At 35.2% G+C, this 44,910-nt stretch carries 26 protein-coding genes; 3 read left to right on the top strand and 23 right to left on the bottom strand.

Features of this window, described 5'->3' with window-relative positions; genetic code table 11:
- Positions 1–511: 511 nt before the first annotated feature.
- The 3 genes from D1606_RS01080 to D1606_RS01070 all read right to left on the bottom strand — a co-directional run bounded on the left by D1606_RS01080 (position 512) and on the right by D1606_RS01070 (position 2,481).
- The gene (locus D1606_RS01080) at positions 512–898 is read right to left on the bottom strand and encodes a flagellin (protein ID WP_119414172.1); all 387 of its coding nucleotides are present in this window, start codon (positions 896–898) and stop codon (positions 512–514) included.
- Between the two features lie 282 nt (positions 899–1,180).
- Positions 1,181–1,936, bottom strand: coding sequence for a flagellin (locus D1606_RS01075; RefSeq protein ID WP_119414171.1), 756 nt, complete (start codon positions 1,934–1,936; stop codon positions 1,181–1,183).
- A 53-nt stretch (positions 1,937–1,989) separates the two neighbouring features.
- Positions 1,990–2,481 (bottom strand): hypothetical protein, encoded by a 492-nt coding sequence (locus D1606_RS01070; protein WP_119414170.1) that lies wholly within the window; start codon positions 2,479–2,481, stop codon positions 1,990–1,992.
- A 339-nt stretch (positions 2,482–2,820) separates the two neighbouring features.
- Here D1606_RS01070 and D1606_RS01065 point away from each other — a divergent pair, with 339 nt between their 5' ends.
- Positions 2,821–5,640 carry a toxin-antitoxin system YwqK family antitoxin gene (locus D1606_RS01065; protein WP_147414447.1) on the top strand — a complete coding sequence of 940 codons (2,820 nt, stop codon included), beginning with the start codon at positions 2,821–2,823 and terminating at the stop codon, positions 5,638–5,640.
- A 241-nt stretch (positions 5,641–5,881) separates the two neighbouring features.
- Here the strand turns inward: D1606_RS01065 and D1606_RS01060 are convergent, their stop codons facing one another.
- Together D1606_RS01060 and D1606_RS01055 are read right to left on the bottom strand one after the other, a co-directional pair.
- Positions 5,882–6,427: a hypothetical protein gene (locus tag D1606_RS01060; RefSeq protein WP_119414168.1), complete on the bottom strand. Its 546-nt coding sequence runs from the start codon at positions 6,425–6,427 to the stop codon at positions 5,882–5,884.
- A 227-nt stretch (positions 6,428–6,654) separates the two neighbouring features.
- Positions 6,655–9,480, bottom strand: a complete 2,826-nt coding sequence (locus D1606_RS01055; RefSeq protein WP_119414167.1) for a transglutaminase domain-containing protein — start codon at positions 9,478–9,480, stop codon at positions 6,655–6,657.
- 341 nt (positions 9,481–9,821) lie between these two features.
- Between D1606_RS01055 and D1606_RS01050 the strand changes: the two genes are divergently transcribed.
- Positions 9,822–11,255: a S8 family peptidase gene (locus tag D1606_RS01050; protein ID WP_119414166.1), complete on the top strand. Its 1,434-nt coding sequence runs from the start codon at positions 9,822–9,824 to the stop codon at positions 11,253–11,255.
- A gap of 439 nt (positions 11,256–11,694) precedes the next feature.
- On the opposite strand, the gene D1606_RS01045 is transcribed toward D1606_RS01050, so the two are convergent.
- From D1606_RS01045 to D1606_RS00975, 15 genes are all read right to left on the bottom strand, one after another.
- Complete coding sequence (locus D1606_RS01045; RefSeq protein ID WP_119414165.1) at positions 11,695–12,162, bottom strand: hypothetical protein; 468 nt, start codon at positions 12,160–12,162, stop codon at positions 11,695–11,697.
- Positions 12,159–14,663 (bottom strand): Ig-like domain-containing domain, encoded by a 2,505-nt coding sequence (locus D1606_RS01040; RefSeq protein WP_119414164.1) that lies wholly within the window; start codon positions 14,661–14,663, stop codon positions 12,159–12,161. The genes D1606_RS01045 and D1606_RS01040 overlap by 4 nt, the downstream gene beginning before the upstream one ends.
- Before the next feature lie 981 nt (positions 14,664–15,644).
- Positions 15,645–17,549: a hypothetical protein gene (locus D1606_RS01035; protein WP_119414163.1), complete on the bottom strand. Its 1,905-nt coding sequence runs from the start codon at positions 17,547–17,549 to the stop codon at positions 15,645–15,647.
- 292 nt (positions 17,550–17,841) lie between these two features.
- A complete protein-coding gene (locus D1606_RS01030) occupies positions 17,842–18,615 on the bottom strand; it encodes a hypothetical protein (RefSeq protein ID WP_119414162.1) in 774 nt (257 codons plus the stop codon).
- Positions 18,616–18,658: 43 nt separating this feature from the next.
- Positions 18,659–19,534, bottom strand: a complete 876-nt coding sequence (locus D1606_RS01025; protein ID WP_158582300.1) for a tyrosine-type recombinase/integrase — start codon at positions 19,532–19,534, stop codon at positions 18,659–18,661.
- Positions 19,535–19,640: 106 nt separating this feature from the next.
- Positions 19,641–22,199, bottom strand: coding sequence for a hypothetical protein (locus D1606_RS01020; RefSeq protein ID WP_119414160.1), 2,559 nt, complete (start codon positions 22,197–22,199; stop codon positions 19,641–19,643).
- Between the two features lie 395 nt (positions 22,200–22,594).
- On the bottom strand, positions 22,595–23,470 hold the full coding sequence (locus tag D1606_RS01015; protein WP_119414159.1) for a tyrosine-type recombinase/integrase: 876 nt from the start codon (positions 23,468–23,470) through the stop codon (positions 22,595–22,597).
- A gap of 253 nt (positions 23,471–23,723) precedes the next feature.
- Complete coding sequence (locus D1606_RS01010) at positions 23,724–24,026, bottom strand: hypothetical protein (protein ID WP_119414158.1); 303 nt, start codon at positions 24,024–24,026, stop codon at positions 23,724–23,726.
- 39 nt (positions 24,027–24,065) lie between these two features.
- A complete protein-coding gene (locus D1606_RS01005) occupies positions 24,066–24,317 on the bottom strand; it encodes a hypothetical protein (RefSeq protein WP_119414157.1) in 252 nt (83 codons plus the stop codon).
- 131 nt (positions 24,318–24,448) lie between these two features.
- The gene (locus tag D1606_RS01000) at positions 24,449–24,742 is read right to left on the bottom strand and encodes a hypothetical protein (RefSeq protein ID WP_119414156.1); all 294 of its coding nucleotides are present in this window, start codon (positions 24,740–24,742) and stop codon (positions 24,449–24,451) included.
- A 366-nt stretch (positions 24,743–25,108) separates the two neighbouring features.
- Positions 25,109–27,613, bottom strand: coding sequence for a hypothetical protein (locus tag D1606_RS00995; protein WP_119414155.1), 2,505 nt, complete (start codon positions 27,611–27,613; stop codon positions 25,109–25,111).
- A 141-nt stretch (positions 27,614–27,754) separates the two neighbouring features.
- Positions 27,755–30,892: a hypothetical protein gene (locus D1606_RS00990; protein ID WP_119414154.1), complete on the bottom strand. Its 3,138-nt coding sequence runs from the start codon at positions 30,890–30,892 to the stop codon at positions 27,755–27,757.
- 671 nt (positions 30,893–31,563) lie between these two features.
- On the bottom strand, positions 31,564–33,363 hold the full coding sequence (locus D1606_RS00985; RefSeq protein ID WP_369973719.1) for a polysaccharide biosynthesis protein: 1,800 nt from the start codon (positions 33,361–33,363) through the stop codon (positions 31,564–31,566).
- 367 nt (positions 33,364–33,730) lie between these two features.
- Entirely contained in the window at positions 33,731–36,418 is a 2,688-nt protein-coding gene (locus tag D1606_RS19240; RefSeq protein WP_119414153.1) for a glucosaminidase domain-containing protein, read from the bottom strand.
- 566 nt (positions 36,419–36,984) lie between these two features.
- Positions 36,985–38,565, bottom strand: a complete 1,581-nt coding sequence (locus tag D1606_RS00975; RefSeq protein ID WP_119414152.1) for a glucosaminidase domain-containing protein — start codon at positions 38,563–38,565, stop codon at positions 36,985–36,987.
- A gap of 349 nt (positions 38,566–38,914) precedes the next feature.
- On the opposite strand from D1606_RS00975, the gene D1606_RS00970 reads away from it, so the two are divergent.
- Positions 38,915–39,874, top strand: a complete 960-nt coding sequence (locus tag D1606_RS00970) for a nuclease-related domain-containing protein (RefSeq protein WP_158582299.1) — start codon at positions 38,915–38,917, stop codon at positions 39,872–39,874.
- A 599-nt stretch (positions 39,875–40,473) separates the two neighbouring features.
- On the opposite strand, the gene D1606_RS00965 is transcribed toward D1606_RS00970, so the two are convergent.
- The 3 genes from D1606_RS00965 to D1606_RS00955 form a co-directional block, all read right to left on the bottom strand.
- Positions 40,474–42,021, bottom strand: coding sequence for a glycosyltransferase (locus tag D1606_RS00965; RefSeq protein WP_119414150.1), 1,548 nt, complete (start codon positions 42,019–42,021; stop codon positions 40,474–40,476).
- An 84-nt stretch (positions 42,022–42,105) separates the two neighbouring features.
- Positions 42,106–42,897, bottom strand: a complete 792-nt coding sequence (tagH, locus tag D1606_RS00960; RefSeq protein WP_119414149.1) for a teichoic acids export ABC transporter ATP-binding subunit TagH — start codon at positions 42,895–42,897, stop codon at positions 42,106–42,108.
- A gap of 23 nt (positions 42,898–42,920) precedes the next feature.
- Positions 42,921–43,742 (bottom strand): ABC transporter permease, encoded by an 822-nt coding sequence (locus D1606_RS00955; RefSeq protein ID WP_119414148.1) that lies wholly within the window; start codon positions 43,740–43,742, stop codon positions 42,921–42,923.
- Positions 43,743–44,910 lie beyond the last annotated feature (1,168 nt).

The following is a 44,910-nucleotide window of genomic DNA, read 5'->3' as shown; positions in this document are numbered from 1 at the left end:
TACAATTTGTTTTGAATCGAGTATTTCTCCTAATCGAGCGGATTAATGGGCATCGGGAGTGGATAATTCCCCTTATCTAGAGGATTAATAAATGGATATTCAATTTCACAAAATTAATCATAAACAAAGGGACTGGGACATAACTATCTTCAAATCATAAGAAAGTGGAATTTGAAATATCTCAAATTCCACTTTCTTCAATAATCATTCAACTGCTTTGGATATTTTCGCTCATTCCTTAACATTTTTCTTTCCGTACCATCTGATGAAGGTTCAATTTTTTGGTCATAATCAGTAACGATATCTTCTACTTTTTGAACTATTTGAGCGAGTTCTCCTAGTGATAACTGTTCTTCACTTTCTCGTTCAATTTCAGGAATGATTTTTCTAAATATTGTAAAGTTAAAAAATAATTAAAGCCAGAGAAAATTTTACTACGAGTAAAATTTTCTACAGCTTTTTCATTTCAGAGGTGGGTTTTGTCCCACCCCCTTTTTAGCTTACTAATTGATTATTTTAATAATTGTAAAACTCCTTGGCTCATCTGATTAATCTGTGCCATCATAGATTGTGAAGATTGAAGAAGAATTTGGTCTTTATTTAATTTTGTTACCTCTTTTGCAATATCTGCATCTCGTAACGAAGACTCTGCTTTAGTCAATAATTCAGCCGCATTTTGAACATTGTTATCCGCATGTTCTAAACGATTATACAAAGCTCCATATATACCACGGCGTTCAGAAATAATACCTGTTGCAATGTCTACACGATTTAGCGCTTCCATTGTATTATCATAAGAATCCACAACATTAATAGAATTAATCCCAATTGCTTCTGAACGGTTATCAAAGAGTGGAATCGTGATTGTTTGTCCGGAGTTTGCTCCTGTTTGGATCACTAAATCCTTTTGTAATCGTTGAGAATTTCCGGAGTTATTTGCAATTTCATCTGCTAAATTGGGTGTTAGATGCTCAGAAATTTCACTTGCTGAATTTGCGACAAAGACCTCTGTTGAATACTCACCATATGCATTTTGAAAGTAATTTTCGTTTCTATATCCCCCTACTCCAATAGTATATACTTGAGCATTTTGCGCATCTACTTTACTTTTTAAGTCCGTATTATTTAAATCTGATGCTGTATCTTCTGTATTAGTGTCTGTAACAATTACATATACTTTTTATGCATCTGGTCGTCCACCTAATGCTGATGTACTATCTAATAAATTACTCAAAATCTTCTCTGTTTGTGTTGTTCCTCCTGTAGCTTGATGAACATTTTCTAAATGATTTTCTAAAACTTTTATATCTGATGTTAAATTTAAATCCCTTGTACCATTTGTGAAAGGTGTCGCTACACTCGTACTTCCAAAGGCAACATCTCCCCATGTTTTCATTTTTTCAGAAAATGTTGATAAACCAGCTTTCACCATTTTTATACTTTGTCCCATACTGCCAGAATCATCTATCAAAAAAATTATGTCAAATTTTGGAGTCGCATTTGGAACAGGCTTTAAATCGGTTGGTGTTAAAACTGGTATCGTATTAAATTCACTACTTTCGGCAATGTCATTAATCCCCTGTTTAATCTGATCTATCTCTTGTTGAATTTTTTGACGATCTTCTATTGTATTTGTATCATTTGCTGCCTGAATAATTAGTTCACGCATCCGTACTAAATTGGGGCTTTGAATCTGTCCTAGTCCACCATCTGCTACATTAATCAGTGAAATCCCATCTTGAATATTTTCAGATGCTTGGTTTAATCCATTAATCTGTGCACGCATCTTTTCACTAATGCTAAGTCCTGCTGCATCGTCTGCTGCATCATTAATGCGATATCCTGATGATAATTTTTTTAGTGTTTTATTTATTTCGCTATTTGTTTGTACATAACGATTTAGGGTAAATTGACCCTTGTTAAAACGTATTTGCACGTCTAGTCACCTGATTTAGTTATTTTTATTTTCCTGTAAGTACCTTGTTTAAATTAGCCAGGCCAAATAGAGCCTCTATCCAACATATAGAAAGTCCCACTTTGAAGTTTACCTTTATGGATTTTGCCTTTCATATAAAAATAAGCCTTTCCTGATATTGGTTTAACTAGAGTCTTCTTCGTTTGAATATTCCCAGTATACAATTTACCCTTGGAATAAAATTTACCATTTTTTATCTGTAGGGTCTTATTTTTTTCTAATTTGATCGATATATTTTTAACTAAAGAATAGTCCCAAGAATTCTCAATAATATATTTAGTTGAATATATTTTGCCTTTTTTAAAGATGAGCTTAATTTGTTGGTTGTTAGAAGTTGTAACAATCGTTTCGTTTTCCTCGTTACCTTTTTTAAAGTGCGTTTTATAGGTTTGATTGGGATTATATTCAGTGTCAGCTTTTGCAGTATTTTGATGCGATAATCCAATACCTGAAATTACTGCAGTTATGAAAGCAATTATTGCAATAATTTTTGAGTATTTTTTCATTACTTTCAACCCCCTCTATTTCTATATTAGAATAGTGTAAAACTTTTTTATATTACTTTTTTTCCTTTGATTGTATAATTTTGATTTACTTCAGTTCTTGGTACCTATAAGAGAATGATTTACTTCATAAAACCTAGTAATCTATCGCTAATCGCGGGAGTATTTACTCAGTTTTTCTTGGTTTGGGTATGGAAAGTTAAATTATTGAAAGGACGGGTTCGTTCTATAACGACTTATACAATTCACTGCTTTAGTACCTGACGCTAAATCTTAATTTTTAAATCATTTATCATAAATATGTGGAAAATTAAGTATCTATAGTAGATAATTAGAACAGATGTGATTAATAAAGTAAAACTTCAATCTGTAGGGATTGTCAGACATATAGGATTTATTAATAACAACGTTACAACAAGACATTTCGGATTTCCTATTGATGATCAGTTAAACCAATCAGGCTTTTTGGGCAGTTCATCCCCTCTATCTTCTTATATTTTTAATACAGGAGATTGGGGCCTACTGCTAGTTAAAGCAGGATTAATCACATCTTATAAAGAGAGGAGATTATCTATGTCACATGATAAAATTACCAAAACTGCTACTGCTTTGATAGTGGGCGCATCCGTTCTAACTTCTTCAGTAATTGGTTCAGGAGAAAATGCTTTTGCAAAAACAACTTACACAATCACTGAAAAAGGGATTCTCGTAGATGCTCAGACTAACCAAATCATTAAAGGATACAAGTCTTACAATGGAATTTTGTATAAAAATGGTAAAGCATTCACAGGTATCTACAAGAAAAAATATTACAAGACTGGGGTTAAGAAAACTGGCACATATAAAGGGTCGTACTATGTAAAAGGTGTTTACAAAGTCACAACTGGGACTTACGCTGGAGCATACTATGTCAATGGCGTTAAAAAAGTAAAAACAGGGACTTACGCTGATGCATACTATGTCAATGGGGTTAAAAAAGTAGAAACAGGGACTTATGCTGGAGCATACTATGTCAATGGGGTTAAAAAAGTTGAGACAGGGACTTATGAAAATGCATATTATGTAAAAGGGAAAAAAGTTGTTGAAACGGGGCTTTATAAAGATCAATTTTATAAAGATGGCGTACTGAATGTTGGACTAGCATTTTTTGATGATAAATACTATTTCAATGCAACTCTAGCTAATGATACATATTTAGATAATGGGGTTGAAAAAGCATTTGAAAATGGACAAGTTGTTGATCCAAAAGTAAAATCCGTTGAATCTTTAAACGCCAAACAAATCAAAATCACCTTTAATCGTTCTGTAGATGCTTCAACTATTATCGGTGAAGAAAATACATTAAAAAATATTAATATTACAAAAGTAGGTTCTGTAGCTTCAACAGGTTTAACCGCTGAGCTATCAGAAGATAAAAAATCATTAATCATCACTGCTGAATCAGGATCCACTTTCTCTGGTTCTTACGTGGTAGAAGTTACAGATCAAGTTAAAACAACTACAAACGAAAAATTCACTGCAGATTCTCAGATTATTAAAGCCGAGGATAAAGTTGCACCGACTTATGTAAACTTTACAAAAGAAAATGCTACTACCTTTGCCTTTAACTTCTCTGAACCTATTAACGATAAAGGTTTCGTCGTTTTAAAATATGCAGATGGTACATCTATTCAAGTACCTAGCGAGAACATAACCGTTGAAGGATCTTCTATTAAAGTTGTGTTACCTTCTACTGTTTCAACTGGAAAAGACGTGGTAGTATCATTCACTGGTTTAACAGATTTCGGTGCTAATATACTAGAAACGCCTTTCTCTGTTTCTATCCAAAAAGGCGAAAAAGACGGTGTAGCCCCTGAAGTAACTAGTGTAACTCCTATTAATGCCAAAAAATTTGAGATTCAATTCTCTGAAGAAGTTCAAGAGTTTGATAAAACAGATTTAACTTTATCTGGAGCTAATTCTTCTATCAAATCTGTAACTAAAGACAAAAATGATAAAACAAAATACATTGTAGAACTAAATTCTGCTGTATCTGGTTTAGTTACGATGACAATACCTGATCAATCATACTCAGACCTATCCGGTGAAGTAGGAAAAGCATTCAGTCAAGTTCTTAATTTTGTTGCTGACACGGTTAAACCAACTGTAACTTCAACTGTTTCTATGGATCAGAATGACAAACAAGTGTTAGTCCTTACAACAAGTGAAGAAACATCACTCATTGCTTCTGGAACCATCACTTTACCAGCAATAGCTGTTAAAAACTATGTCACAACTACTGGTAATATTAAATTTGCAGCTTCAGATTTAACACCAGTATCAGGTTCTTCAACTCAATATACAATTCCATTATCAAAAGTGAAGTTTGAAGATAAAGCATTAGAAAAAGGTACGACTTATACACTAGACTTAGTTGAAAATATCTTTGCTGACGTAGCCAATAACAAAAATGCTGCAAAAAAATCTGCCTTCACATTTACTCGCGATGAAGACAAAGATAACTCAAAGCCTTCATTGACAGACGACCAAGTAAAAGTAATTGACAATGATACATTTACGGTTGACTTTGGGACAGAAATAGCATTTGATAATTCTACTATTGTAGACAAAAACAACTACTTCGTAGCAGGTGCAATCATTGACTCTGTCACTCTAAATGCAAACGGTGTGGCTACCGTAAAACTAGTACCTGGTTCAAACAACTATTCCGGAAACCGTACTGTAAAAATAAAAGGCATCAAAGCGCAAAATGGCAATACGATGGATGATTTCTCAACCATTAAATTATTCAATGAAAATGTAAAACCAACTTTAATATCTGCAAAAATCTCAAATATTACACAGGCAACTGCAGCCGATTCAACGAATCCTGCAACCCCTGGTTCAACAACGATTGTATTAACATTCAACGAATCCGTAAAGGTCAATAATGATACAACTTACAAAGTAAACATTGGCGGTATAGAAGCAACAGGCACAGTTGCCTCCATATCCAAAACAGCTTATTCAAGCAATGAAGTAACACTAACCATTAATAAGGAATTAACAATAACTGACTTAGCAAATGGTATAACATTATCATCCAACGATTATCAAATAGTAGATGAAGCAAACAACAAGGCAGATATTGGTACGAATGGAATTGTTGTGACTTTGAATTAATACAAGGTCAATCATCTAAAGGATTTAAGGAAGACAGCCTTAAACGCAATAATTTAATCTAGCTTCAAAGAACCTGTGACAAAGGAGTTTTGGCTAATAAAAAATCCGAACTATCATGTGAAATTTTATTTAAAATTTCACATGTGTTCGGATTTTCTTTATTTCGGCTTTTTCATATATATCTTCTATTATTAGGCTATTTCAGGTCGCTGAATTTTGCAAAATCCCTGAAACCTAAACTCTATTCAAAATGTCTTTGTTTGCCTACTCTTATTAATTGTTCAATAGTTTTCCCGTTTTTAACGTCTTTAACCATACCATAATTAGGAACGAAGTATTGATAATTTTTTTCTGATGATTTTCCTATTTGAACCTTCACTGCATTTTTAAATGTTTTGTATTTTGTTTTTACAGTTGTTTTAGTAGAAACAATTCGACGTTGTTCTCCTGCAGCTTTCCATTTTACATTCTTTTTTAAGGGGAATTTTAACGCTAAATCCTCCATATTCCCTCCTGTCACCCATGAATCATAATATCCTTTTGAAGTTTGAGATTCAAATGTAGCTGCAATAGCAGATTGAACTAATAATTTCCAAGAAACTGCCTTGAATTCTTTAGCATAATAAGGTTCGACAATACTTAGCGTTGTATATTCATATTCTTGATGATTTTTATCTGCTGCTCGCTTAAAACTTGATGTTTTAGCATGTGCATTTAAGGAGCTCATAACGCTAATAACTAGAATAAATGCTGTTAATAAAGCTAATACTTTTCTAAATTTCTTCATTTAATTTACCGCCTTCTAATATTGTAAAATTATCCATCTGTTCTATGTAAAACATGAAAAAATGAAGGATCACACCGACACTTTGTTAAAACCATCGTAAAGCACGTATAAACAGCCATACGCAATGCTAGACTGAAATTCTTCAAAAGCTCTTAACCTCCGAAGAGATTAAGGACTTAATCTGTAGACTATCGTCTGAATTATTTGAGTGTCTGGCATCTGAAACTTTAATTATTAAATGTAAATTTTACATAAATATCATTTTTCAGCTTTTTGCCACTTTGACTCGTTAACTCTTTGCTAATCAATAACGTATACAGCATTTCTGGTTCATATTGTTGCTGTGGTGTAATCGTTACTTTTTTGCCGTCTAAAGTAACTTTGACTTCAAGCTCCTCACCGAACATGTTATATACTTTAATTGCTTTTTTATTTGCTACTGTATTAGCGACCGATGCTGATAAAGAAACTGTCCATGGTTTCAAAGCATTTTTCGTTGTCTTCGTTGCTTCTGTCCAAGCTTGCTTCGGTTTAAGAGTTTGTTCAAAATTTGTCATTTTTGTATAACGCTGTTGAACTTCAGTCACTTTATTTAAGGTTTCTTCCGGCAATTGTTGTTTTTGTGTCTCTGTATATTTACTTAATTGGTCCATCAACTTTTGCACTAAAAATTTAAAGTCTGGGTAATGACATGTATATATTTCTACTACACTTTGATTTAGTTTCTTTTGTTCTTCCTGTGGGATACTTGTGTTGACTTCTTCAAGGGCAGCTTTTAACTCATCAATCATTTGTTGAATTGTTGTTTTATCCGCTTTTTTGTCATTAGCTACTTGTTCTGCACGATCCACCAAATCCTCTAAGTTACCTTTTGCCTCAGCTTGATCTATCAGTTCAAATAATTCTGTTTTATCAATAGTAGACTCTGCATTTAAAATAACTCGTTTCAGACGGTGAATCATTGTTGCAATTTCATCCTCTGTAGCAGATTCATTAGCAACTAAAGCATCTGCTTCTTTAGTTGTTTCGACAATATCATTGAAACGTTTATCTGCTACTAATGTCATTGATGTCCTAGCCATATCCAAATAATATTTTAACACTGCTTTCGTATTTGCATCTTCAAAGTACTTTTTCTTCAATGTATCTAAACGTTCGATAAATTTCTGATTGCCTGTTGTAGATGCAGTGTTTATTTTAAGTGATTTTTCAATATCATTCGCTAAATCACTATACGCTTCATAAGCTTCTATATCTTTTGGATCAATAAAAGTTGAATAAAAGTGTACCTCATGTTGAAGCTCTTGCAATTTTTCTAAATTGTCTTTGTATTCTGTCGTATTGTAAGTATCTAATAAATCTTCTAATGCTGTTTCAACTTTGTATTGACTTAGATTTTGATTAGACGCTAAAATCTCTTCTGCATTTGACAATGCTTTTTTTAAATCTTCACTTAAACCCTTTGATCTTTCATTCAAATAAGCTTGAATACGTGTATAGGCTGTTTTTAATACAGTTGTATCTACCTCATTAGTTGTATTAAGTGTTAATTGCTGATCTAATAGTTTTATCGCTTTTGACAATTCGCTCGAAGAAGGATTTGCTTTATCGTAAATATCTGTAGCTTTATGGTAAGCGGTCATAGGGATAGTTTTCTCATCATTAGACAATAAATCCATGTATTGAGACAATAACAACATTTTTTTAGCTATTAATTCTTTTGTAGCTACAGGTGTATACGTGGTTGTTTCATCATTTTTTTCCGTATAGACGACTTTTCCTTTATAGGTGGCTGTTAAGACATCGTTAATAACTCGAATATTGTTTACAGATGTTTTCGATAAGTTGGTTGTCTCACCTGTTGAAAGATCATAAGAATATAAGTATAGATTTGACTTGACGTAATATAGTTTTCCATTGAAATAAGTCATTCCATATGCAGCACTATCCGTAATATATGTCTGTGTCCCATTTGCTAATTCTAAAATGCGTCTATTCTTGTCTGTAATAAACCAAGTGCCATCTTTATAAATTGGTACATCAAGTAAATATTTTGACCCTGTTGGATTTTCAGATGTATTTAATACAGCAGGCTCTGACAAAGCAATACCTGGAATATAATCTGTTTTAGCTCTTTCTGGATATCCTTCATCAATTGTATGATTGGCACTAATCGATGCATCTGAAATTAAAAAATACTTATAATACACATAATCTTTGAAGTAAGGTTCACCTGATGTTTTCAAGTTGCTGAAATTCACATCGTTCCAAGTTGTATCTAAGTGATACCATTGACCATCTAATTTCACGAGATTCCATGCATGAGATTCCGTAGCGTAGCCTGTCACATAGCGATTTTCAATGCCTGCTTCCTGTAGAAGACGATACGTTAATAATGCGTATGCCTGGCAAACACCCTTTCCTTCTTTGATAATGGTATAAGGAGAATGTGGTGACGTTTTAGTTCCTGTTTTTGAATAATCTGTATGTGTTACAACATAATCATTAACTGCTTTCACTTTTTCTACATCTGTCATATTTGGCTTAATAATATCTGCTACAATTTTTTTGACAGCCGTTGTAAGCTCTTCTTCCTGTGCTTTCGTATGATTATAGCTCATCGTCACTGTCACAATGAACTTACCTGATTTCATACTATATCCATATTGGCCGTATGAACGTGTCCCATTTACATAGTCATTTTGGTTTGCTGCGTGAAGTGCTTCTTTAATTTCATCCATCGTCAGTTTTCCATTATATTCTATTTGTATGTTTGAATCGAATTGAAGCATTTTTTGGATTAATACCTCTGTTAATTCTTTTTTTGATGACACTACTGGTAAATAACTCAAAGTTTTTACTTTCTTCAACTGCTTATTTGCTTCTGTAGTCGTCATCGATGTGAAAGTTGCTTTTTTCACATCACCTATTTTGGATGAGGCTTGTATAATTTTTTTTGTGGTATCATCTGTTGTCTGCGCAGAAGCTCCTGTGCTAAAAATAAATGATGTTAATGCAAATGCACTTAGTCCCATTAAAGTTTTATACTTCATAGCTCTGATCCTTTCACTAAATAGTTACTTTAAAACTATTTTATTTTTATATATTAATCTTTTACGCTTACAATTATACACCAGCTTTAAATACTTATACCTATTAAATTACTTTATAATGAAAAAATTATATATATTTTCTTTATAAAGTAAAAATATTTTTATTGTATATAAAAACCCGACTATGTACTAAATAACGCATAAATACCTATTCAATTATTGTTGTGTTTCCTGCACTTGTTTTACGACAATAACTATTGTTTGAAAACTAGCCTCGTTATAAAATCAAGTTATACAACTAAATAAAATACGATTTATGAGAAAGACAGGTGTATAACTCCATGAAATATCTTACAGCATTATTTATTGTACTTTGTGTTCTTTTTTCGAATGGCTTTATGCAAGCCTCTGCCTCGACAAAAGCACAAGACTATATAATAGAAACATCACATATTTCTGAACTAAGCCGTGATTATCCAATTAAAGTAATTGAAAAAATCTCAGGAGAAAAAATATATAAGATTGAATTAAATCATGTGACAAAAGAAATTCTACATAAGCTCTTTTCAGATAAACGTGTAAAAGCCATCACTCAAAATTCAGATGTAAGCATGCCAGTTCCAATTACACCTGTTATGAATCATAATTTCCTCTTTAAGACTCTTTCTACAAATAACTGGGGGTTTGCATCGATGAACTTTCCATCTAACTATGATGCACATTCTACTATAGATATAGCTGTATTGGATACGGGAATCGATACAAATCATCCGCTTCTAAGGTTTTCCATCAAGAATGGCTTTGATGCAATACATAATAAAAGTTTCGAAGATGATCATGGACATGGCACACATGTTTCAGGGATTATCGTTCAAAATACACCCCAATTAAAGATTGTTCCTGTGAAGGTGCTTGACGCAAATGGCCAAGGCGATGTCTACTCTGTTGTAAAGGGAATTTATTATGCAATTGATCAAGATGTGGATGCGATGAATATGAGTTTTGGTATAAAAGACGATATTCCCATTATGAAGGAAGCAATTGATAAAGCTGTTGATCACGGCATCATGATTATTGCCGCTTCTGGTAATGATAGTACGAATACCTTAGATTACCCTGCACGATATCCTGAAGTTTTGGCTATAGGCGCCTATTCTAAATTTGAAAAAAGAGCTCCTTTTTCTCAATATGGTGCAAACCTTGATTTTGTAGCTCCAGGAGAAAACATTTGGAGCAGTTGGATTGGAGATACGTACCAATATATGTCTGGAACTAGTATGGCGACTCCTTTCGTTACCAAAGCATATGGATTAGTTAAGTCCGTGAATACGCAACTAAATGTAGCGCAAATCGAACATATACTCACTTCATCTTCTCAAGCCTTAACAGGTGAAAGTCACTATGAAATTGGCTTTGGAAAAATAGATGTAGCAAAAGCATTGAGTAAAACTGTAGATTCTCTTCAGAATGTAAAATATCTTCCCGAAAAGGTAAATACAACAACCGATAAAAAATGGACGATTAAAATGTCTCTTTCACTCGATGCAAACTTATTCGATTCATCTAAGATTAGTGTCGTAGACTCGTATGGAAATGTTATTCAAACACCTGTTGAACTAGATAAGAGCAATCCTCAAAACATTATCGTTTATCCACCTAGCAATGGGTATACTTTAGATAAAAAATACGTGATAATTATAGGAAGTGGTCTTATTTCAAAAAGTGGTAAAAAGAATCAAGAAGAAGTAAGAATGCCATTTACAACTCAACCTTAAACTTATATGCAATTAGGGCTGTCAAATAAGTTTGGACAACCCTATTCTATCTCTATATCAATAACAGGCACTTGTTTTAAAACTCAATGATATGTAAAAGCTGCCCTGCTCTAGCTTCGACAGAATAGATGCAGTTCTTTCTCCGTAAAAATCAAAAAGGCGTAAGCCCCTATAGATTCTACTCTTCAATTATTTGGTTTCTTACCAATAAGTGTACTAACATTCAAATTAAGTAAAAGTCCACAACCTCTGGAGAGAGCGAAGACTAAAGCTATAGTCTACTTTCTGAATTATTTTCAGGACTGGTCCTCAAACCAGCTTGTTAAGATAAATACAAACTTTTGAAACTGAAAATACCAAAAAAGCTTTGTAGAGACTATATCCCTACAAAGCTTTTAATAACACATATTCAAAAATATTCAGCAGAGTACACAAGAAATTATTTTAGCAAGGATAACAACGATTGAACTTCATCTACCCCTTGGAAATACCAAACAGAAACATCTCCATCATGTACAGTAACTATCGGAATGTATAAACCAGAATCGTCTGCTTGTAATCGTCCACTCAAGAAAAGAATAACTCGATCAACCTCTATAGCACCCAATTGTTTTGATTGAATTGTTTTCGACTCATTGTAAGCAATTGAAATTGCTTTTTCTGATTTTAAATCTTCGGATAAATCTTCGGAAAAATAAAGTAGACGCATTCTTTCTTGCGTATTTTCTACGCATTTGCGAAGAACTTTTTCTATTTCCTTTTGTTCCACTTGATTATAATTGATACCTTTGTTGGGTTGGACATTGAGTAAGAAATTCAATTGATCACCTTCCACATTACGCTGAGCCTGTTTGCTACAACTAGCTAATAAAGCAATTGCTATCAAACCTAAAACTAGCTTTTTCATTGAATTTTAATATTGTCAATTAAAACTGCTGTATCATAAATAGTATCTTGCGCATCTTGAGTCGTAAATTTTAATGTTACTATTTTTCCTTTAAATTCATCTGGAATCTTATATTGATGCTTTTGCCAATTGGTCATCCATACATCACCTCGGTCGAATTGAATGGTTGGAGAAACAGAAATTAATTGACCCCCATCTATCTCATCCGCACCAAATTGGCTTGCCAAATCATCGATAGTTAGACTAAGAACTTGCTCTTCCATTCCATCTTTTGTTGATAATGTAACATAAAATGGATCATCGAATCCTGAATCAATATATTCAAGGAATTCCTCTGATAAGTAATTCCAATCAAAAGATAAAGTAGTACTATTTGGACTTAAATAAAACGTTTGTTGTATTTGTCCTAATTCTGTTGTATAACCTAATCCAGTTGAGATAATCGCCATATTTTTACCATTTGTTGGGGATACAAATTTATTACTTCCTAGCCCACTAATCACTCGACCGTCTCCAGAAACTTGCCAATTCGTAGGTCCTTGTGTAGTTGCATTCATTTGTTCAAAATCACCATTTAGAAGATTGGTATTCTCTTCTGAGTTAGAAGCAAATGCAAGACTAGTATTTCCCTTTAATTCAATAGTTGCTTTATCTGATGAATACGGATCTGATTCATTCTTTGTATAGGATGTTCCAGTTGTTTTTCCTTTGTTTACTAAATTATCTACTATTTCTATAGATTTTTGATAGGCAAACTTACTTGTTACACTTTTACTAAACCCATAGTAAGCACCGGCATTTTTTTCTTTAAATACATTCCAAAGATTATCTGTCATAGTACTTTCACATGACGAGTTAATAAAAATAGTTTTATCAAATGTACCTTTTAAGTTATGATCAAACCATTTTTGATTGACTGCATAAACGGGCGCTTTTACCTTTACACCGTTATGGGATGTAACTACGATATGCTGAGTAACCATTAATTCACCTAATATTTGTTCTACTTCATATTTAGAATAATCTGTAGCTTGTTCGCCAGTTAACACCCATTTTCCGCCTGAACCATGTGTACTAAGCAACACAAAACCATAGTTGGTAAGATTTTTTAATGATTCAATATCAGCTTCTTGCCCTTCTCGTTTATCTATATTAAATCCCAATGGAGATTTATTAAAAATAGAATATAATTTATCTTCTTCATTCCAAGGATGAAATTCATTGCTAAACGGAGCCCATAATAGGACATTTCGTGAAGTAATATCGTTTGATGATCCTATAGAAGAACTTTCTACAGTTGAAGTTGGTTGTGTTGGTAGGACAATATCTACCTTATCTCCTCTTGTTTGTTGTTCAAGAGGAACGCCTGCACTTTTAGAACGTTCTTCCCGAGCTTGTCCTAGTGTTGAGGATTCATTAAGTATGCTTACTTCTCGGCTATCACTTCCTGTAGAAATAGAACGAACACCTGCTTCTGGATCCTCTTCCCCTACAATTTGAATTAAACTTTTTAAACCTGTATCATAAGTAACCTCTAGTAAACCATCTGACTCTTTTTTAACAGATACTACATTTTCTTGTGAAGCAAGATCTTTTTGTACAACTTTATTCACATCAGCAACTGATACATTACTATTTGAAGTAGAGTATGCATTAACTTGCTGCTCAATATCATTAGACACATCTATAATTTTTTCTACGTTTTCTCCATTAGATGTTTGAACAGTTACCAATGAAGTAGTGGCCGTAAGGTTATTGCCATTCTTTAGCTGTGCTACTACCTTTAATTTAAGATTTTCAGGGCTACTCGTATCAATCTTATCTAATAAGTTAATAGAATAATAACCATCACCGCTAATTTCATCACTATCTTTTTGTAAATTCCCACTGTCAAACAATGATCCTACTTCTTCCCATTGCTGAGTAGCATCATTTAAAGAATACAATTTAACAGATGATTGATTTGTTGATTCATCGTAATTAGCTAACTCTGATGTTGTTACTGGTAGTGGAACAACAAGACGAAATCCATCTTCTGAATAGTCTACTGGAACAGTATTAGAAGGATAAATAACCGGAGTTCCCATTTCACCAATGGTACCTGATTCTACTGTAAAATCAAATTTAACATTGGTTTTCAATATTTTCCCCTTAGTTGATTGGATATCTGGGCCTATATATACCGAATATTTTTTTCCTACTTGATAACTTGTAGTTGGGATGATTTTCACGATATCATTTGCGACGCTAAGCTTTGTTTCTACTAAATTCCCATTTGAATCTTTCACATAAACATTATTCTTATCCACACTAGTCGGATCTAAATTTAATGAAAACTTAATGGACCACTCTTTATTCACATCGGTTGTTGTCTTTGTTTCAAGCTGTGTCCATGCTACGCTTGTTGTACTACCTGACTGAGCAGCATATGTAAATGAGCTACTAAAAGGCAGAAGAAATGCCAATAAGAACGAAAATACCATTATAAACTTTCTATACATTTTCTTTTCTCCTTTTTAAATTATAAAAAACAGTTTAATATTTACTGACATTCGTAGGTAGAATTATACATAACTCTAAATCAGTAAATTATGAGAATAATAATAGCACTAAACATTTTTAATAAGTAAAACTATTTAGATAAAAGAGTATAAGCTGTCTGGTCTGCTACTGAGACTGTTGTATCTTGATTAAAAAAGTTATAGTCAAAACACTAGTACAGAAAATTTAAAAATGTTCATCAAATCACTCCTTTGGTGTTTATGTAATAATTATACATATTTAATTGTATATTTTCTGTGTGTAAATTACAATATTTTGGATATATATATCTAATTTATGTAGTCGAAAAGTCTATAAAATGGTAATGTACTATAGACCCTTTGTAATTAGTGACGACAGACAATTTTCCACCCTATATCGAACTGAAACATTTAGTACAGTTACTAAGCAACATCGTGCAGAATGTATCACAAAATAATTATGGATGCTGTTTGTAACAAATCCTTTGAGACCTTCTCTAGCCAATCCCGAATGGCATCTCGATGCATCTTTTTTCCCTTTGACTAACCAATTGGTATTCACTTTCATAAAAGCGTGTCTTCGCTCGTTCACCTTTTTGATACAGTTATTCAATTGGCATACATCTTGTCGTAAGGGTATCTCTCTGATCTTACCACCTTTGCCTTTTACGACTAATGTTGATGCTAAAAGAGCGATATCATACTAGAGGGCTTTTATTTTTTCACCCCCCTGAAAATCTTTCTAACAGGAATTCTCCTAAATAGAATAACTTTAACTTTAAGGGGGCACTACCACTCCATGAATGGAATTAGGGCTTATGATGTTCATCATAATTATAATATCTATTTATCTTTCAGTTTAATACAGCAATAAAAGAAAAACCCGACTCTCAAATGAAAGTCGGGGAAAACTTACGTTTTTTTAATCATTCCGTCCATCATTAAAGGAGGATGAGTTGATTATTTGTATTGAGCTGTAATTTCAGCAAGAGTAGTGTAACCTGCTGCTGGTTTACCAGAGAAAATAGCATCTGCAACTAATTTGTAATTAGTAGCTGTTGCACCAACTGCTTCACCAATATCGGTTACTGCTCCAGAAGTATAAAGGATTCCTTGTAAATCTGCTAATTTCTCAGCACCATTAATTGAATTTAAAACTTCTTTATAGAATGAAGTTTGAGTTGTTACTGCTGTAGATAATGTTTCAAAACTATTTACTGTAGCATCTTCTTGGACAAGTGCTGCTACTTCTAATTTTTGAGCATCTGTTAATTTAGCAAAGAATTTATTATCTAATTCATCAATTGCTTTAACTACGTCTGCTTCTTTAGTTAAAGCAGCATATGCAGTATAGAATGCTGCTTGAGCATCTGTTAACTGGTCTGCTGTTGCTTTTAGTGTGTTACTTGAATCTGATACTAAAGCTTCATATGCAGTCTTAACATCTGTATCAAGTTTTGTATATGCTGCGTTTGCTGCTACAGCTGCTTTTAAATCTTCTGCTGTAACTGTTGTTTTTGTTAGAATAGCTTTGTATTCATCAGCGAAAGCTTTTGCTGCTTCTGTATTGTTAACATCTGCAACTAATTGATTTGTTGTTTCTTTTGTTAATGGTGTAACAGCTGCTGGGTCACCTGTAGGTGTTAAAGCTTCTACTACGGCTGCTTTATATGCTTCTGCGTTAGCATCTACTACTTTTGTAGAATCTTCAGTTAAAGCTTGTACAGCTTTTAAATATTCAACTACTTGAGCATTTGTTGTAGAAGTTGTAACTTTATTCAGTTTATCTAATGCTGCTGTCGTTGCTAAATTTTCAGCATTTTCATCTCCAGGATTGATAATAGTATCTTTAATATCAGCATTACCTTTTTGAATATCTGTTAATAAAGTTGCACGAGTAGTTGAATCTTCAAGCACATTCCAATAACCTTGTTTATTAGCAACTTTTACTTCATCCGCTTTAATTACTGATTCATCGTCAACTGCTTTTACATATGCAACAAGTGCATTGTAAAGTGCTGTTGGTGTTTTTGCATCTGTAATTGCAAATTCAGCTTCTGCTAATTTTGAAGCTTTTAAAGCGTTTGCTTTTACTTTATCGCTTTTATCTTCTGCGTCATCTTCATCATGCCATTTTTCAATTAGAGCAGTTACAACTTTTTGTTCTGCTGCTGTTTTTGCTTTTAAATCTGTATTTGTAGGATCAGCAAATGGTGCTACTTGTGCAGCTTTTGTAATTTCTTTGATGTTTGCATCATCGATTGTTTTTTGAATCTTAGCAAATTCAGCATCTGTTACATCATCAGCATCTAAATCTAAATCTTTTACATCAGCTTCATAAGTAACAATCCAATCAGGATTTACTAATTTGAAGTTATTTTGTAGAGCTTTTAATAGAGCTGCTTGTGTTTTTGCAGATACTACTGCTTTAACTGCTGCTGTTTTTTCTGCTGCTACTGTTTTTTCTTCATCAACTTTGTTGATTAAAGCTTGCACATCAGCGATTTTTTCAGGAGTTTTTTCTGCGTCTGCTACTGCTGATAAGTAATCAGCAATTTTAGCTTCATCAGCGTAAGTAACACCTGCTGCATCTAATGCTGCTTGGAATTTAATTTGGTTACCAGCTTCTGCTGTATCAAGGATATCTTTAAGTTGGTTTACTAAATCGAAGTTAAATTCTTTGCCATCAACTTTCCAAACGCCTTCAAATTTGTAATCTGAAGCAAATGGTTTTTCGAATTGGAATTCAGCTGATGTAGCACCTTCAGCTAAAAGTGTTGCTACTGTTGCTACTTTGTTACCTTTGTTATCGATAACTTCAACGTTAGCATCCTCCTTGTCAGCTTTTAAAGCCGGAAAAGACACCTCTACACCATTAGGGTTAATCGCAGATTTTAAACCAAAAATTCTACATGATTAAAATTCAATGATACCAACAATTCACCCATGCACCAATTGTTGTTCAATACATAATCAAAGTGCAATGTTGCAGTAAATAGATGTTCAATACGGAATCAATAACAGAAAATCTATAGAAAAATGTTGCTTACATTATAATAGAAGAAACTCATGTGTTTTTGTGGTGATAACCGTCTTTACACGTACAAAAAATTAGCATTGAATGCAAAAAAAAAGAGCCTTATGAGACTCTTCCTTCCTAAAACAATTTCTCTACTTGCTTCTCATAGCCGTACTTCTTGAAGAAATCAATGAGTGCTACTTCAAACAAATCGCGTTGTGTCATATTATGTTCTGTCGCAAACTCTACTACCATCTGGTCTAAGGAATGTACCATCTGTACCGTTTTTGTTTTAGCTACGCCACCTTTTATCGTGTAGCGTGGAATCTGACCATTTACATTGTACGGCTGTAGAAGTTCAAGTAACTTAAATTCATTCTTCTTCAACATTTTTAGTAATGGTTCGTACTGTGCAAACCCTTCAAAACTTTCACCTGTTTGTGTCGACAGTACCGACAATTCTTCACTATCTACTTTCTTTTCAATTTTAGCATCTTTTACATAGTTTCCTACTTCTTGTGACCAGACAAAATTGTGATTTTTCATGTAAGCAGCTAATTGTTTGTAATCATCAAATTTCATCAACTGTGCAATCTTCTCTAAATCTAGGTCTTCTTGTTGCTCAATGAGTTGCACAATGCGATAGGCTTTACTTGTGTCGACAGTCGCTACTTCTACGTTAGCTGTAGGAACAAGTGCTGTTTTCTTTGGTGTTGTAGCAAAGCGATAGTTTTGATGCTCACTATCCCATTCAAAACCTTTTCTTCTCATGTAGATGTCGAGTGTTTTGTAATTTGCATGACCGAACTGCTCTGCTAAATCATCTCGCGTTTCTCCTTTTGTTAACCCTTGTAAGATTTCTTGTACACGCTTGTCTTTCATTACATCTTGCTGTTCTTTTACGGTTACCATTTAAATTCCTCCTAATAATGAATTAACTGAATGCCTGTTTCTTTTAAATGCTTAATTGATTGACTGCTGCTTCTAACTCACTATCTTCCATGTGAACGTAAATGCTTGTTACCGTTCGGAAGTCTGCATGTCCTAACAGTTTCGCCACTGTTGGCAAATTCACACCCTTTTTTACAAGGGTAGACGCAAAACTGTGTCTTAACGTGTGACAGCTTACATTCTTCTCAATCTTTGCTTTCTTAGTTGCTTCTTTAATTTCTCTATTCACGTACTGTTGAGAAACGCTACCTGTGCGTTCTAATGCAAAGAAGTTTGTTGTACTTACATGTGGACGTTGCGTATCTCTGTACATCATTAACTTATTTTGCAAAGCATCGTTCATTGGTACAATTCTATCTTTACCACCTTTACCTTCGATGACTTGAATCATTCCTTTGTTGAAATCTACATCAGCTAATTGTAGATTCAGACATTCACTGATGCGTAATCCTGTGTAAGCCAGTGTTTCTACAATCAACCTAATGAGTGGTTGTTGAATGTGGTGAATGAGTTCCCCTACTTCATCCGCTGTTAAGAAATCACGTGTGACTTTTTGTTTCTTCAATTGGTCTACATCTTGCATGATGTTATAGTCAATGATTTGCTTCTTCGCTGCATAGGCAAAGAACCCGTTTAATGTACTAATGACAAGGTTCACACTGTTCACTTTCCAACCTTGTACGTCTTTTAGTTCATAGATGTATTCTTCCACATCTTCTACTGTTACATCTTTCATTTCTAATGGAACATTGTACTTCTCATCAATAAATCTAATGAAACCTTGAATCTGATTTTTGTAAGTACGAATTGTTGACTGACTACGGTTAATGCGTTCCATCTTTGTAAGATAGGCTTCTTTTACAACTGCAAGTGTTGGCATTTTTATTCCTCCAGTTAATAGATTGATGATGAACATCAAGTTAATAATATATACTTGAACTGTTAATAAAATACGGCACTACTCAATGAGTAGTAGCCGCAATTTTTTAATCATTGTTGTCGACAGTAGAGCAAGTAAATTTTGGTAATACTTTTGATATTTCTTCGATAGTTGCTGTGTTCGTTAGTGTGATTTCTTTATGTTGTCCAACATTTCTAATCTCAAAGGTAATGCCAATGTCTTTTAAATTAGATTGTACTTCTTTTAAACGTCTGCTTAAGAATGACGCTGATTTGGGATAGCGTCTATCTGACACATCAATTCGTTGATTAGTTGCTGTCATATCTAACTGACTTAATAAGCTAGCCATTGAACCATGCCATTCTTTTTTTGAGTGCATGAATGTTGTAACGACTGCTGAAACAGGATGCGTTTGGATTACTTCATCATTAAAAACAAGACGATTACGTTCGTACGCTTGTAAAAACTTCTTACCATTTCCTTCTTCTATCGCTTCTGCAATTGCATAGCCCCACTTCGCAAAATCTGCTAAACGAGGTAGCTTATCAAGTTTTACAGTCGGATAGATGTGCATAGCTTTTTGTAGTACTTTCAAAATGCCACCTAAAATCATCGGCTTGTCTTTTTCAAACAAACGATTTACTTCATCTTCTGTTCTACGTTCTTCTTCAGGAATTCGTTCAAGTTGAATGATAAGCGAACGGTCAACTAAGTCTGGTTCAGTGACGCTGAAATTAATGCCATTTAACATGACAACTCTGCGAATGTCTAATAACACTTCATCATTCGTTGTGTAGAGTTTGCGTAAAGGAATTGCGCCACCTGTTGATGTCATGCAAAATGTATCTGATTTATCTTTTGAAAAACCTCGAACATTGTCATAGCTCGCTACATAGTTTGCATAAAGTGTCGTACGGAAATCAGATTCTTGTTTGGCTAATTGTAGTTTTGGCTGTTTTGCTGGGTCAATTAGTTGGCGTGTCATTGTCATCGTTGTTGATTTTGCTGCCCCTTTTTCTCCTTGAAGAACAAGAATAGCATGGGCAATTGTTGGAATAAACGCGGTACACACATTAACCACATAAAGCAATTTATTTTCTTCATTCATTCGTACATGGTCAAACAATTTGTGAATGTTACCATTCTCTAAATCTGGTGTTACTTGCTTTGCTTCATTTGCAGTTGTTCTAAAAAATACTTCGTCAGTAGGCGCAACTGAAATATTTTCTCGTGTAATTTTTACTACCTCTCCTTTCTCATTCGCTAAGTTGTAATAAAGTGCTTTATTTACATGTGCTACTCTTAGATATTTATGTCGTTCTACCCCTTCAAACTTCGCTTTTGCTTTAAATGTGTCTACTACTCTTTGTAATGACTCTCTTGGTACAGACTTATTCGTTTCTACAAAATAGCAATAAGTGAGATAGTCTTTAAAATCTTTACTATTTACATCCACTGTTTCTGTTCGCTCTTTACGCTGAATAATTGTGTACGGTTCGTCTAGTTCATCTGTGTAAAGAGGTAAGTTAAGACAAATTTCAGCTAACACTTCATAAGCTTTCTCTACTTTCTCATCACTTAAAGCTGACTTGGGTTCTAGCATTTCTCTTAAGCTGTGCCAATCATTTCCCTCACAACTTGCATGATGGCAACCAGCAGCAATTGCACCGTTGCTAAATTGTTGAATGAAAGCAGCTGTGTCTGTGTGTTCCTCGTTCCAAGGACATTTCTCTAAGACATAGATTTTACTGTCCTCTTCTTCTTTTACATGATGTACTGTTAATTCATGACGCTGCATAAATGCTTCTACATTAAAAGATTTCTCACTTTTAACAGTTGAATGCGTAGTCGATTGTTTCTTAACATTGTTTGATTTAGACTGCTCTACTTTCGCCATTGCCGACACTTTTTGTAATTTTTCTTCGGGAACGGGGCTTAATGTTGTTGGAAAATCAGAAAGGATTGCCATTGAATGCGGTCTTTCTTTTGTATTTTCACCTTTACATGCCATCGTACCGTACACTTTACTGATACGAGAAGCATTGTAAGTGGTGACATCTACATCAGCTTTATCAGTAGAGAATTTTTGATGTAAAGCTTTTAACACACTTTTAATTAATTCTGTCGATGCTTTGTCATTCGGTAAATCAATTGGATAAAGTAAATGTGCACCGTTACCACTACATGCTTCAACTGGTTCACTCCAACCTTGTGCATCTGTGAATGCTTTGACTTGCTCCGCTACATCACAAGCCGCATAAAATTCTTCTTCCGTTGATGATGTGTTTGCTGGACGTTTTGGGTCAACATCTATTAACAACCATTTTCTAAAAGCAATGTCTGCATCTTTTGTTGTTGTCTTAGCATGTGTGTGTAAGATGTTTGCTGTAATGTTCGATGGTAATTCAGCAATTGGATTGAGCGTAATGTAAACACCTTTCACCTTTCCACTGTACTTAATCATTTCAGCGATAAACTTTTGTTCGTCATTAAAGTAACCACTAATGATTCCTGATGGTGTTCCTAACAATCTTGCTTCTACAAAGTAATTCTCTACCTTGTACAATCGGTAAGTCTTTGTAATGTCCTCAATATCGTAAGCATTGTTAAAGCTTTCTTTTTGGTGATTGTGGTTTGTTGTCATTTGAAAAACCTCTCTTTTTTAGATTGAATTTGTTGACAATGCCGAAATAATAAGATTGAATATTCAAACTTCTTTAGTTTTAAAATAATTGTTAACCTTTTAATTATCTACGAAATGATTTTCACTTATTTTCTTGCACTGCCACGTTAACTGAACCTAGTGTAACGTACTCTAGCATTTTTCCACAAAGTACTTAAAAAGTCTGAAATATTAAGAAAGCTGCTTTATTCCAAAAAAAAATCATTTCCTTATTTAAAAATGATTTTTCTTCATATTCCTTTCTATTTTTTAACCATTAGGTCAACTAGCCTTAAAATTTTTATCGCCTTTTAAGCCTCGTAAACTAATAAACCATAATTTTACATTCTAAAATATCTTTAGTAACATTTTAAAAATCACAATAAATCGACTGCATTTTTCTTTTCCACACTCGAAATATTAATGTAATGCTTCATCGTTGTGTTCACTGATGAATGCCCTGCAAGTTTCGCCACTGTCGCCATTTCTACACCATTTTTTAATAGTCTTGTGCAAAATGTGTGTCTTAACATATGTGGATGAATGTGAAACTGTAGATGCTTCCCTACTTCATCAAGCCATTTACGAACCGTATCTCTGTGCAGCTGTTCAGCTCTTTGACTAATTAACAAGTAACGACTGTTAGAAAATACTCCTTCTGCACGCTCTCCTTTGATGTACTGCTGAATGACTTCTTTCACATCTGAACGTAGCGGCACTTCTCGAATCTTGCCACCTTTACCATTTACTCTTAATGTACTTGTTAAATTATCAATGTCCTCTAATCTGACATTAACCAATTCACTTACACGTAATCCTGTGTACAAAAGCATGTATCCCATTACTCGTTTACGTTGACTCTCTTTCTCCATGTGAAAAAGAAATCGTTCGACTTCTTCTTCATTCAACACACTTACTTCATCTTCTGAACCATTCGCTACTTTCACCTTGTCTCGTTTAATGCTAATGTACACATCTTTGACCAGTAAGGTACGGAACAGCCAATCATTGTACACTTTCAACGATGTGATTTTTTTATTAATCGTATTCACTGCTACCTCTTGTGCTTTTAAATGTTTGATGTAGCTTGTGAAATAGAATCGGTTAATCATTTCTTCTTTGGCTACTTCACGCTCATTTAAGTACTCATTGAATTTACGAACATCATTTACATAGCTTTTTACAGTTGCATCTGCTTTCCCATCTTCTATTAACCATTGTTTAAAATTCATTACGACTTGTTCATCTGTCATTTTTCTTCCTCCTTATTTTTCAGTAAAGCTCTTTCGATTATTGAATCCTTTTTGCAAAAAAAGAAGCAACCATCATTCATTGGTTACTTCTCAATCAAATTTATCTTAATGATTGCACATTTTTCTATTGGTCTATTTCTTTGATGATGCTTCTGTTAACTCTTTTGCTAAAGCAGCTGCTGCGGCTGCAATTGCAATGACTACATTTGTCCAATTCATCTCATTCACCACCTTAACCAAAAAGAAAGACACCTTATCTTTTAAAAATGTCTTTCAAAACTACTCCATTCTTTAGCTGTAAAGTAAAAAGATACACTGTTGTTTCAGCATCGTAGAATACACTCATGCTTAATTCATTCTCTAATTTTGTGTAGTAGCGTAATGTAACAATGCGGATTCTTTTTGGTAACTGATTCCATTGGAACGTAGTAAAACACTCATCATTTAATTCAAATTTGTGTACTTCTTGTTCCTCTTGTTTAATCATTGTTGCTTCCACGTTCTCTCCTGTAAAATTTAATACATGTGCTTTAAATTGTACTAGTAACTCATTCATTGATTTCATTCCTCCTTTTCCTTTCAGCTACCTACATCTTTACAGTCCTGCACTCATTTTTAAGTACGCAATGTAATTAGAAACAAGCTGTTGGTCATCTACATCGTACATTCGACTAATCGCATCTTCTACATCATTTTCATCTAATGTCGTTTCTGTTGGCACTAAATCAGCCATCACGTAATCCATGAAATCTTCTTCACACATTAATTCACCTGTCATTTCTCCAAATTCTACTTCACGGTAATACGGTTCACCATCTACAATTACTCGATGAAATTTCTTATTCATTTTGTCCATCTCCTTAATCGTTGCAGTTTTAAGATAATGCAACGGTTTGATTTTTACTTCTTTCCTTGCAAAACATCAATTTCTATTCTTTCACTGTCGGCTAAATTACTTTTTCAACGAAATGCTCATTATTAATCATGCGAAATCTGCTGAACCACTTCATCATTCACTAACAGAATTTCAAGTGGTTCTGGTCTACCTACTTCAAGTTGAATTAGTAAGTACTCGTTGTCATGCTCATCTCGGTAACTTGTCATTTCTGTTTGAAGCGTTTCTGTTACACCTACTAACATTTCAATTGGTACAATTGTTTCGTCTATCTCGTCAGCGTACAGTAGTACACCTTCAGCAGTAATTTCTTCTTTCGGTACATAGATTCCGTAATCTTCACGCAGTACAACTTGCATCTTTTCAATCGCATTCACTTAAACTCCTCCTCATTTTCACTTCAATCTAAATCATTTCATGCATCTGAAAGCCCCGAACAGGGAGCTAAAACGTGGAACTCTTCAACAATCACAGATTTGGCAAGCCAATCTTTTCAAAGCTGTTTTAACCTCCGTATGCCGTTTCACATTTCAACTTTCCTTTTCACAAAATAAAAAGCTCATTCCCTATTGAAAGAGAATGAGCTTCTTGTTCTTACACATTAATAATATATACTTGAAAATCTACTTTAAAACAGTAAGTAAAAAAAGAAAAACCCCTAACTCCGAAAAGCTAGGGGGAAAAGAGATTCTTTAATTGTTAATCATTCCGTCCATCTTTAAGGGAGGAGGAGTTGATTATTATTATTCTCCAGCTTGAGCTACTGTTACAGTAACTGTTGCTGTTACTGCTGCAGTTTCACCTTCAGCTGCTTTTAATGTAACTGTTGCTGTTGTAGTATCTTCAGTTGTTACTACAATCGCATCTTTTGTTAAAGCTGCTACTAATTTATTATTTGTAGCTAAAGATTTGATAGCTGGTAATACTGTTTCAGCAGAAGGAGTTGTACCTGCTACTAATTCAACTGATTTACTATCAAGTTTTGTTTTAGCATCTGCTAAAATTTCAGCATCAGTAGCAATTTCATCAATTGCCTTTTTTGCATCACTTAATGCTGTCTTTACTGCGTCTGTTGACTCTGCATTATTGATTGCACCTGTACCCTCAGTAATTGCATCTTCAAGTTCTGATGCATTTAAAGTGTAAGCTTCAGAATTTACATATGCTTCTAAATCAGAAATTGCTTGTTCTTTAGCGTTTGCTAGTTCTTCAGCCGCTACTTCTTCTTTAGTTTTTAATTTAACTGAAATTGCTTTAGTTGCGATTACTTTACCTGCATTATCTTTAACACGTACTGTAATTGTACCTGTACCATTATTAGTAGGGTTAGAACCATCGATTAATAGTTTACCGTCAACAACTGTTACAGCACCTACTGTAGATACGAAATCAAATGTACCAACTTGTACAGCACCATCTTTGATTGTTAATTTACCATCATTAGCGATAGTTACTGTATCAGTAGAAGAAAGTTTTACATTTGCTGCTTTTAAAATATTATCGAAAGTATATTCACCATTTTCAGTGATTGCTGGTTCTTTCTCAAATGTTACTGATGAAATAGATGGAGTGCTATCAGTTACAACTACTTTATACTCAGCACGTACTAATTCGCCTTCTTTGATTTGAATTGTTTCTTCACCAGCTTTTTTAGCAGTTACAGTAATTTTATTATCTTCATCTAATGCTGCTGTTACTACGTCTGTTTTACCTGATTTAGTAGCTACTGTGTATTTATCGCCTAACTCTTCAGCACCGATTAATAAATCGCCTTCAGCATATTTGTTATAAGCTAAAGTTAAAGTATCATCTTCATCATCAATTTTATCGATAGTATTATCTTTTGATTCTGAAGTAGCATCAAGTTCTAATACACGTTTTGCCACAGTATTACTGCTACCTACTTTTACTGGAACAGATAGTACTTCATTGTCTTCTGATTTGAATACTAATTTACCTTCACCAATATTAGTAGCATCACCTGTTACTGTTACTGTTACTTGTCCTTTAGCATCAGTAGCTGTTAGTTTTGTGACTGTTAAAATGTCCTTTTTATCTGCATTTTGAACTGTTGTAGCAGTTAAATTAGCGCCTTTAATTGCATCACCAAATTGGTCTTTAACTGTTAGTGTAATTGTTGAAGTAGCACCTGTTACAGTACCAATTGATTCTTTATTAGCAGTTACTGTTGTTACTTCACGAGCTTCATCAACTACTGTTAATTTAACTTCTTTTGTAACTTTACCAATAGAGATAGTGATTGTTACTTCACCTGCTTGAACAGGAGTAATTTTACCATCTGCCCCTACTAAAGCTACAGTTTCATCAGATGATTTATATTTTACTGTGTTGCCAGTAACAACGTTTGCAATTTCAGAACCATCTACGGCTGTACCTTTAGTTGGTACTAATGTTGCTGATTCACCACTATTGATTTTTGTACCTGATAATTCAACACCGTTTGCAGTTAATTTGTATTCATTAATAGCAGCAACTGCTTTACCATCAACAAATGTTACTTTTGCAAACTCTGAAGTTTTTGTTTCTTCACCTTTAGTAACAACTACTTGATACTCAAAATCTCCTGCTTCTGTAGCTTTTACAAGTTCACCTGTAGTAGATGTTGCTGAAGCGCCACTGTCACCCACGAAAACTTTTTTAGAAGCTTTAAAAGTTACTTTGTAACCTTCTTCTTCAAGTTTTTTAAGGTCTGCATCTTCACCATTAACTGTAAAATTTACAGTTTGGTCTTCTTTTCCTGTGTAAAGTGTTTGGTTAATCGCACTTACTTCAACAACTTTTAATTCGTCTTCTTTATCGACTACTGGTTTTCCATCTTTATCTACAACTTTGGAAGCTAGAATATCAGCAGCTTTATTATCAGCTACTAATTTTGCAAATGCTTTAGAAGCATCTCCACTATTAGTATTTTTATATTTTAAAAATTCTTTTACATCAAAGAACTTACCATCGCTTGAAACAACATATTTTGGTGAAGAAGCACCTTTTAGAATTTCTTCATTAGTATTTTTCCATTTAAGATAGCTTGTTGTTGGAAGAGATAAAAGTTCTCCGTTTTCATTTTCTATTACTACTCCACTAAGTACTAATTTAGTTTCATCTGAAGCATTTGTAGTTTGAGCTGCATCAGCAGTTTTTTCAGCAGCGAAAGCATTAGGTCCTACAGATGTTAAAGCAAGAGTACCAATCAAAGCTGCTGTGGTTAATACTTTAAAAGGAATTTTCATGGAAATACTACACCCTCTCTTATATCTTAAAATCAATCCTTACTATATACATATAATATGTAAGGTTGGTTATGTTTTTTAATAATATAGAGATAGCACTAGTAATTAGGCTATCTCTATATTGATTTTTATCAAATATTATTATTCAGCAACAATTTTAGCGTTTTTCACTTGATCTAAAGTATATTTTTTAGAATCGATTGCTGCAAATAATTGTGAATCACCATTTTTTTCTAATTCAATTTTAGAGCCATCATCAAATACAAGTGTATATTTAGAAGCTCCTTTAAGATTTTCAGGAAGTTTATCTAAATAAATAGCAACGTTATATAAATCAAGAAGAGCTGATAAATCTTCAACGTTTTTAGCTTCCCCTAAATCTTCTAATGTTGTATCTTTTTTCACTTCAGTATTACCTTCTAATTCTTTAATTTTAGCTTCAGCAGCTTTCAATGTTGCTTCGTTTTTAACAAGTGCTTTTTGATCATCTGATAATTTATCAAATGCAGCTCTTGCAGCTTCAACATCAGCTTTATTTTCTTTAGCTAATTTGTCTGTAGCAGGTAAAGCAGCAATTAAATCGCTAACTGCTTTAGCAGCGTTTTGATCTTCTACAGATGCACCAGCTTTATCAGTTTTGATGTTCAAAATATATTTACTATCTGAAGTTGTTTGAGCAGATACAACATCACCTTCAGATAAAGCTTTGACAAATGCAGATTTAGAAACTTTATTACCATTGATTTGGTATTCAGCTACATCGCCAGCAGCATAAGTGTATTTGAACACTTTACCATCTGCATCTTTCACTTCGAAAGTTTCTTTTTCAACATCTAAGTTTTGTACAGTACCAGTTGCTACATCTACAGTTGAATATTTAGTAAATGAAATAGATTCTGATTTGTTTGGTAGGCTTGCTTGAGAAGCAGAAGCATTAACTGTTACATTTGCAGCAGAAGCTTTATCAGCAGAAGTTACTTTAATAACTGCTGTACCGTTTGCATCAGCATCTACTTGGAATGTTTTAGTTGTACCAGCTTTAACAACACCAAGACCAGCTACATTTACATCAGCAAATGTTGCAGAAACTTCAAATGATACTTTGTATTTACCATTATTGTAATCAGAAGCATATGGGAAACCATTTTGATCTACTGATTGGTAAGTGAATGTTGCTTCATCTTGAGCTGAGAATACATGTTTATCATTGTTTACTTCTAATGTTGCATCTTTAACAGATGGGTTCACGAAGTAAGTTTTTTCAGCTGTAGTTGATAAATCAGCATCATCTAATTCAATGCTATCTGTACCATTTTCAACAAATACTGTTGGAGCAGCAAAACCGTCTTTAGGACCTGTTACTTTGAATGTAGCTTTTCCGTCTTTTCCAACAGTGATTAGTACTTCATCTTTTTCTGAAGATACAGTTTGTCCGTTAATTCGTACAGCATCGTATGCAGACACATCGCCTTTTTTGAATGTTACATAAGCTTTAGTACCAGCTGGAGCTAATTTACCATCTTTATCAGTTACTGTAACTGTATATTGACGGCCACCACTATTTACATCTTTTGCATCAGTTGCTGTAGCAGATGTATCGTATGCAGCGTTTTGAGTACCAACTGCTTCTACTTTTAGACCTTGTGAGAAGATCTTATCGAATGTTACAGGGTTAGCTTGAGCTTGAAGTTCTGTAGGATCTAATTTGTCATTACCAGTCCATTTGTTGTAAGCATCAAATGCTCCATCAGCAAATACGATTGGAGTTACAGTTGCATTAGAACCTTGTAATGTAAATGTTGCTTCACCTTTAGAGTCAAGTTTTACACGTACTTTTTGTACGCCACCAGTAGTTACTTGGTAAGGGTAAGCATCACCTGTAGCATCAACAACTTTAACTGTACGTACTAATTTATCAGGAGTTACATCAACGTTTTCTTTGAATGCAACATTGATATAACCATTAGCATTTTCTGGAGAAGTTACTTTATAAACTTTTTTAGATTCATTAGCTAATGTAGTACCAGCAGTCACATCAATGACAGTTAAACGTTCAGTGTTACCCCAGTAAACTTTACCTACAGTAGATTTCACATTTGCAACACCTGTTGGATATGCATAAACTGTGTCGTTACCTTTTGAATATTGAGTGTATGAGTATTTAGCAACACCGTTTTCATCTGTTAATGCTTCAACAACAATATCTTTGTTGAATGTTGAATCAGCATCGATATTGAATGTTACAGGGATACCTGCTTTAGATTGACCATCAGGAACAGTTACTTGAGCAGAAACAGTTACTTCTTTACCAAGAATACCTTGTAAAGAACCTGATGATAATTTAATTGCAGTTGGTTGTACTGTAGAAGCTGCAGCATCAAAAGTTTTAGCTTTTACGCCGTCAATAGAAAGTGTGTATTTTTTACCAGCTTCTTGAGCAGCAGTAGTTAATACAACCACTTTATCGTTAGTTTGTTTTACAGCTGCGTTTTTAACTTCAAGAGCGCCATCATCGATTGTGAAGCGAGAAGCTTTAGCGTCGTCAGCTTTAACAGCATCTTTGAATGTTACTTCAACAGTTGTGTTGTTAATAGCTTTTACGCCTTCAAGAGCTACAACAGCAACACCGTCTTTGTAGAATGTACCGTCTACTTCGCCGTTAGCAAGTTTGCTATCGTTGTAGAATTTACCATCGAATTCTACTAAACCTTTAGTTAAGCGACCTTCTTTGTAAAGAACTGTGCCGCCTTTAGCTGTTTTGTAACCAGCTTTAAGTTTACCGTTGTAGAATAATAGAGTTCCGTTGTTAGCTGTTTTGTAACCTGATTTAAGTTTACCGTTGTAATAAAGAACTGGGCTTTTATCTACATCGCCGTATACTTTGTAACCTTTGTTTAGGAAACCATCTTTGTAAAGGTATTCGCCACTAAGAGCTGTTTTGTAACCTTTTTTAAGTTTACCGTTGAAGAAAAGTAGTTTGTTGTCACGAGCTGTTTTGTAACCTTTTTTAAGAGTACCGTTGTAGTAAAGTTTAATAGATTTACCAGTACCCACAGTTTTGTAACCTTTTTTAACTTTACCATTGTAGTAAAGTTTTGATTTGTAAACTACATAACCTTTAACTGCCTTACCAGTTTTAGCGTTTAATAGTTTACCGTTTGATACTTTGTACTTAGAAGCTGCTGATGCGTCAGTTGCGCCAGGAACAACGGCAGCAGTTACTACGGATGCACCTAGAGCTAGAGCAGCTGCAGTTTTAACTAATTTGAATTTCTTCATAAATTGAAATCCTCCCTTGGATATGATTAGCATTTTTGCTGGTTAAATATTTCATCAACTAACCATGCTTAGCCTAATTATCGACTATTAATAAGATAATTTCCACCCCTTTTTCTGTAAAAAAATTCAACATTATAAGGCATATGTCATGTTTTTATTAAAAATTTAAAATATATATTATAAAAATATATGTATTTACATTATTTTTACAAAATAAGATTGATAAGTGAAATATATATATAATTAATAGGTATATATAATCATTTTATAGATTCATAATTTTAATAATGAGTGTATTTTTTTTGGTAAATCCACTTGTAATATTTGAAATAAACATAAAATTGTTACTTCATATGAGGTCGTATACTAATATAATGATTTAATAAAAAATCATGTGTTTCTTCCTATTTATATAGATTTTTTTAAATTTTAAGTTCTAAATTGAATGGCAGTGTTTTATAAAACTTAAACTTTATATTTTTATTATTTTAACGTTATTATTACAATTGTTACGGAATCATTAGCAATTGTAATATTATCTAGCTTTTTTAGAATGGATTACATTACATAACTAGTTTCTGATATTCTTTTACTAAAAATGCTTAGAGTTTTTGTGAACCTATTTTACAAAAAGCCTCAGCAACAAATGTTACTGAGGCTTTTAAATTATATTATGCACCGGCCTTACTCATGTTCGATTTATCTATGATCTTCCTATTAGCCGTTTCAATTATGATTTTTTTTAAGCTTTCTTTATCTTGTTCCAAGAGTGTTTCTATCACTTTATAAAGTTCTTGCTTACCGATTGCTTCTGCTTTTCCTATGAAGATTTTCGGAAATACTTGTTTCTTTTGGATTTCGTTTTCGTTTAACAGTTCTTCAAATAGTTTTTCGCCTGGTCGGATGCCTGAGAATTCGATGCCGATTTCTTCTTCGGTGTAACCAGATAGTGTGATAAGATTTCGAGCTAGATCCACAATTTTAACTGGCTCTCCCATATTTAGCACAAATACTTCCCCTCCCCTAGCTAATGCACCCGCTTGGAGGACTAAGCGAGAGGCTTCTGGGATGGTCATAAAATATCTTGTCATTTCTGGATGTGTTACAGTGACCGGTCCACCAGCTTCAATTTGTTTTTTAAAGAGTGGAATCACACTACCTCTACTTCCTAGTACGTTTCCGAAGCGAACAGCTACGAATTTGGTTTTACTTTCTTTCGCTAGATTTTGGACAATCATTTCTGCAATTCGTTTTGTTGCCCCCATAACATTTGGTGGATTTACCGCCTTATCTGTGGAGACCATGACAAAACAACCCACGCCAAAGAAATCGGCCGCCTCTGCTATGTTCTTTGTGCCGAAGATGTTATTCTTCACCGCTTCTGTAGGATTATACTCCATCAGTGGTACGTGCTTATGGGCAGCGGCATGATAAATGACATCTGGTATATACTTTGAGATGATTTCGAATATACGTGCCCGGTCTTGAACATCTGCAATAATAGGAATGATTTCTATTTCTTCTTGATAGAGTTGTTTGAGTTCCATATCAATGGTATAAATGCTATTTTCCCCATGACCTAAGAGTAATAATTGACTTGGATAAAATTTACAAACTTGTCGGCAGATTTCAGATCCAATAGATCCACCTGCACCTGTTACAAGTATCGTTTTACCTGTTATTTTTTTTGTAATGCTTGTCATATCTAACTCTACTGGTTCTCTACCAAGTAAATCTTCCACTTCCACATCACGAAAGTTATTGACAGATATTTTCCCTGTAATCAAGTCTTCCACAGACGGCATAATTTTAGTATTTGCTTTTGTTTTAGCACATTCTTCGTAAATCCGTTTAAGTTCTGACTTTTGGAGTGATGGTATAGCAATAATGATATTTTCAATTTTTAGTTTTTCGACTAGCTTTGGAATATCATGAATCTCCCCCTTTACCTCTATCCCATAAATCTGGAGTTTGAACTTTTTCGGATCGTCATCTGCAAAGGCTACTGGATATAAATTCGTTTCTTTGTTTTTTAATAATTGTCGAACAATCATCGAGCCAGCAGCGCCTGCTCCAACGATTAACGTCCGCTCTTTTTCAGGATCTGGTGTGATAAAACGTTCACGGAATAATCGCCATGAAAATCTCGATCCTCCGATTAGTAGAACATGCATCATCCATGTGATGCTAATAACCCGAATATCTATCATTTGAAAAGCGATTAGCTGAACGACCGTTGTCGTTACATTTGAAAACGTAATCGCCTTTATAATCGCTAGCAACTCTCCTATACTCGCATACTCCCAAGCATTTCGATACATACGATAGATTGCCGCAAATAAATGATGACTTACTAATAATGTACCGGAACTTACAAGTAAAAATGGCAGTGCTTCATGTTGTAATGTAGGATTAATGATTAAATATCCTAGAAATATCGCTGCGATTACGATGGTAGAGTCTAGCAACATTAATAACGGCAGTCTTCTATTGTATGGCAGTGTGCTTCTCCTCCTATTCAAAATTGAGAGTATGATAATTCGCTACATTATATGGTTCTATTTTAATGGGTATGACTAAAATGGATATTTTTCTAATCGAAATAAGTTGAGGATGGCTTAGGCTTTGTTATAAGGGGCTTTGAGGTTGAAGTTATTTGTATTCTAGGTACATCGTTTAAAAGGATTTTGTAAAATGATGTATGTTAGATACTACTTTTTAAAATGGGTATAGTGAAAAGTGATTAAGGGGTTCGAAAATAGGGTTGGCCTTTTTTAGCATGTAAAAAAAGCAAAAGACAGAAATGTTATGAGATAAACATTTCTGTCTTTTTTAGTTTTAGAATTTTGTAATGATAGTAGAACTGATCCATGCTTTTGTTGTACTGGATGGGATATAGATTTGATACCAAGTTGTGTTGGATTCGTCTTTCGTTGTTACTGCTTTTCCTTTGTCATCTGTTACAAGTTTTAAATAAGTATCCTTTTTCAATGTTGCAAGGACAGTTGAATTTTTGGTCGTTGCCTTGTCACGTACATTGGTGTCATTATAGTTCGTAACAGCCAGGTTTTGGATATTCAAGTAGTCACTTCTAACCCATGCTTGGTCATTGTCATTATAGCTAACGCGGAACCAACGTCCACCACTATTTTTGTCATCTTTGATATCTGCGTTATGTCCTAAGATTGTAATTTGTTGACCAAGTGATAGCGTACCAATTTGTCTTGCCGTCGTGGCGTAAGGCATGGAATAGACTGGCGTCAATAGAGATGCTATTGCTACGATGCCTTGGTCAAATGTATAGAATGTACTCGGTTGTGGCTTGTCCGCTGGGATGATATGGTCATACGTTTTTTGTATCGGTGCTGGGTCTAATGTACTTACTGGTTGGGCTGCATAGAATTTGCTATCATATGGTTTCATGTCTTCCATTAGTCGAGCAATATTGCGCCCCCATTCTGGGTCTGTTGCGTATTTGGTATTCATCCCTGCAATATGGACACCGTTGTTATAGATGGCCCCCTCTTTTAAATATTTGTTATAAATAGCATCTGCATAGTATTCCAGTCCTTCTTTTCCAGATGGGAAGTATAGCGCACAGGTGAATGGCGCTGAGTCATATGCTTGATAGCCAAAGAAGTTATTTTTGTATTGTGAGATGGCTGAACTTCCCCATCCTGTTTCCCAAATAGCATGTGCAAGCATAAATTGCGCATTAATGCCGTATTCTTCTTGAACCTTTAGAAAAGCTGGAACCATCTTATAAAGATTATTGGATGTGAAATTTGCTCCTTTTTTCCTCACCAGATAGTCTTCCATTTCTTTTTGTGTAATATTGGATACTTTTCGTAAGTTTTCAGCAAGATAATGATTGCCCGTTTGTGCTGGTGTGATCCACACTGTTTTGCCACCGATGCTGCCTTGGTAGTATGTGTTACCGTTAATGACTTCGGTTTTCTTGGCTGTGAACGCTTTTGCTCGGTACTTGCTTAATGAGCTATAGACGACATTGTTTGTTGTACCGTTTGAGATATTATAAGCTTTACCAAAACCTGTTAAGTATAGTTTTAAGTTGGATGTGGTGGATGAAGTGATGTTCGATAGGGTGATTTGTCCTTCTTCTACCCATCCGATTGATTTTGTTTTTGTACCGTCTGTACGACTGATTTCGTAATATGTTTTGTTGTCTACTGTTGCTTGTTTGTAGACATAGAAATTTTCGTTAGTATAGGTTGTGCCTGCTTGTTGTGATTTAGTTAAGTCGGTTAAATCCTGATAGATTTTGGTAGATGTACTTTTTAGGATGCCGACTTTTGTAATGGCTGTTGTTTCTGGTTGAGCTGGTGTTTCTGGGTCTGGATTTGTTGGCTCGGTTGGTTCTGCTGGCTTCGTCGGCTCGGTCGGCTTAGCTGGGTCTGTGGTGTCTGGCTTTGGCGCATTTTTGACTTGTGTTGATGTGACCCAGAGAGTGATATTGTCTGTTGTTGTGCCTTGATACCAGGTTCCATCTCCTGCTTTGACGGCTTTTATGATGGTGAACTTTTCATTCTTCGGTAATGTTTTTTGAACGATATCCTTTGTTTCTCCCCATTGAATGCTGTAGCCTTTACCTGTTCCATTTAATACTTTTTCAGTTGTAGGGATTTTGGCTGATCCTTGAGCAACTGTTGTTAACTCTGTGCTTTGAACCCAACCGATGACTGCAGCTTTACTTGTTGGGTGTGTGCTTAGTTGATAATAGATGTTCTTTCCGATTGTTGCTTGCTGCGTGATGAAATACGTTCTGTTGGTCTTTTTGGTTGATGCTTCTGCTGATTGTTTTAGATTGTTGATATCCGGGTAAACTTTGGCGATTTGCGTGTTGATACGTCCTAGTCTATTTACTTTTTTTAGTACTGGTTTAATCGTTGCTGGTGATGGGTTTTTTGTTGTTAATTGGGACGATTTTAACCAAACAGTTTGTCCGTTAAGTGTTCCACTATACCACGTGTCATCTCCTACTTTTTCAGTTGTTTTCGTTTTGAACAGGGTGTTTTTGTCCGTGCTGAGAGAGATGAAAATGACATTCTTTGCTCCACCCCATGGTCTTGTGTAACCTTTACCTGTTCCTTTGATATATCTTTTTGTGGTGCTATTTTTGGTAATTTTATGTGTTTTGGTTGTGAGATCTTTTGCTTTGACCCAACCGATAAATGGCTGACTGGCGTTTTTATAGTTGCTAATTTGATAATAAGTTGTTTTATTGTAAACAGCTTTTTTGTTTATGTAGTAAGTGAGTTCTAGTTTTTGGCTGCCTACTTTTGTTCCTGTTGTTGCTGTTGGTGATTGATATATAACAGCTTTCTCGTTTTTGAAGCGACCTAATTTACTAGTGTCTGTTTGTTTAACTGATTTTGTAGGTTGCGTAACCGTAGTTTTTGCTTCCGCCTTTAATGCTGGTAGGGACATGGTAACTGTTGATGCTAGCATAGCTGCTGAGATAACTGCTGCTGTGAGTCTTTTGTGTGACTTTTGATGTGTTGCCATCTATAATCCTTCCTTTCTATTAAAATGGTGGATTTTTACTAACTATAGCATGGATTTGAGAGATTTGGTAGGTGTTAGGGTGGGAAGGGTGTGGGGTGGTTACGCGATTTTTTGGTCTAGTTCCGCGATTTTGGGGTGGAGTTACGCGATATTCGGAGAGAGTTCCGCGATTTTGTAGGTTGGTCCCGCGGTTTTTGGAATTGTATCCGCGTTCCTGACAATTTAAGTCTTTATGAGTTTACTCGGGGTAGACGATTATTGCTCTGCTTGGGCGCGGCTAGGTATTTGTGTTTTACTTGTATCCTGTCCGCGGATAATGCTTTTGGGTAATATGGGGTTACGCGGTTTTCGGAGAGAGTTCCGCGATTTTCTAGGTTGGTCCCGCGGTTTTTGGAATTGTATCCGCGTTCATGACAATTTAAGTCTTTATGAGTTTACTCGGGGTAGACGATTATTGCTCTACTTGGGCGCGGCTAGGTATTTGTGTTTTACCTGTATCCTTTCCGCGGATAATGATTTTGGGTAATAGAAAGAGACCACCGTGATGATTGGTGGTCTCCTTTTGGTTAGTTGTACATTTGGATAACTGAGCTGCTGATCCATGCTTTTTTGGTTGTGCCTGGTTTGTAGATTTGGTACCAGGTTGTTTTGTTTTTGTCTTTCTTTGTGACATATTTGTTGTCTTTTTTGACTAGTTTGATCGGCGTGTTTTTATTGACTGAAGCTACTTTTGTATATTTTGTATCGGCGCCAGCTCTTAGGTTTGTGCCGTCACTTGTTGTAAAGGCTAGGTTTTGAACAGCGATTTGGTCGCTACGTACCCACCCTTGTTTGCCACTGTAGCTGATTCGATACCAGCGTACTGTTTTGCCGCTATCATTTTTGAAGTCGCGGACATCTGAGTGATAGGCTTTTAGCGTGATTGATTTGTTCTTTTTGTATGTGCCATATTTTGATGAGTAGATATATGGCAAGCTATAGACTGTTGCTCCTGATGCAACGTTGACTTTTGCTGTGATATCCGACGGCATTGTATGATATGAAGCTGGTTGTGCTTTTGTTTCTGGGATGACGTTATCGTATTCTTTTGGTGCTGGGAATACTTTTGTACTTACGCTTTTTTTGCTGTAATAAGAGCTGTTGTATGGTTTCATTTGTGCCATTAAATCAGCAATTTTTTCACTCCAGCCTTTATCAGTAGCATACTTGACGTTCATGCCTAATAGCGATGGGCCATTATAGTAAGCGCCAGTAGTTGTTAGATAATCACGATAGATTTTGTAGACATATGCACTTAATCCTGCTTTTCCTGTCGGGAAGTATTTTGCACAAGTTAAGGCACAAGTGTCATATGCTTGATAACCGAAATAGTTATTTTTGTATTGTGCAATAGTAGAACCGCCCCAACCTGTTTCTAGAATGGCATGAGCAAACATAAATTGGGCGTTAATGCCAGATTCGTTTTGTAATTCGATAAATGTTGGTGCTAGTTTGTAAAGGACGTTGTCTGGTAGTTTTCCTTTAGTTAATAAGAATGCTTGCATTTCTTTTGCTGTGATATTCGATGTTTTTCGAAGGTTCAGCGCGATGTATGGGTTTGTTTTGATATGTGTCGCTGAAATCCAGACCGTTTTTCCGTTTAGCGTTCCTTTGTGCCAAGTGGATGTGCCAAGTTTTTCTGTTCGAGTAATTTTGAATGATTTTGCGCGATATTTACTTAAAGTGTAAACTTTATTTTTCGTACCGCCCCAAGGCATATCGTAAGCTGTTCCTGTTCCCGCTATGTATACTGTCGATGATGTTTTATTTACAAGCTTACGTGAGTAGCGCTTTAAATCTCCTGATGCAACCCATCCTATTTCTTTGGATCCTTGATAAAGTTGGTAGTAAGTTGTTTTATCAATCGTTGTTTTATTTCTTACATAAAAGGCTCTACCTGTGTAAGTAGTGTTGGCCAGGATGAATTTTTTCTTGTCATTGGGTTTTTTATAGATTTTGGAAGTTTTTGACTTGATGTGTGCAATCTGATTGACCTCAGTTGTTTTGTAAGTGCTTGATGTCTTTGCGGAGGCTTGTCCGTTAGTGATATAGATTGTTGCTACTAACATCGTAAGAATCATACAGATGCGTATAATATTTTTCCTCATTTTTGGCTATTCCCTTCTTTCTCTTTTGTCTTATAGAATTATTGTATAGGAATATTACTTCCAGGTGAACGGGTATTTCATACTAGTTCAGTGAATTATACGTGACTATTTTTGCCAATAATTCTTGTTTTTATTATGATAAATTGTTTTAATTTGTCATAATTTTTTCGATATTTTTATAAAAATGAGCGAAATTGGATTTCATAATATATTTTCGGTATTATTTTGATATTTTTAATTTTATTTCATAGAATTTTGTTGTTTTATGAGTTTTTTCGTTTGTTTTGGTGCCTTGCATGGAATTGAAACTCTCTCTATAATTCAGCTAAAAGTAAGGAGGAGGATATTTTTGATCGGTAAGGCTTATTCTAAAACAGATTATTTAGATGGATTAGATAGTTTAATAAGAAGACTTTCTACATCAAATCCTAAGCGAGAGGAATTAATCAATGAATATAATCGTATCCAAGCCGGTGACATTGGTGAAAAAGTTGTTATGGATTTACTAGAAAAGCTTCAACTTCCCTACGACTTTTTTATATTTCACAATCTATCTTTGTCGCTGGAAACGAAAGTTCAGTTTGATGTATTGTTGTTGACTCCGCATTATATCTTGATATTAGAAGTGAAAAACATTAAAGGCTCAGTTATTTTAAGAGACAATCCAAGTCAGCTTGTCCGGACATTGCCTAATGGAGAAGTTCAAGTTTTTAATAGCCCAGGGCCACAACTGGAAGAGTATATCTATCAACTCAAAACTTTTTTGGGGAATAAAGGACAGAACATTCCCGTATACGGTGCCGTTGTTTTCCCTTTTACATCAGGTCTAATTGAACAAAGCACAAATAAAACAACTATTTTACGAAAAAATGAATTAAAATCTTTCATACGAAATATTCCTATAAGGGGACCTTTTTTAACTGGTAGGGAGATTGAATATTGGAAAGACTATTTTCTAAATAATCATATCGAATTCAATCCATATCCTTTAGTTGAAAGATATAATATTCAGCTTAGCGAAATTAAAAATGGGGTCTTGTGCAAAAAGTGTGGACATATAGGGATGAAAAAGTTTCCATATTATTGGTATTGCCCTATCTGCCATTACAAAAGTAAAAATGCGCATGAGCATACAATTATGGAGTATTTTAAGCTCATCAATAACACTATGACGAATCCCGAATGCAGAGAATTTCTTGGTATTCAAAATCCGAATCAATCCTATCGCCTGATAAAAAAGATGCCGTTGCAGCGTGTCGGAAAGAATCGATACGCACAATATATGCTTCCGAAAAATGGAGATAAATAAATCTGTTTCGATTGATGGAGCGTGGATTCAAAGGACTTTGAGTGTGGAACAGGACTTGTGGATTGGGGCTTGTGGGGCAGGACTTAAATTGTCCGGAACGTGGATTCAATTTCTTGTTGCGTGGATTGATGGTTGAGTTGCGTGGATTGAACTCCGTTGTGCGTGGATTGATTTGCCATTTGCGTGGATTGAAGCTGGTTTTTGATAGATGGACTACAGCTGATTGCTCAAGGGCTTTGGGCGCGGATCGGATACTTGTTGGATTGGGTTTCTTGCCGCGGATAATGGGGGTATTTTCTCTGCTTTGAGTTAGCTTCGGAGGACTTGAATTGTCCGGAACGTGGATTCAATTTCTTGTTGCGTGGATTGATGGTTGAGTTGCGTGGATTAAACTCCGATGTGTGTGGATTGATGGACCATTTGCGTGGATTGGATTCTATTTTGCGTGGATTGAAGCTGGTTTTTGATAGATGGACTACAGCTGATTGCTCAAGGGCTTTGGGCGCGAATCGGATACCTGTTGGATTGGGTTTCTTGCCGCGGATAATGGGGGTATTTTCAAACGCAAAAACCGCCTCATTTTAGAGACGGTTCAAGATTTATAGTAGTGGTTTTTCTTTGTTTTCGGTTATGGTTTGTTCGATTAGATCGTGCCATTTGTTGTAGTAGACTTCTGGTGTGTATGATTCTTCGATTAGGTTGAAGGCGTTGTTGCCCATTCGTTCTGCATCGGATGGATTTTCTAATACACGTTTGATGCGGTCTGCTAGTGCTTCGATGTCACCGTTTGGTACGAGATAACCGGTTTCGCCGTCTTTGATGATTTGGGCTGGGCCGTAGTTGATCTCGTAGCTGACTACTGGTGTGTGGTTGGCAAATGATTCGAGCATAACGAGGCTGAATCCTTCTGCTGTAGATGTTACTAATGAGACAGCTGATTTGGCGAACACTTCGTCAATCCGATTTGTATAGCCTTTTAGTTTGACGCTATGATGTACTTTTAATTTTTTGATAAGTTTTTTAAGTTCTAGTTCTTCGTCGCCTGCTCCATAGATTTCGAGTTTGGCACCTGGGATGTCTCGGGCTACTTCCATAAATGCTTCGATGGCTTGGTCGATACGTTTTTCTTTTGAGTAGCGAGCGACCATTGAAACAAGTAGAGGATCTCTTTCTACATCTACTACTGGTGTATCTACACAGTTTGGAATAACGTGAATATTACCGCGATTGCCGATTTCTTTGTGCAGGTCGAGTTGTTGTTGATCAGTTAGTACGACAACTGGATAACCTTTTGGAATAATGTCCAAAATTGGTTGTACTGCTTTGCGATATGGGCTGCCAAGTGTGTGCGGTTCTTCGAAATGGTTGGAATGTAGCATGTAGATTTTGAATGCTAAATCATCGTCCATATTGATGACACGTTCGGCCACGGCTGCTCCATCCACTATGATTACTGGTTTAACGACTTCTGTTCGGCAAAGTTCTTCTAACCAGAATGTGTGGAATTCTTTTCGGTTCGCAAAGTCCACTACCTTTTTGTGCTCAGGATTGTATAAGTAAACATGTTGTTGCTTTCCTGTTTGGAAGTTGAACCACACAGATAAGTAACAGAATCCATCTGGTGTAAAGAAACGTTCTTGGTTTTTCTTATTGTTCGCTGGATGATACAGTGTTTCACGAATTTTATAACCATGTGGGTGATATTCTTCACGACGTACACGAACACGATTTTCATCAAAGTAATCGATGAATTTTAGAATACCATCTTCGTCCCATTGTTTATATTTGATATACGTACCATTCATGAAATAACGTGCAAAATTGCCACCATCTTGTACCCAGTAGTCGCCTTCGTACTTTTTGGAATTTTGTGCGTATTTTTCTTTTTGTGCGCTCGTTACTTCTTTTGAAGAAAATTTTTCACGATAATAATCGTAGACGTTGAGAATTTCAACATTTCTATTTAGTTGGCCTGTAGCACGTAGTTCTGAGGCTATTTCTGGGTAGTTCATTTTGAAGTCCATTGTTAGGAGAACTGAACTGTAGTCTTGGTTTGAGAATAGTGCGGAACGGCGAAGCATTACTTTGTTGACGCCACCTTTTTCGACGTCCATGTCCCATGCTGCCATAAAAATTGTTCTTTTCATTGGAGTATTCACATCCTTTTTTGATATGTAAAAATCAAATGAAGGACCGAAGTATATTCGATCCTCATTTTGTGAGTGTTAGTTTTATTTATGTTTTCTTCGGTCTGCTAATTTATTTCGGAATTCTTTTTGTTCTGCTGCAGGTAGTTTGTGATATTTTTTAATGAAATCTGTATAATTTTTCATCACTACATTGGTTGGTCCAAATTCTCTTAAGTGTCCGCCCTCGATCCAAGCGATTTTCGTACAGAAGCTGCGTACTTGGCTTAGGTTGTGACTGACGAAGAAAATGGTTTTGCCGCGTTTTTTGTATTCATTCATCTTGGCTAGTGACTTGTCCGCAAAGGTTTGGTCCCCTACGGAAAGCGCTTCATCGATGATAAGAATATCAGGGTCTGCAGTGACGCTGATGGCAAATCCGAGTTTGGATTTCATACCACTTGAGTATTTTTTTACGGGTTGGTAGATGAAATCACCAAGCTCTGAGAACTCGATTATTTCTGGCAAAACTTTGGCGATTTTTTCTTTACTATAACCCATTAGCAAGCATTTGAACTCGATATTTTCGATACCTGTTAGTTGGTTGCTAAGGCCGGCATTGATGGCAATAACGTTGACGTCACCTTTAACAATAACCTCACCAGAAGTTGGAGGGATAATACCACCTATGATGTTCGAAAGGGTGGATTTCCCTGACCCGTTTATGCCGACAAGACCGACAACATCTCCTTTTTCAACTGCAAATGAGATGTCCTCTATTGCATTGAAGCTACTCCCTTTTTTCCCTGGGAAGATGAGGTCACCGAGTTGCTCGCCTTTTGTTTTATACATTCGATATGTTTTTGTTACATTTTTGATAATGACTGATTCCGCCATGTAGGTTCTCCCCCATATTATATTTAGATAAAGTCAGAGAAGCGGTTTCTGAATTTAAAGTGCGCTGTTGAGCCGATTAGTAATAGAACGAAGATTAGTCCTAAGTTATATAATGTTAGTTCCCAGTGAGATACGATATACCAATCGTTATACAACAATGATGCACGATAGCCGTTTGCTAAATAATAGAAAGGATTTAACATTAGAATGTTATGAATCCAATCTGGCATATTAGATGAACGGTCCCAAAGAATTGGTGATAGGAAGAACATTGCTTGTAATAGCGATTGGATGAGCATTTGGATATCTCGTACAACTACTGTTAATGTTGATGTTACGAGTGTAATTGAAAATGCTAGTATGTAACTCAACGCTACGAAATAGATTAACTGTATATAGTAAATACTTGGGTAGTATCCTGCGATCCAGAAAATCACCATGATGGCGCCTAATAATATTAGATGGCCATAATATTTCCCCATAATAATGTAACTAGGCAACACGGATAGTGGGAAGTTCATCTTGGCGACCATGTTGTATTTTTGGTAAATCGATTTGGAGCCGTTTAGGATGGCTTTGTTGATAAAGAACCACATTGAAATCCCTGCTAGCATCCAATAGACATAGTCAACCTCTTTGTGATATTCGTTTTCCATGGTTCCGCGGTCCATTGCGAATCCAAAGACAAACCAGTACATGGCCATTTGAATTGCTGGATTGAGAATTTCCCATGCAAAGCCCAAATAGTTATTCTGATTGTCGATGCGTAATTGGAATTTTGCTAAGCGCAAGATCAAATAAAATGAATGGACTTGTTCCTTAATAATTTTTATAAGTGCTCTCATTTTGTTTATTTCCTCAATTTCATGTATTGAATTTGTTGTGAACTAGTAGTTTTTTGTTTTGTTATAAGTATAACTAATTTGGTAACTTTTCATAACCTTTTCTATTACTATTTAATAGAAATAATTATTCTTCAAATTAGCTGGCTTTTTTAAAGTTGGCTTTTTCTTATTTTACAGGAAGCACGCCTGTTTATCATAGAAAAACACTTCACATAGTATACCATATTCATGGAAAATATTCTGGATATGTGGATGAGAATTTTGGATAGAATAGATTACCTTAGGATGTGAAGCTATGGCTTGGCATGTGGGGGTTTCTGGTGGTTGTTTTTGGGGATTAAATATAGGTTGGTTCTGCTTTTTCTTAGTTTAAATTTCTGATTGGTTAAGGGCATTGGGCGCGGTTGGGGTGCGTTGGCTGGGCATAGTTTTTTTTGCCGCGGATGATGGGAGTATTTTGGGGTTGCTTTGGGGAGTTTGTTTGCGCGGTGAGTTTGCACGGGGACTTAAATTGTATGCATCGTGGATTCAATTTCTTTTTGCGTGGATTGGAACCCGGATTGCGTGGATTAAACCCGGTTTTCCGTGGATTGGAGATGATGGCTTGCTTCTGATCACTCAAGGACATTGGGCGCGGTTGGGGTGCTTTGGTTAAGCATAATTTTTTGCCGCGGATGATGGGGTATTCGAAGACTTCGGGGAGTTTGCTCTGGGACTTAAATTGTTCGGAACGTGGATTCAATTTCTTTTTGCGTGGATTACTCTTCCTGTTGCGTGGATTGAATCCCGAGTTGCGTGGATTAAACCCGGTTTTTCGTGGATTGGAGATGAAGGCTTTTTTCTGATTACTCAAGGGCATTGGGCGCGGTTGGGGTCTGCTGGTTGGGCATAGTTCTTTGCCGCGGATGATGGGAGTATTTTGGGCTGGCTTTTGGGAGTTTTCTTGATCGGGGGGCTTTGCGTGGAACTTAAATTGTTCGAAGAGTGAATTCGGGAAGTTTGCTTTCGTGGGACTTAAATTGTACGCATCGTGGATTCAATTTCTTTTTGCGTGGATTGGGGTTCGGGGTTGCGTGGATTACTCTCCCTGTTGCGTGGATTAAACCCGGTTTTTCGTGGATTGGAGATGATGGCTTGCTTCTGATCACTCAAGGACATTGGGCGCGGT

The sequence above is a fragment of the Rummeliibacillus sp. POC4 genome, assembly GCF_003576525.1.
GTDB lineage: Bacteria > Bacillota > Bacilli > Bacillales_A > Planococcaceae > Rummeliibacillus.
The sequence above is the reverse complement of the archived record's forward strand: the minus strand, read 5'-3'. Positions and strand labels throughout refer to the sequence as shown.

Bases quoted from the DNA above. Each gene is read 5' to 3' on its own strand.
- D1606_RS01040 (WP_119414164.1), bottom strand. From the start codon at position 14,663: ATGTATAGAAAGTTTATAATGGTATTTTCGTTCTTATTGGCATTTCTT.
- D1606_RS01050 (WP_119414166.1), top strand. From the start codon at position 9,822: ATGAAATATCTTACAGCATTATTTATTGTACTTTGTGTTCTTTTTTCG.
- D1606_RS01045 (WP_119414165.1), bottom strand. From the start codon at position 12,162: ATGAAAAAGCTAGTTTTAGGTTTGATAGCAATTGCTTTATTAGCTAGT.
- D1606_RS19240 (WP_119414153.1), bottom strand. From the start codon at position 36,418: ATGGCAACACATCAAAAGTCACACAAAAGACTCACAGCAGCAGTTATC.
- D1606_RS01025 (WP_158582300.1), bottom strand. From the start codon at position 19,534: ATGCCAACACTTGCAGTTGTAAAAGAAGCCTATCTTACAAAGATGGAA.
- D1606_RS01020 (WP_119414160.1), bottom strand. From the start codon at position 22,199: ATGACAACAAACCACAATCACCAAAAAGAAAGCTTTAACAATGCTTAC.
- D1606_RS00990 (WP_119414154.1), bottom strand. From the start codon at position 30,892: ATGAAGAAATTCAAATTAGTTAAAACTGCAGCTGCTCTAGCTCTAGGT.
- D1606_RS01005 (WP_119414157.1), bottom strand. From the start codon at position 24,317: ATGAATAAGAAATTTCATCGAGTAATTGTAGATGGTGAACCGTATTAC.
- D1606_RS00955 (WP_119414148.1), bottom strand. From the start codon at position 43,742: ATGAGAGCACTTATAAAAATTATTAAGGAACAAGTCCATTCATTTTAT.
- D1606_RS01055 (WP_119414167.1), bottom strand. From the start codon at position 9,480: ATGAAGTATAAAACTTTAATGGGACTAAGTGCATTTGCATTAACATCA.
- D1606_RS01015 (WP_119414159.1), bottom strand. From the start codon at position 23,470: ATGACAGATGAACAAGTCGTAATGAATTTTAAACAATGGTTAATAGAA.
- D1606_RS00995 (WP_119414155.1), bottom strand. From the start codon at position 27,613: ATGAAAATTCCTTTTAAAGTATTAACCACAGCAGCTTTGATTGGTACT.
- D1606_RS01070 (WP_119414170.1), bottom strand. From the start codon at position 2,481: ATGAAAAAATACTCAAAAATTATTGCAATAATTGCTTTCATAACTGCA.
- D1606_RS01060 (WP_119414168.1), bottom strand. From the start codon at position 6,427: ATGAAGAAATTTAGAAAAGTATTAGCTTTATTAACAGCATTTATTCTA.
- tagH (WP_119414149.1), bottom strand. From the start codon at position 42,897: ATGGCGGAATCAGTCATTATCAAAAATGTAACAAAAACATATCGAATG.
- D1606_RS00965 (WP_119414150.1), bottom strand. From the start codon at position 42,021: ATGAAAAGAACAATTTTTATGGCAGCATGGGACATGGACGTCGAAAAA.
- D1606_RS01010 (WP_119414158.1), bottom strand. From the start codon at position 24,026: ATGAATGAGTTACTAGTACAATTTAAAGCACATGTATTAAATTTTACA.
- D1606_RS00975 (WP_119414152.1), bottom strand. From the start codon at position 38,565: ATGAGGAAAAATATTATACGCATCTGTATGATTCTTACGATGTTAGTA.
- D1606_RS01030 (WP_119414162.1), bottom strand. From the start codon at position 18,615: ATGGTAACCGTAAAAGAACAGCAAGATGTAATGAAAGACAAGCGTGTA.
- D1606_RS00985 (WP_369973719.1), bottom strand. From the start codon at position 33,363: ATGTTGCTAGACTCTACCATCGTAATCGCAGCGATATTTCTAGGATAT.